Source organism: Peptoniphilus sp. HCN-40583 (assembly GCF_037892835.1).
GTDB classification, from domain to species: domain Bacteria; phylum Bacillota; class Clostridia; order Tissierellales; family Peptoniphilaceae; genus Aedoeadaptatus; species Aedoeadaptatus rachelemmaiella.
Map to the genome: position 1 here is coordinate 1 of NZ_JBBKBU010000008.1, position 56453 is coordinate 56453.

Genomic DNA, 56453 nt, shown 5'->3' on the forward strand with positions numbered 1-56453 from the left:
ACGCCAAAGTATTTTACGCAGCTACCACAGACGGGGATCAACCCCACGTTCGCCCTATTGGTTTCGTCATGGAATTTGAAGGCCAATTGGCTTTCTACACGGACAATCGTAAAAAAATGTGCAAACAATTGAAGGCCAATCCGAAAACGGAATTCTGCGCCCTGGACGGCAAGATGAATACCTTGCGCATCACCGGCGAAGCGAAATTCATCACCTCCCCGGAATCGAAAAAGGCTGCACTGGAAGCCATGCCCATGTTGGCAAAAGCCGGCTACAGCGTGGAAGACGACGTCTTCGAAATCTACACCTTGGAAAATGTCAGCCTGTCTTACGCAAATATGGCGGGCAAACAATTAGACGGCATCGAACTGTAAAAGCGCCGAACAAAAATCCCCTTTCCCGCGAGGAAAAGGGGATTTTTATATGGATGAAGCAAAAGCCATGGCTTCCGTTTAATTTAAGCTGTCGTCATAGGCCATCAGCTTGTCGGCAAATGCCTCGGCTCTTTTTTCGACCGCTTCATTCATAAAGGGCTCCCTGTAAGAGCGCTGGCGCTCGCCGTAGGCGCCGAGGAAATTTAATTTGTTGTGCTTTGCGTAGCGCACGAGCCCTTCCGTCAACAGATCCGAGGCCTTTTCCTCCGGATAGCCGAAGGTGGAGACGAGGGCGATGGTTTTGCCCGCCCAAAGCGAGGGCCCCATGGTTTCGCCGTAGTATTTGCACATGCCGTAGACCAAGCGATCCAGAACCATCTTCATCGGCGGCATACAATAGAAGGAATAAATCGGCGTGGCGAATAGAATCAGATCGCTTTGAAGGGCCGCGTCGAAAATTTTCTGCATATCGTCGTCGTGGACGCAATTAAAGCCGTCCGAGACCTTTTGGCAGCGCAGGCAGGCGATGCAACTTTTCAGATTCATTTTATAGAGATCGAAGCGGGTGACCTCCACGGAATCGTCGAAGCGTTTGGTGATTTTCTCCAAAAGCTGTGCCGTGTTTCCCTCGGGCCGAGGACTTGCAAATAAAATTAAGAGTTTCATAGACACCATCCTTTATCTTTCTATTTTATCATAGGGTTAAATCAAAACAGGCAGAATGGCTATTTTGTAAAGTTTCAGAAAAAGCCTTGCAATTGCCGATTGTTTCGGTTATTATAGCTAAGTTGCCAAAGTAAATACCCGCGGAGCGAGGCGCGAGCCCGAAAAATCCGCAGAAAATGCCTGAATCCCTTGATTTTAGGTTGTTTTTTATGTATAATACTAAGGTATGCGTGAGACATGCGTTGACACAATAGGTGGCTTTGAAACAGGCGCAAAGATGTGTTCGCATCGGAGGCTTGCGGAAAAGGGAATTATTGTCGAGAATGTCCAATCGTGAATTGGGCGACGGAGCGCCCGACTTTTTTTACGGGGCACAGAAAACACCCGGCTAGGTTGATCGGCGCTCTTCCCTTATCGTTGAGGAAAATGCACTAGGAGGGACTAAATGTCTGCAAATGTAAAACAAAAAATCAGAATTCGTTTGAAAGCTTATGACCACGAGTTATTAGACAGCTCCGCACAAAGAATTGTCGAAGCGACAAAAGCCAGCGGCGCCGACGTATCGGGTCCGGTACCCTTGCCCACGGAAAAAGAAATCATCACCATTCTTCGTTCCGTACACAAACACAAGGATTCCCGTGAACAATTCGAACAAAGAACGCACAAGCGTTTAATCGACATCATGAACCCGAATCAAAAAACCGTGGATTCTTTAATGAAACTCAATCTGCCCGCAGGTGTAGATATCGAGATAAAACTGTAAGCTGTCGGACTATATGATTGCCAGGCAATCCGCTGTAATGGAGGTATTTTATGAAATATGCATTGGGTAAAAAGATTGGCATGACCCAAATCTTTACCGAAGAAGGCGTACAAGTGCCCGTCACCGTCGTGGCGGTTGAACCCCAAGTGGTCGTTCAAAGAAAGACCATGGACATCGACGGTTACGAAGCGATTCAAGTCGCAACCGGCGCCGTAAAAGAAAAACGCGTCAACAAACCCTTAAAGGGCCACTTCGACAAAGCCGGCGTGGAATACAAACGGGTACTCCGCGAATTCCCCTTGGCTGAAGGCGAAGACTTCAACGTCGGCGACACCTTAGACGTAACCGTCTTTGAAGCAGGCGACAAGGTCGATGTGACCGGTACCAGCAAGGGTAAGGGAACCGCAGGTCTTATTAAGCGTCACAACTTCGGTCGTGGCCGCGAAACCCACGGCTCGAAATTCCACAGAATGCCCGGTGGTATGGGTGCTGCATCCTACCCGGGCCGCGTATGGAAGGGCCACCGCATGATGGGACGCATGGGGAATGAACGTGTTACCGTTCAAAACCTCGAAGTTGTACGCGTCGATGCCGACAACAACTTCCTTTTAATCAAAGGTGCCGTTCCCGGACCGAAAAACGGACTCGTTCGCGTTCGTGCCACGGTTAAAAGCGGTAAATAAGCGAGAGGAGGACACGAATAATGACTAAGTTCCAAATGATAGATATGGCCGGTAAGTCCTTAGAAGAAATCGAACTTTCCGACGATATCTTTAATGTAGAAATTAACGAACACGTCGTCTATTTGGTCGTAAAGAACATTCTGGCCAACAGACGTCAAGGTACACAGTCCGCCAAAACTCGCGCAGAGGTTCGCGGCGGCGGCAAGAAGCCCTGGAGACAAAAGGGCACGGGCCGTGCAAGACAAGGCTCCATCCGTTCGCCTCAATGGCGCGGCGGCGGCATCGTCTTTGCACCGAAGCCGAGAAGCTACCGCTACACGACGCCGAAAAAGGTTCGTCGTTTAGCCATGAAATCCGTTTTAACCTCGAAAGTTCAAGAAAAAGAACTCATCGTCGTCGATCAAATCACCTTCGATGCACCGAAGACCAAGGCTTTTAGCGAAGCATTGAAAAACATGGGCGCCGCTAAAAAGGCATTGATCGTTACGGCAGAAAACGACAAGAACGTCGTATTAAGCGCAAGAAACCTTCCCAATGCAGAAGTTTCTACGGTCGGCACCATGAATGTTTACGACATCTTAAAATACGACTCCCTGATCCTCACCAAGGATGCGCTGGACAAAATCGTGGAGGTGTATAACTAATGAAAAACTTTGATATCATCATTCGTCCTATCATTACTGAACAATCCATGTTAGAGATGGAAGAAAACAAGTACACCTTTGAAGTAGCGAAGACGAGCAACAAATCGGAAATCAAAAAAGCCATCGAAGCGATCTTCTCCGTTAAGGTAGCTAAGGTCAACACGATGAACATGAGAGGCAAAGTCAAACGTCAAGGCATGAATGTAGGCAAGCGTCCCAACTGGAAGAAAGCCATCGTCACCTTAACGGATGATTCCCAACCGATTGAATTCTTCGACAACATGCAATAAGCCTAAGGAGGGACATTCATGGAGATCAAAAGATATAAACCGACGACGAACGGCCGCAGAGGCATGACCGTCGCCAGTTTCGAAGAAATTACCAGAAGCAAACCTGAAAAAAGCTTGGTCGTCAGCCTCAACAAATCGGCCGGCCGTAACGCACACGGTCGCATCACCAGTCGTCACAGAGGCGGCGGCGCAGCGAAAAAATACAGAATCATCGACTTTAAGCGCGCCAAAGACGGCGTACCCGCAAAGGTCGCAGAAATCGAATACGATCCGAACCGTACGTCCTACATCGCCCTGTTAAACTACGCAGACGGCGAAAAGCGCTACATCTTAGCCCCCAAGGGCTTAAAGGTCGGCGACAAAGTGGAATCCGGCGAAGATGCCGATATTAAAGTCGGCAACGCCCTTCCCTTACACGCCATTCCCGTCGGTACCACGGTGCACAACATCGAAATGACCCCCGGCAAGGGCGGCCAAATCGCTCGTGCAGCCGGCACCTCGGCACAACTTTCCGCGAAAGAAGGCACGATGGCTCAACTCCGTCTGCCCTCTGGCGAATACCGCCGCGTCAGCGTCAACTGCCGCGCCACCGTCGGTACGGTCGGAAACATTGCCCACGAGTTGATTAACTTAGGTAAGGCCGGGAAGAAACGCCACTTAGGCATTCGTCCCCACGTTCGCGGTTCCGCAATGAACCCGGTGGATCACCCCCACGGCGGTGGTGAAGGTCGTTCGCCTATCGGACGTCCGTCCCCGATGACACCCTGGGGCAAGAAGGCACTGGGTCTTAAGACGCGTAAGAAGAACAAGAAGAGCGATCGTTACATCGTTCGTCGTAGAACGAAATAAGGGAGGAGGAAGCAATGTCCAGATCCATTAAAAAGGGCCCTTTCGCAGATGAACATCTGTTAAAGAAAATTGACGCCCTCAACGAAGCAAACAAAAAAGAAGTGGTAAAAACTTGGTCTCGTCGTTCGACGATCTTCCCGGAAATGGTGTCCCACACCATCGCCGTTCACGACGGTAGAAAACACGTACCGATCTACATCACCGAAGATATGGTCGGCCACAAGCTCGGCGAATTCGTCATGACTCGCACCTTCCGCGGTCACGGCGGCGGCGAAAAAACCACGAGAATGTAAGGAGGAGTAACGAATGGAAGCAAGAGCAATTGCAAAATACGTGCGCATTTCTCCTTTGAAGGTCAACTTCATTTGCGCGGAAATTCGCGGCAAACAAGTGGATGAAGCCCTGGCGCTTTTGAAATTTACACCGAAGCGCGGCGCCCGTGAACTTTATAAAGTTCTTCACTCCGCCGTCGCCAATGCGGAAAACAACTTGAACCTGGATCGCGAAGATCTCATTGTCAAGGAAGCTTACGCAAACGACGGTCCGACGATGAAACGTTATCGCCCCAAAGCAAAGGGCATGGCGTATCCGATTCTGAAGCGCTCCAGCCACATCGGCGTTGTCGTTTCCGAAAGAGAATAATAAGGGGGAGAAGAATGGGTCAAAAAGTAAATCCGCACGGTCTTCGTGTAGGGATCATTAAAGATTGGGATTCCAAATGGTATGCCGACAAAAAAGACTTTGGAGATCTCCTCGTCGAAGACAATCAAATTCGTAAATACATTAAGAAAAACTTATTCCAAGCCGGCGTTTCCCGCATCGAAATCGAACGGGCTGCCAACAAGGTTAAGATTTCCATCTCCACGGCAAAGCCGGGCATGGTTATCGGCCGCGGCGGTACCGGCGTAGAAGAGCTTCGCCAAGAACTTGAAAAATTAACCGGCAGAAGCGTCGTCATCAATGTCGATGAAATTAAAAATCCCGACTTGGATGCAACCTTAATCGCCGAAAACATCGCAGCACAATTGGAACGCCGTATCGCCTTCCGTCGTGCCATGAAACAAACCATCCAACGGGTTATGCGCTTAGGCGTCAAGGGAATCCGTACCCAATGCTCCGGCCGTTTAGGCGGCGCCGACATGGCCCGTCGCGAAGGCTACAGCGAAGGTACCATCCCCCTTCAAACCTTACGTGCAGACATCGATTACGGTTTTGCCGAAGCCGACACGACCTACGGCAAGATCGGCGTCAAAGTATGGCTCTATAAGGGAGAAGTTCTTCCCGAAGCGCCTCAAGGACGCAGAAATCGTCGAGACAACAGACGTCGCGGCAACAACGACAAACGCCGCGGAGGAAGCCGCAGAAATCAAGGCCAAGGCCAAGATAGACGGTAAGTGAGGAGGAAAGCACTATGTTAATGCCGAAAAGAGTAAAATATCGGAGACAACATCGCGGGAGAATGAAGGGTGTTGCACACAGAGGCAATACGCTCACCTACGGTGACTTTGGCATCCAAGCATTGGAACCGACCTGGATCACTTCCAATCAAATCGAGGCCGCACGTCGTGCCATGACCCGCTACATTCGTCGTGGCGGTAACATCTGGATCAAAGTATTCCCCGACAAACCGGTTACGGAAAAGCCGGCTGAAACCCGTATGGGTTCCGGTAAAGGGGCACCCGAGTACTGGGTTGCCGTTGTTAAACCGGGCCGCGTTCTGTTTGAACTGGGCGGCGTCGAAGAAGAAGTTGCCCGCGAAGCCATGCGTCTCGCGGCCATGAAGCTTCCCATCAAGACGCGTTTTATCGCCAAGAATAAGGAAGAAAGTGAGGGCGATAGCAATGAAAATTAAAGACATCCGCAATTTATCCGGTGACGAGCTGAATAAAAAGGTGTCCGAGTTGAAGAACGAGCTCTTTAACCTTCGCTTTCAACTTGCAACAGGCCAATTAGACAATCCGTCCACCATCAAAAGCGTGAAAAGAGACATCGCGCGGGTGAAGACCATCCAAAGAGAGCGTGAGCTCAACATGGAAAAGGAGGCGTAACTTATGGAAAGAAATCAACGAAAAGTGATCTCCGGTAAGGTCGTAAGCGATGCCATGGACAAGACGATTGTCGTAGCCGTCGAGACCTTCAAGAGTCACCCGATTTACAATAAACGATTCAAAAACACGAAGAAATACAAGGTGCACGACGAGAACAACGAAGCAAGTGTCGGCGATACCGTACGCGCAATGGAGACACGTCCCCTTTCGAAGGATAAGAGATTCCGCCTCGTCCAAATCGTAGAAAAAGCGAAATAAGGAGGTTCTCGGGATGATTCAACAAGAAACCAGATTAAGAGTTGCTGACAACTCCGGCGCAAGAGAACTGGGCGTCATCAAGGTATTAGGCGGCACGAACCGTCGCTATGCCAACATTGGCGACATCGTTGTTTGCTCCGTCAAACACGCAACACCCGGTGGCGTTGTTAAAAAAGGTGCCGTCGTCAAGGCGGTCATCGTTCGTTCGAAAAAAGGCATTCGTCGTCCCGACGGAACCTACATTAAGTTCGACGACAACGCAGCCGTCATCATTAAGGACGATAAAAATCCCCAAGGCACCCGTATTTTCGGGCCGGTAACCCGCGAGCTCAGAGGAGAAAGCTTTATGCGTATTATCTCCTTGGCTCCGGAAGTTCTTTAAGGAGGTGGCATAGAATGCGCATCAAAAAAGGAGATACCGTCGAAGTCATTTCCGGCAAGGACAAAGGCAAAAAAGGAAAGGTCGTTCGTACCATTCCGAAACTTGACCGCGTTGTCGTCGAAGGTGTCAACATCGTGACGAAACACGAAAAACCGAGAGGACCGCAAAACCCCGGCGGCATCAACAAAGTTGAAGCCCCGATCCACGTATCCAATGTCATGTATTACGATACAAAGACCAACACCAAAAGCCGCATCGGCTACGAGTTTAAAGACGGCAAAAAGGTACGTGTCCTGAAGTCCTCCGGCGCTACGATTTCTGATAAGTAAGGAGGCCTGTGATGACATCGAGATTAAAAGATAAAATCCAAAACGAAGTCGCACCTGCTTTAATGGACGAGTTTAAGTATGCCAACACCATGCAAATTCCTCGCCTTGAAAAGGTCGTGATTAATATTGGTCTGGGCGAAGCGAAGGACAATCCGAAAGCACTGGAAAGTGCTGTCAACGACTTGACCTTAATCGCAGGCCAAAAACCGATTATCACCAAAGCGCGCAAGTCCATCGCAAACTTCAAATTGCGTGAAGGCAGCGCCATCGGTTGCAAAGTTACCCTTCGCGGTGACAGAATGTATGATTTCCTCGACAAGCTCATGAACGTCGCCCTGCCGCGCGTTCGCGACTTCCGCGGCATTAAACCCACGGCATTCGACGGCAGAGGAAACTACGCTCTGGGACTCAAAGAACAATTGATTTTCCCGGAAATCGAATACGATAAAATCGACACGTTGCGCGGAATGGATATTACCATCGTGACAACCGCCGAAACAGACGAAGAGGCAAAGTCTTTCCTTGAAAAGATGGGCATGCCTTTTGCAAAGAAGGAGGGTTAAACTGTGGCAAAGAAATCCATGGTAGCGAAGCAAAAACGTAAAAGCAAGTACAGCGCCAGAAACTATACCCGATGCAAAATTTGCGGTCGCCCTCATGCAGTACTGAGAAAATACGGTATTTGCAGAATTTGTTTCCGTAAACTGGCTTACGCAGGGCAAATCCCCGGCGTAAGAAAGGCAAGCTGGTAAGGCTAACCGAAAGGAGGAATTGACTATGATGACAGACCCTATTGCAGATATGCTTACGAGAATCCGTAATGGCAACGATGCAAAACATAAATCTGTTGAGATTCCCGCTTCGAAAATAAAGGCGGAAATCGCCCGTATCCTTCTCGAGGAAGGCTATATTAAAGGCTACGACGTGCTTGAAGAAGGCCCGCAAGGCAAAATTAATGTAGAATTAAAATACGGAAGAAACGACGAAAAAGTAATCAGCGGCATTAAGCGCATTTCCAAACCCGGTCTTCGCGTTTACGCAAAGAACACGGAAATCCCCAAGGTATTAGGTGGCTTAGGCATTGCCGTCATCTCTACTTCCAAGGGCATTATGACGGACCGCGATGCACGCAAGGAACAAGTTGGCGGAGAAGTTCTCTGCTACGTTTGGTAAAGGAAGGAGAAAAAGATGTCCAGAATCGGAAAAAATCCTATCGATATCCCTTCCGGCGTAGAAGTGAAGATCAACGGCCACATCGTCGAAGTAAAAGGGCCCAAGGGCGTCCTTCAAACTGAAATCGATCCGGCCATTACCGTCGCCGTCGAAGACAACCAAGTCGTCGTTACGCGTCCCAATGACAATAAAGACATTCGCGCGCTCCACGGCCTTTATCGTACCCTCATCGCCAACAACATCGAAGGCGTCGTCAACGGTTACGAAAAGCAAATGGAAATCATCGGTACCGGTTACCGTGCGCAAAAGCAAGGCAAAAAGCTGAACTTAAACCTCGGTCACTCCCACCCGATCGAACTTGAAGATCCCGAAGGAATCGAAGTCGAAGTTCCGTCCAACACGCAAATCATCGTGCGCGGAATCGATAAGCAAAAAGTAGGCGCCTACGCTGCCTACATTCGCAGCTTCCGTTCGCCGGAACCCTACAAGGGCAAGGGCATTCGCTACGTTGGCGAATACGTACGCAGAAAAGTCGGTAAGACCGGTAAGTAAGAAAGGAGTGGAGTGTTTTGTTTAAAAAAGTTGATCGCCAAGGCAATCGAAAAGCGAGACATATTCGCGTCAGACAGAAAATTAACGGAACGGAATCCAAACCTCGTCTTGCCATTTACCGCAGTGCGCACCATCTGTACGCTCAACTGATTGACGATGTAAACGGAAAGACATTGGCCAGTGCTTCCACCTTGGACAAGTCCTTGAATCTGGAAAGCACGAAGAACGTAGAAGCGGCCAAAGCCGTCGGTGAAGCAATCGGAAAGAAAGCAAAAGAAAACGGCATTGAAGAAGCCGTCTTCGATCGCTCCGGTTACATTTATCACGGTCGCATCGCCGCTTTAGCCGAAGCTGCTCGCGAAGCAGGACTGAAGTTCTAAGGAGGGAAAGATTGAACCGTACGAAAAACAATACCAGAGATAGAGACACGGAACTCGACGAAAGAGTCGTTGCTATCAACCGTGTTGCAAAGACCGTTAAGGGTGGTCGTAATATGCGTTTTTCTGCCCTCGTCGTCGTCGGCGACAGAAACGGTCGCGTCGGTATCGGTACCGGCAAGGCCCTGGAAGTTCCCGAAGCGATTCGCAAGGGTAGCCAAGCGGCGAAGAAAAACATGGTGAAGATTAATTTGGTCGGAAACACCATCCCCCACAAAGTAACCGGCGTCTTCGGCGCAGGCCGCGTGTTCTTGAAACCGGCTCGTCCCGGTACCGGTGTTATCGCCGGCGGAAGCGTCCGTGCCGTATGCGAGCTTGCGGGGATTAAAGATATCTACACCCACAGCATCGGATCGTCCAATCCGAGAAACACCGTGAACGCCACGATGGAAGGGTTAACGTCTTTAAAGACCGTTGAAAATGTAGCTAAACTTCGCGGCAAAAGCGTCGACGAAATTTTAGGATAAGGGGGATGTGATGAGTACCATTAAAATTAAACTCAAAAGAAGCCCCATCGGAAGAATTGAAAAACACAAACGCACGATTAAAGCCTTAGGTCTCAGAAAAGTCGGTCAAGTCGTTGAAAAACAGGATACACCTCAAATCCGCGGCATGATCAACAAAGTAGACTTTATGGTTGAAATTGTCGACTAAGGAGGTGGACGTAATGAAATTGCATGATTTAAGACCTCAAGAAGGTGGAGGAGTCAAGGCAAAGAAACGTCTCGGCCGCGGTATCGGTTCCGGTACCGGTAAGACCGCCGGACGCGGCCACAAGGGTCAAAAGGCCCGCAGTGGCGGCGGCGTTCGCCCCGGCTTTGAAGGTGGCCAAATGCCCCTTTTCCGTCGTCTTCCGAAACGTGGCTTTACCAATATTTTCAAAAAACAATATGCCATTGTAAACGTAGACGCATTAAACCAATTTGAAAACGGATCGACTGTCACCTTGGATTCCTTGATTGAAAGCGGTATGGTTAAGCGTGCCGACGCCAAAAACGGCTTACGCATTTTAGGTAACGGCGACATTAACGTCTCTGTTAACGTCAAAGCCAACCACTTCTCCAAATCCGCAGCTGAAAAAATCGAAGCGGCAGGGGGAAAGGCTGAGGTGATCTAGATGATCCAAACCTTTAGAGATGCTTGGAAGATCCCGGAAATTCGAAAAAAGCTTCTCTTCACCGTGTTGATGCTCGTGGTCTTTCGCTTCGGCAGCCACATTCCCGTTCCCTTTATGGATCGGTCGGCGATAGCGAAGATTTTTAACCAACAACAAGGTGGTATACTCTCGTTCTTGGATTTAATGAGCGGCGGTAACTTCGGACATTTCTCCGTCTTTGCGACGAGCATTTATCCCTACATCACGGCTTCCATCGTGCTTCAATTGTTGACCATTGCGATTCCCAGTTTGGAAGCGCTCAGCAAAGAAGGCGAAACCGGACGGAAAAAGATCGCAAAGTATACAAGGTATTTAGCGGTTGCACTCGCTGCCGTACAAGCCATCGGTTATACCTACGGCTTCTACAGACAAGCAGTGAACACCGCCAACCCGTTCCAAGACGTAGTCATTATTCTCTCTGTTGTGGCTGGGAGTACCTTCCTGATTTGGATTGGTGAAATGATTACGGAAAAAGGGATCGGAAACGGGATCTCTCTACTCATCTTTGCAGGGATCGTAGCCAGATTCCCCGCTGATATATGGGCTTCCTTCCGCATGGCGGCAGCAGGCATGGTATCTTGGGCTTGGGTCGTTGTTTTCATCGCCCTGGCCATTGCCATCGTCTTCTTCGTCGTCCTGCTTAACGAAGGGCAACGCAAAGTACCCGTTCAATACGCCAAGCGCGTCGTGGGACGGAAAATGTACGGCGGTCAAAGCACCCATATTCCCATTAAAGTTCTCATGAGCGGCGTCATGCCGATCATTTTCGCTCAAACCATTATGAGCATTCCATCGATTATCGTCATGTTCCAAGGCCCGAATTCTCAAGCGGCCAAATTCATGACCAAATGGTTTACGCCAGCAGGTAATATTGGGATCTTTATTTACAGCATCTTCATGGTCCTGTTGATCGTCTTCTTTACCTTCTTCTATACGGCCATCCAATTTAACACGGTGGAATATTCCAAAAACTTACAACAAAACGGCGGCTTTATTCCCGGCATTCGCCCCGGCAAGAAAACATCGGAATACCTGCAACAAATGGTAAACCGTCTGGTTTTCCCCGGCGCATTGGCCCTGGCCCTGTTGTCTGTTTTGCCTACGATTTTAGAAAAAGTCACGGGCATGCACTTTAGCTTCGGCGGCACCAGTTTAATCATCGTCGTCGGCGTTATTATGGAAACGGCACGAATTTTGGAACAACAATTAATGATGCGACACTATAAGGGATTCCTAAAATAAGGAGGATCACATGAGACTAGTCATTTTAGGCCCGCCGGGCGCCGGCAAAGGCACCCAAGCGGCATCCATCGTCGAAACGTACAATGTGGTTCACATTTCCACAGGCGATATTTTCCGCGAAAACATTAAAAATGCCACGGAACTCGGCAAGAAAGCCAAAAGCTTCATGGATCGCGGCGAGTTGGTTCCCGACGAAGTTGTCAACGAGATTGTCGTGGACCGCTTGAAAAAACCCGATGTGGAAGCAGGCTTTTTATTAGACGGCTTCCCTCGCACGGTAAACCAAGCCGTCTCTTTAGACGCAGCGTTAGAAGCCATGGGCATCAAATTGGATTGTGTCGTTAATATCCATGTTCCCAGCGAACTGCTTATTGATCGCGCCGTCGGCAGACGGGTATGCCCCACCTGCGGCAGAACCTACCACGTGAAGAATCAACAACCGAAGGTGGAAGGCATCTGTGACGACGACAACACAAAGCTCATTCAACGTGATGACGATACGGAAGAAACGGTGAAGAAGCGCATCGACGTCTACGAAAGACAAACTTCCCCGTTAATCGACTATTATAAAGCGCAAGGACTGTTACTGGATATCGACGGTTCCAAAGCCATCGACGATGTATTTACGCAAATACGGCGTGGGCTCGACAACGAGGCCTAATCGTCGATGAACACCACCGCAGATATTAAGGTCGGTCAGGTAGTCATATCCAAGGCGGGCAGAGACAAAGAAGGTTTCTTTGTGGTCTTGGAAGTGATTGACGACAGATATCTTCTTCTGGCAGACGGCAAGAGAAGAACGTTGGATAATCCCAAGCGGAAAAAGGCCATGCATTTGCAAAAAACCCATTCTCTTGTGGATCTGAAACCTGAGGATAGACCGTTAAACGATAGCTATATTCGTAAACAACTGTCTCGCTTCCAAGAGGCATAAGGAGGATGCAACCATGGCAAAAGAAGATGTCATTGAAGTGGAAGGCGTCGTAACGGATGCCCTGCCCAATACAAACTTTAAGGTTAAGTTAGAAAACGGACACGAAATTCTAGCTCATATCTCCGGTAAATTGCGCATGCACTACATTCGTATATTGCCCGGCGATCGGGTGACCGTCGAGCTGAGTCCTTATGACTTAACCCGCGGACGTATTACCTGGAGAAAGAAATAGTTTAGGAGGGGACGAAATGAAAGTAAGACCTTCAGTTAAGAAGATGTGTGATAAATGCAAAGTCATCAAGCGCAAAGGACGCGTCATGGTGATTTGCGAAAACCCGAAGCATAAACAAAGACAAGGATAGGGGGTGTTGGCATGGCAAGAATTGCTGGTATTGACTTACCTAGAGAAAAACGAGCTGAAATCGGGCTCACCTATATTTACGGCATCGGACGTTCCCGCGCCCAAGAAATCCTGACGAAAGCCGGCGTCGACTTCAACACGTATATTAAAGACTTAACCGAAGCGGAAATCGCCTCGATTCGTAAAGTCATCGACGAGTACCATGTAGAAGGGGATTTACGACGCGAAATCGCAATGAACATTAAGCGTCTGCGCGAAATCAACTGCTACCGTGGCATTCGCCACAAGAGAGGCCTGCCCGTTCGCGGTCAAAAAACCAAGACCAATGCGAGAACGCGCAAAGGTCCGAAGATGATTGTATCGAAGAAGAAGTAGGAGGGCTAAATGGCTAAACAAGGTAGAGCTACGCGCTCCAAAAAGAGAGTGCGCAAGAATATTGAAAAGGGACAAGCGCATATTGCTTCTTCCTTTAACAACACCATGGTGACCTTGACCGACATGAGCGGCAATGTCATCTCCTGGTCCAGTGCCGGTCAACTCGGCTTCAAAGGTTCCAGAAAATCCACGCCCTTTGCTGCACAAGAAGCTGCTCAAGAAGCGGCCACCAAGGCAAAGGAACACGGCTTAAAGAGCGTTGAAGTCTTCGTCAAGGGACCCGGCAGCGGTCGTGAAGCGGCCATCCGTTCCTTACAAGCATCCGGTTTGGAAGTTACCATGATTAAAGACGTAACCCCCATTCCTCACAACGGTTGCCGTCCGCCGAAACGTCGTAGAGTCTGATAGTAAAACAGCATACCATCTCACGAGAAAGTCTCTACAGATCCATTCCCAGGAGGGCGAAAATATGATTGAAATTGAAAAGCCTAGTATTGTAGTTGAACAAGTATCAAGCGACGGCAATAAGGGAAGATTTATCGTCGAGCCGTTGGAAAACGGCTACGGCATCACATTAGGCAACTCCCTTCGCAGAGTGCTGTTCTCCTCGCTTCCGGGTTGTGCTGTTTCCTTCGTCAACATTCGCGGCGTCGAACACGAATTCAGCGTCATCGACGGCGTATTAGAAGACGTTCCGGAGATTATCCTGAACATTAAAGGCATCGTGTTTAAAAGCGATCAAGACGAACCTGTGCGCCTTTCCGTTGAGAAAGTGGGCGCCGGGGAACTGGTCGCCGGAGACATTACCTTGCCGGCCGGTGTGGAAATCGTCAATCCCGAACACCACATCGCCACTTTAAACGACGATGCGAACTTTTATATGGAACTCGTCATCGAACGAGGCCGGGGCTACGAGCCGAGCGAACTGAAAAAAGACGAAATCACCGAGATCGGCGTTATCGCCGTGGATTCCAACTACACGCCTATTCGCATGGTGAATTGGAATGTAGAAAACACCCGTGTCGGTTTGCGTACCGATTACGATCGTTTGATCTTGGATGTGGAAACCGACGGTTCCATGACCGCCGACGAAGCCACGTCTCTGGCAGCCAAGATTCTCATGGAACACTTGGATCTGTTCGTCTCCATGACAGAAGAAGTCAACGACATGGACATTATGGTTGAAAAACCGGAAGGGCAAAAGGAAAAAGTCCTTGAAATGACCGTGGAAGAGTTGGATCTGTCCGTTCGCAGCTTCAATTGTCTGAAACGCGCCGGCATCAACACCGTGAGCGAGCTCACGGACAAAACCGAAGACGAAATGATGAAAGTTAGAAATCTCGGAAAGAAGAGCCTGGAAGAAGTGCAAGAAAAACTGGACGAACTCGGACTCTCTCTCAGAGAAAACGAAGAATAAAGGAGGAACCATTGTGGCACAGCTCAGAAAATTAGGCCGCACGACGCCCCATAGACGGGCCATGTTAAGAAACTTAACAACCGATCTATTGCGCGAAGGCCGCATTGAAACCACAGTGACCCGTGCAAAAGAAACCAGACGCATGGCTGAAAAGATGATTACCCTCGGCAAACGAGGCGATCTTCACGCAAGACGTCAAGCACTGGCTTACATCTTCGACGAATCCGTTGTAACGAAAGTGTTCGAAGAAATTGCACCGGAATACGCCGACCGTCAAGGCGGTTATACGCGCATTCTGAAAAAAGGTCCCCGTCGTGGCGACGGCGCAGAAATGGCCATCATCGAATTAGTTTAATAGCCGGCACGTCCGGCTACATAGAGGCACTGCCCATGGGTGGTGTCTTTTTTTGTACCCTTTTTTCAAATGTCGTGGAAAATTTTTCGAAAAGCCCTTATCTCATACTTCCAGGTGATGGATGCTTTACAAATATCGACTAAACTAAAGCTATCAAGAGATTCAATTGATGAAGAAGAAAGGAGTCCTCTATGAAAAAGAGACGCATTGCCCTTCTCCTTGTGGCGGCCTTGATCTGTATGCCGTTCGTTTCAACGAATGTTTATGCCGGCCGGGGCAACATTATGCCCGATGGGGAAGAGTACCTGCCCTTTATTGACGTGGACAAGGACAGCTGGTACGGCTTCTACGTTCAATGCGCGTACAACGAGGGCATTATAAACGGACGCACCGAGACCACCTTCGACCCCGAGGGTTACGTAACCATGGGGGAAGTGGCTACCATGGCGGCGAAACTGAACGATCGATTAATGCAACGGTACACCGACTTTGAGGCTAATCGCACCTCGCCGTGGTACGGGCAATACCTGCGTTATTGTTACGACAACGGAATTTACAGAAATCCGAAAGTTGCGCAAGGCAAAGTCAAGCTCTATGCCTGCGAAAATTGGAACGCACCGGCGAAGCGAAGGGACGTGGCGGGCATGTTTGCCCACGTGGACCAGCGGCCGGGACGGGGGTTTTTAAATCCCGACGTGCCCTTAACGGACATTCCCGATGTGGACAGAAGCACGCCTCACCATCAAGAGATCCTGACCATGTACCGCATGGGGGTAGCCGTTGGCGACGAATGGATGCGCTTTAACCCCGACGGGAAGATCCGCCGCAACGAAGTGGTGGCATTGGCCGTACGCCTTTTGTATGACGACGCCAGAGTGGAACTTCCTAAAGGATAAGAAGAACAACTGAAAGTAAGAAAGACATGAGAGAAAAAGGAGGACATGATGGGATTTGTTAAAGCATTTACCGGCGCTTTAGGCGGAAGCTTCGCCGATCAGTGGAAAGATTTTTACATGGTGCCGGAAGGCATTTCCGCCACGGCAGCTATTTTTGCCGCCAAGCCCAAGGGCAGCAACAACGGCCGCGGCGAAAACACCAAGGGCAACGACAACATTATTACCTCGGGCAGCAAGATCATCGTGCCCGAGGGGACGGCCCTCATTACCATGGAAGACGGCGCCATCACCGGCATTGTGGCCGAGCCCGGCGGATTCATCTATCAAACCGACGACGCCAATGCCCAAAGCATCTTCACCACGGAAGATCCCGTGGGCAGCTTGATTCAGTCCACCTGGGAGAAGATTCAATTCGGCGGACAAGCCGGCGCCCAACAATTGGCCTTTTACGTCAATCTAAAGGAGATCCCCAACAATCGCTTCGGCACCCAAAGCGAAATTTACTGGGACGATGCCTTTTTCGGCACCCAAGTCGGCGCCGTGACCCGAGGCACCTACACCTTAAAGATCGTGGATCCCTTGCTCTTCGTCAAAAACTTCGTGCCGCAAAAATTCCTGATTCAAAACGCGCCGGTCTTCGACTTCGGCGATTTGGATAACGACGCGGCGGAACAGCTTTTCAACGAAGTGGTCGGTTCCCTTTCTGCCGCCTTCTCCAACTACACCAACGATCCCTCCAAGGGCAATCGCATGAGCCGCATTCAAGGCGACCAAATGGGCTTTGCCAAGAGCCTCACCGAGGCCGTGGAAGAAGGCTATCAGTGGAAGACGGAGCGAGGGCTTGCCATCGTGAAAACCGCCATTCTAGCCATGGAATACGACGAAGATACGAAGGAAATGATGAAAGATGTGAAGCGTGCCGATGCCCTTTCCGGTGCCCGAGGCAATTCCTTTATGCAACAATCCGTGGCCCGCGGCATGCAGGCGGCGGGAGAAAACGGCGGCGGCGCCAACATGGCCTTTATGGGCATGGGCATGGGCGCGGCAGGCAATGTCATGGGCGCGACGCAGCAGCCGGTGAATCAAGGGATGAACAATCAACAACAGGCTGCACCGCAGGAAGCGGACCCGACGGAAAAGCTCATTCAAATGAAAAAATTATTGGATGCCGGCGTCATCGATGCGGACGAATTTAATAAAATAAAATCTGAATTATTGGGACTGTAGAGGTGGATTATGGCTGATGACAAGATGAATAGTACCGTCGCGGAAGAAAACAAAGCCAACGGCCAAATTAAATGCCCCAAATGCGGCGCCACGGATATTCAGACCAACACGAAGTCCGGAAAGCTGCGTTGCAATTTCTGTCGCCACGAGTTTGAACTGATCCGCGCGGCAGACGATGCGGCCATCGAGACCTTAAAGGGAAGCACCGTTCAAAGCGGCGCCAAGGACATCGACGCCGATGCCGACGATGTCATCACCTTAAAGTGCGAGAGCTGCGGCGCGGAGGTCGTCGTCGATACGGCCTCCTCCACCCAAGCCCGCTGCCATTGGTGCCGCAACACCCTTTCCATTAACAGCGTCATTCCAAACGGCGCCGTGCCCGATGTTCTGTTGCCCTTCAGCATTTCCAAAGAAGAGGCCCAGAAAGAAATCGAAACCTTCGTCGGCGAGCGAAGAAAATTCGCCCATCCTACATTCGCGAAGGAATTTACCACGGAAAATATCTGCGGCGTCTACCTTCCCTACATGCTGGTGGATGTCAACGGCCACATGAAGCTGGCCGGCGAAGGGGAAATTGAAACCAACAGCTACATGGTAAAAGACGACGACGGGGAACACAGGGAATACGACGTGGACACCTACCATGTGGAACGGGACTTCGACATCGCCATCGACGACTTGGTTATCGAATCCAGCAGCGACAAATTGGATTACAAATCCAAGACCAAGACCACCAACATTATTAATTCCATTTTGCCCTTCGATACGGAAAATTGTGTGGCCTACAATGCCAATTACCTACGGGGCTACACCTCGGAAAAGCGGGACACCAATATGGGCGGGCTGAAAGAGGTCACTGACGTACAAAGCGCCGATGTGGCGCGGTTGGCGATTTTAGATACGCTCATGGATTACGACCGGGGCGTGCACTGGAAGCAGGAAGACTTTACCGTCATAGGCGACGCGTGGAAGTCCGCCTACTTGCCTGTGTGGCTCTACAGCTACATGCAGGTGAAGGGCAAAAAGCAGCTGCTCCACTACGTGGCGGTAAACGCCAGAACAAAGGAGACCATGGGAAGCGTCCCCATTAATTACGGCAAGCTCTTTCTCGTCTCCCTTCTCGTGGAAATCGCAAGCTTCTTTGCCGCCATCGTCCTGCGAATTATTTTGGCACTGGATTTGTTCGACGGCACGAAGATTCAAGAGGGCCGAGACATTGTCTGGTTCCTGCTCGTGGCCGGCTTTATCTACTTCTTCAGCATGGTGAAAAAATACAGAAATCAAGACGCCCGCCACACCTACGAATTCGAGACGAGGAGCGAAGTCTCCAATTTGGACTGCGTGGATGAGTACCTGCACTCGGAACACGGCGTGACCACGAGCCGCATTTCGAAGGAAAACTACATGGACTTAAAAGGCGACGACGTGAAAAAGATCATGAAAGGGGAGAAGAAAAAGAAGTAAATCCACCGGACGTTATGGAAAGAAAAACCGCCCAGGTCGAAAGGAGAAAATCATGAAAAAGACGGATCGCAGAAAATGGCTGTGGCTTTTGCCCTTGCTCCTCTTCAGCCTGGCCTTTAAGGCACCGAAGGATGTGACGATTTTAATTAACGGCGAAATCATCTCCACGGATCAGCCGCCGGTAATTAAAAATTCCAGAACCTTTGTGCCCGTGCGCGTCATCGCCGAAAATTTAGGGGCGCAGGTTTTTTATCTGAAAAATGAAAAAGCCGTCTCCATCGAAAAAGGCGACAAGCAGATCTATATTCCCATCGGAAAGAAAGAGATATGGATCAGTACGGCAGAGATGGCGGGGCCCGTGCCCTTAGATTCGGCGGCCTTTATAAAAAACAATCGCACCATGCTTCCCCTCAGAGCCATCGCCGAAATGTTCGATATGAACGTGGAATGGGACGGCGCGGCGCGGGCGGTGCGGATCACCGCCGCCGATCGGTATTTAAAAGCCTATGTCAACGCCGCCAATGCAGCGGATGAAGTAATCAGCCGACTGACAGCCACGGGACGCTTAGATAAAAGCTACTACGCCACGGACACCCGGCCGGAGCTTGCGGAATACAATCAACAGGAGATCGAGGGCTTTCTCGTCACCTTGCGCAAAGACAATCCCGTAGATCCCAACCTTACCGACCACGTCCGCCACATTTTTATTAACAAAACAGGCACCGCGATTTTAGAATACGATCCGCTGAGCAACGGATTTAAGCTCCTTCTCGGAGTGAATTGATCCTTGCGAAGAGTCCGCCGAGGCGGGCTCTTTTTTTGCTCAAATTCCGCCAATAAAAAACCGCGGAGGATTTCCGCGGCGTCATTGTTCACTTTCTTCGATGACAAAACCTGTGATTCGCGCCTGAATGGCCAGCTGGGTGCGGCTGTTAAAGCCGGTCTTGTCCATTAAATGCTGAACGTGGGTCTTCACCGTGTTCAGGGAGATTTCTAATTTCGTCGCGATCTCCTCGTTGCCGGCGCCGGTGGTCAAGAGACGTAGCACCTGAATTTCTCGAGGCGTAAATTCCGTGGATTGGGCGAGGCCCAGCTGAATCACCGGCGTGGCTTCGGGATAAATGGATTCCCCGGCCAAGGTGCGGTCGATGACCTCGAGAATACTTGCCTCCGATGCTTCTTTGTACCAAAAACTGTCGATGCCGATGGCCTTCGCCCGCTCCATCCAGGAGACTTCCGGCATACTGGTGACGGCGACGATTTTTATGTCCGGCCTCAACCTTTTTATCTTTTCCGCCGCATCCAATCCGTTGGAGCCGTCTTGCATGAGAATGTCCATAATCACCAAATCCAAATTCCGATTCAGGACATAGGTGTCGGCAAACATGGCCGTGTCTACGGAATAAACCACCTCGTAACCGGGATGGTTGTCCAGAATAAGGCGGAACAGTTCACGGGAGACAAATTGATCGTCGACGATCATAAATTTATAAGTCACGAAAACCTCCTTTGCTCCAGGATAAATCCAATTGGAAGAGCGACTCTCTGCGTACGGCCAGGGTGCCGTCGTAATAAGCCAAGCGTTGGCGCATATTTTTCAATCCGCCTTTTTCCTCCACCGGGCCCGTGGGCAAGTTGCCGTCGTTTTTAATGGTGCAGGAAAATGTGGCGCCGCGATCTTTTAAGGTGATCCAAATCTTTTTGGCGTGGCCGTGGCGAACGGCGTTGTTCAACGCCTCGTGGACCAAGTCCACCAAGAGGGCCTGATCTTCCTCCGACGCGAGCACGTCGCCTTCGACCATGACATCCACGCCGATGGCCTTCGCCGTCGAAATAAACTTGTCCCAAGCCGAGGTCGCTTTCGGCGCCTCATCTTCTTCGTCGAAAAGAATCAAACATTCCCGCCACAGGGTCTCCAGTCGGCGGCGATCCTCAGGCGTCTTCTCCGACTTTTCCAAATAGCGTCTGAAATAAATCAGGGCCTGACCTAAGCGGTCGTGGATTTTTATCTTGGCCTGTAAAATTTCCTTCTGCCGCGTGTATTCGCCGATTTTTTCTTGATACGCCTTTAATTCGGCATTCATCCGCTGATTGGCCCGGGTCATTTTCTCGATTTCCTCATAGAGCGCCCATTCCAGGGTCATGTCGTAGGCCAGGGTTTCCTTCACCAAGCCGTGGTGGATGATTTTAATCTGCCACACCTTGGAATTGCTTGCGATAATTAAAGGCTCCCGCTGCAAAATTTTTGTCCGCGGACGAATGCGATTGGCTTCGATGTCCCGCGCGCAGAGCAAGTCGTTGACGATCTTTTTGCCGAAGACTTGGTAGCTGATTTCCTGCATTTGGCGATTCACTAAAAGGGGCGTGCCGTCGAACTTTGAAAAACAAATGCCGTCGGGGAGATTGTCCACGCTTTCTTTCACGGAGTTTTCTCCCAGTTGAACCTTTTTCAGTTTGGAAAGCTTGCGGGCCAGGACGCCTTCTAAGAAGAGCAAAAGCAGGAGATAGGCGATGAAGGCGAGAAGGGGCGTGTGTAAAAAATAATCGGCTAAGTGGTAATGCCCGGTGCCCAGCTCCGCCACCACTTGGGCGGGAAGAAGTGCCGCCAAGACCAAGAGGGCGCTTGTGAAAAAGAGAGGCGATATTCGCAAGGCAAGGGCCGCGTCCACGGATAGATCCAGTGCCATGATAAGGATGGCGAGGCTCGCAATAAATAAAATAGCGAGCGCCGCTGTAGATAGATTCATCATCGTGGGTCACCGCCTTTTTTTACGGAAAAGCGCAGGAGAGAGAGCCCTTCCTTAAATTCCTCCGTAAAGGAGACGCCTTCGGAGGGGAGCACCGCTCGGATTTTTCTTTCCGGGGAGATTTGTTCTTCGCTTTCCACGTAGATCGAGAGCAAAAGCGATTCATCCTTTTCCTGAAAATGAATGAAAATCGCCTTAAGACAATGGAGATAAGCCTCTATGATCATTTGAAACGCGGCGTAAAGGCTCAGGCCTGCTGCGGCATCCACAGCGCCTGCCACGTCCCAGGTATTGGAGGTGACCACGCCTTTTAATCGCAGATAGTCTAAGGATTCGTCGAAGGCCAAACGCATTTCCGCCAGGGAAAGATCCGCTCTGTTTCTGGCAAGCAAAAAAAAATTGGAGAAGCGCTTAATATACACATTTAAGAGGCAGGCGTCCTTGAGGGCGTCTTCGTAAGCATCTTCCGCCTCGGGCAGGTGGGCCATAATGACTTTCAACTGAGCGAATTGGGGCTTGAGCTTTTCCTGAATGGCGTCGCGAATGTCTCGCTGCTCTTTAACCATGGCCATTTCTTCCTTCAGTTTATTGTTGGCCAGAAGCAATTCATTTTCGTTGAGCATTTCCTCGTTGACGGAGAGAAGTTGCGCTTTCAGGCGATTAAAATCCGTAAGGTCCACGAACCAAAAACAGCTGCCGCCGCCAATGGGCGAACTTTCGAGAAGGGTGTTTTCGTCCACGGCAATGGCGCGGTTTTCCGCTTCTCTTACTGCATCGGTGCTGACCTCCGGCCCCTTGTTGGGTTTCACGACGATTTGTCCCTTTAAATCCATCATGCCCATATTCAAGGAAGACAAGCTTAAAAAAGTGTCGTAGCCTCGATTGGAGGCGATGAGCCGCGTAAAAACCAAAGACTCGATAAAGAGAATGACCGTAAGGCTGTTAAACTCCGCGCTTTGAAAAGCGATTTTTACATAGTGAAAAGGCGGCCAGTCTACGATGTAGAGCACGGTGTAGACAAAGCACAGGGCCAAAACCCCTACCGGGGCGGCGATGGATTTCAGCCGCTTTTGTGCCAAGGACCGCTTCGATGTAATAATCAGGGTCAAGGCGGCGAGAAGAAGGATGTAGCCGTTGGTCATAAGGTAGACGGGGCCGTACTGCTTAAAGCCCGAGGCGTGGTCGTAGGACACGAAGACGAGGCCGTGGAAGTCGTTGGTTAAAATCAAGAGAATCAAGGTGGCAGTGGGAATCCAAAAAAGATTCCAACGCTTGTCGATGGGCTCGCGCTCCGATTTGCCTACGTAGAGGGACGTAAAAAAGACCAAGTGAACGGTGGTGAGAATGAAAAAATAATATATGTAGCGAATCCAACGAACGGCGGTGGCGGAAGTGATGAGGATTTCGTATTTTACCGTGCGGGTGGCCAAGTAGCCGACAAGCAAAAGGGCGATGAATTTAAATCGCCGGGCTACATCGGCGCGGAGCACGCGGTTTTCCATGTTTTTCGCCCAGAGAAGAAAGACCAGGGCGTAGAGAAAAAACACCAAAGTCTTTCCCGTAAAAGGCAAGGTGCCTCGGGCCTCCATGATCTGAATGGCGGCGGCCATGGCAATAAAAAGAATCGAGAAGATGTAGGTGGTGATCTCTTTTCGGTACATGGTGAACTCCTTCTGAGACGGCATGCAGGCCGCGCATCTTATAAAACACTTTGGTTCTTTATTATTATAGCAAGAAAAATTGCCCCATGGGCTTCATTTCCGCGGCAACCGGCCGGGTCGGCTTTCCATCGCCGGGCGTGCGTGGATTTCGTCAAACGAAATGAATAATTTCGTTTTTAGGAATAGACAGGGAGAGGGAAAATCGCTACACTGTGTTTAAAAGATAAAAGATAAGCACTATCATTAAAGAAAGGAGATCTATTTGAACACTTATCGCAAACTATTTGCTTACATACCGGAGAAGCGAAGCAACGGCTTTTTGTCGGCATTTTTTTCTATAGCCGCCGTTTGCTGTCATTTGTTCGGCTATTATTGTTTGTGGCTCGCCCTAAAGGCCATTTTTATTGAACAGGATTTTGGTGCGGGCAGCGACTATGCCCTCCGCGTGGTGGCGGCATTTATCGCCTACGGAATTCTTTATTTCCTCGGCACATGGATGAGCCACTTGGCGGCCTTTCGCTTGGAAACCCGCCTGAGGGAAAAGGGCATCGATCATCTCTTGACGGCGTCCAATACTTTTTACGACAAAAACCAATCGGGTCGCGTGCGCAAAATCATCGACGACAATGTGGAGCAGACCCACATGGCCGTGGCCCACTTGATTCCCGATCAAACCGTGGCCATTTTAACGCCGATCCTGATGTTTGTCGTCATCGGCCTGGTGGATTTGCGGCTGGCGGCCTTTTTCGGCGTCATCGTCCTCTTGTCGGGCTTCCTCTGCTTCAAAATGATGGGGGAAAAAGAATTTATGAGCGCCTACATGGAGCAGCTGGATCTGTTAAATGCCGAGGCCGTTGAATACGTGCGGGGCATGCAGGTGGTGAAGCTTTTTGCCGCACCCATCGTGAGCTTTAAGCGGCTATACAGCACCATCAACGATTACGCCGACATGGTTTACAACTACTCCATGTCCTGTCGCATTCCCTACGTCACCTTTCAGTGGCTGTTGAATTTATTTATCGTCGTGCCTGTTTTCTACGCCGTCTACCGCGTAGGCGCAGGGGATAACGGCGGCCTGTGGGCGGCAAAGGCCTTGTTCTTCGCGCTGTTTATGGGGATGTTTTTTGCCAACATTATGAAAATTATGTACGTGTCCATGTATCACGTGCAGGCCAATCGCGCCGTGGATACTCTGGAGGGCCTGTTTAAGGAGATGGAAGAAAAGAAAATGGTCTTCGGAAAAGAAAAAGACTTCGCAGACGGATCCATTACCTTTAGTCACGTAGACTTTTCTTACGAGGACGAAAAAATTCTCTCCGACTTCTCCCTCCGCTTAGATGCGGGAAAAATTTACGCCTTCGTCGGCCCCTCCGGCGGCGGCAAGTCCACCATCGCCAAGCTCGTCTCCGGGCTCTATCCGGTAAATAAAGGCGACGTGATGATCGGCGAGAAGCCCATGACCGCCTACGACAAAGAAGGGGTCATGGAAACGGTGGGCATGGTGTTTCAACAGGCGAAGCTTTTTGAAGGCCTCTCCATTTACGACAATGTCCGGCTGGCAGATCCCGAGGCAAGCCAAGAGGACGTGCATCGCGCCTTGGCCTTGGCCCGTTGTGAGGAATTCAAAGAGAAATTTTCAACAGGCTACGACACCGTCATTGGCGCCGAGGGTGTGAAGCTTTCCGGCGGCGAGTGCCAGCGGGTCGCCATTGCCCGGCTGTTTTTAAAAGATCCGAAAATCCTCATTCTGGATGAAGCTTCGGCGGCGGCGGATCCCGAAAATGAATACGAGATCCAAAAGGCCTTTTCCAATTTAATGAAGGGCCGCACCACCATCATGATCGCCCACCGCATGAGCAGCATTCGCGGCGTGGACGAGATTCTCTTTATCGAAGGGGGAAAGGTCATCGAACGGGGCAATCACGACGCCCTTATGAACGAGGACGGCCGCTACGCCCGCTTCGTCAACTTGTATCACGAGGCCAATGAATGGAGGATCGACGGATGAAAGAGTATTTACGCAAAACCTACGCCCTCACGGAACGGGGAGCCGACGGCCTGTGGCGGGCGACGGTTTACGGCTTTTTAAAAAACATTACCTACATGCTCCCTATGTTTCTCCTAATGTATGCCACCAACGGCCTCTTGGGCTTCGGCGGCTTCAACATGGCTTACGGCGCTCTCGGCTTTGTGCTTATCGGCGCAGTGATGTTTCTGGCCATTAACAAGGAGTACCACACCACTTTTAACGAAACCTATAAGGAATCGGCGAACTTGCGCATGGAGATCGCCGAGGGAATCCGGCAATTGCCCCTGTCGTCCTTTAACAAAAAGGACTTAACCGACGTGTCCCAAACCATGATGAAAGACGTGGAGACCATCGAGCACGCCCTGTCCCACTCCGTGCCCACCTACTACGCCTTTCTCGCCACGGTGATCGTCATCGGCATCATGCTTCTTATCGGCCAACCCCTTCTGGGGCTCGCCGTCTTGGTGCCCATTGTGCTCAGCATTTTTCTCGCCCAATTGTCCCGGCAAATGCAGGCAAAGGTCTCGAAGAAGTATTTTCTCAGGCAGCGGAAAATGGCGAAAGCCTTTCAAGAGCTCATCGATATGCACGAGGAAATTCAGTCCTACCATTTGAGCGAGACGAAAAAAAGCGAGGCGAAGCGACTGGCGCGGCGAAACGAAGCCGTGCACATTCGAACGGAACTGGGCCAGGCATTGCCCGTCACCTTTTCTGGTGCAGTCAGCTTCTTGTCTCTGGGCTTTGCCATGGTGGTGGGCACCCGCCTGCTGCAAAGCGGCACCATCAACGTGCTCTACTTTGCCGGCTATGTCTTTGCGGCGGCCCGCCTCATCGACGCCACCACCGCCTTCACGATGGCCCATGCGGAAATCGCCTACATTTCGAGCAGCGTCGATAAAATCAAAAGCTTGGTGGACGCACCGAAGCAAACCGGAAGCCCGACGGCCCTGGAGCATTTCGACATCGTCGGGGATCATGTGGACTTCTCCTACGACAAGAAAAAGAAAGTCATCGACGCCATCTCCTTTGAAGCGAAGCAAAATACGGTAACGGCATTGGTAGGTCCCTCGGGCTGCGGCAAATCCACCTTGCTGCGCTTGGTGAGCCGCCTCTACGATTACGACGCCGGCCATATGACCGTGGACGGCAAAGAGCTTTCCTCCATTCAAACGGAGGATCTGTTTAAGCACGTGTCCATGGTCTTTCAAGACGTGCTCCTCTTCAACGGCTCCGTCTTCGATAACATTCGCATCGGAAAATACGACGCCACGGAAGAAGAGGTCTACGAAGCGGCGAAGCAGGCGGGCTGCGACGATTTCGTGAAGCAATTGCCCCAAGGTTACGACACAATCATCGGCGAAAACGGCTCCCGCCTTTCCGGCGGCCAGCGGCAGCGGATTTCCATCGCCCGCGCCTTTTTGAAAGATGCACAGATCATTCTTTTAGATGAAATCGCCGCGTCCTTGGATGTGGAAAACGAAAAGTACATTCAGGAATCTTTGAATCGGCTCATAAAAAACAAAACGGTGATGATTATTTCCCACCGCATGAAATCCATCGAAGGGGTTGATCAGATCATCGTGATGAAAGAGGGAAAAATCGAAGCCTGCGGAGGCCACGAGGCCCTTTTGAAAGAAAGCCCCACCTACCGCACCATGATCGAAAGCTTCGAGCGCTCCGATGCCTATGTCTATTAGGAGAAAGCCATGACAAATTTAGAAGATTGGGTTGACGGCGTTGAGTCTTGGGGCTTTCGCGTCGTCGATTACGACGAGGACACCATGTATTTTGAAGGCATTGAAAGGGACGAGGACACCATGGTCACCTATCGCATCGCGCCGGGCGTCTTCGTCGCCTACATCAATATAAAAAGCCGCTATCACTCGGAAAATGCCGTCCACAGCGGCAGGCGGGGCTATCGAATCGCTTATTGCCTCAACGGCAATTACTACACCCACATTAACGACAGCAAGGTCTTAATCACATCGAGCGAAGTTTTTGTCGGCAGGGCCATTCCCGAATCCAAGGCCTCCTACGGCACTCAAGAAGGCATCGTCGCCTTTAACATGATGGTGGCTCCCGATGAAATCGAGGGACGCACGTTTTTGGCGGATCTGTCCCGAGAGTTTGTCGATGTGGTAAAAGAGATCAAAGACATAGGCTTTACGGTGAAGCGAAAAGATGCCCTGGACGAAGCCCGCGGCTTAATCGAAGCCTTGGCAAAAGCCGATCGCGCAGGCATCGGCCTGATGGCCTTCAGGCTGCTCGCCACCATTTCCAAGGAGCAGGTGAGCGCCAATCGCAAGCGCTATTTCCAAGAGACGGAAGATGAATTTGTGGCGGAAATGGAGCAGTATTTACGGGAAAATTTAAAGGAGCCCATAACTTTAGAACAGATGGAAGAAACCTTCGGTTGCTCCAAATCCACGATCATTAATAAATTCATCCACACCTGCCAATACACCCCCATGAAATACTTGGCCAATTTGCGCATGATGGAAGCGGAGCGGCAATTAATCGACACCAATGCTTCCATGACCTACATCGCCGAGTCCGTGGGCTACGACAACCCGTCGAATTTCTCTCGTGCCTTTAAGCAGTTTACGGGCTTGTCTCCGTCGGCCTACAGAAAATGCTTCGGCCAATCGAAAAATGACAAATAAAAAAGCAAAGCCAACGTATAGAATGATAGAGTGACCCCATAAAGTATTCCACATTCGAGTGCGAATTTCCCATTGACGAATCTGCAATAAATATATAAAATAAAAAACACAATTGTTTAATAAAGGAGGAATTATGAACCAGAGAAGTCGAATTTGTCTTTATACCATCGCCTTGTCCTACATTCTCTTGCAATTGGTAAGGCTATGGCTCGAGTATTTCAGTGCTTCAATGGGCGGCGTTCCTTCTTATTTTGCGTTGCCCCTTGTGCCCGTCGGATTGGGCTTAGTCTCATGCCTGTTGGGTGAGAAAAAAGAATAAGTTGTCTAAAGGCGTCATCAGCCTTGTGCGGAACATTGCTGCGGCGTCGCATTCCACGAAAGACTTTAAAGGATCCATTGATAGTCAATCCTCAATGGATCCTTTTTTATAATGAGAGAACACGATTCGACTGATGTTACAAAGGTTGATAGACAAATAAAAAAGGAAGACGGCTATCTTCCTTAATCCTCTTCGTGGACGCGTTCCCGAAGGGGTTTCTTTTTTTTCAGGCTTTTGTTTTTCCCCACAATGAAGCCAATAGGCTTAGAAAAGGCAGAAAATGGGGGTTTGTCAAAAGAAACTTACGAAACTTACGACAAACTTACGACAGAAGAAATTGACCTTTCAAAAGTGAAAGTTGAACCATTATTTGAAGATATGGTAGACTTTGAAACTTTCTCAAAATCTGATTTTAGAGTTGTAAAGGTTAAATACTGCGAAGAAGTTCCTAAGTCAAAAAAACTTTTGAAATTTACATTAGATGATGGTTCTGAAAAAGAAAGAGTTATTTTATCTGGTATTAAGGAATATTACAGCGCAGAGAGCTTAATTGGAAAGACACTACTTGCAATTTGTAATCTTCCTCCTCGTAAGATGATGGGAATCGACTCAGAAGGTATGATTATATCTGCAATTTGTGAGTATGACGGTGAAGAAAAACTTAACTTAATAATGCTGGATGATAATATTCCAGCAGGATCAAAATTATATTAAAGGACACGCTAATTATGAAACTGGGGTTTGTTATGAATCCCAGTTTAATTTTTAGGAGTATGTATGAGATGGATAATTAGAATAATTTTATTACCGATAAGATTAGTGTTTAGTTTGCTCATAGCTTTTTTAACCTTCATATTAAGTTTGAGTACTGCGTTGTTAAGCGTAGTTTCTACTTTGATTTTTATAATTGGAATAGCTAGCATTTTTCAAGGAGACAAGCAAATTGTAATTGAAGCACTAATATTAGCATTTTTATTTAGTCCATTTGGATTACCTAAATTAGGTATATATGTTATTGGATTATTAGAATTATTAAACTATACAATAAAATCAATTTGAAGAAAAATAAATATAAGACAACCGTAGACGATAGAAAGCAATAATTCTGTCGTCTTTTTTTATTTTAAAGAGAGGAGGTAGGAATGAATTTTGATTATTTTTATAATAGGCAATCTGAGATGTATAACTTCATTAGGTTACCTATGGTATTAATGGAAGATGAGATTTTTAAGAGCATTTCTATTAAATAAATTATTTTGAGAATAAGTTTTACTTATAAAATTACTAAAAATTACTATCTAACAAAAAATAAACGAGCTTTTTTATTAAAGTTCTTCTATTATATAGGTCAATAAAAAAGAAAATTATAATATACAAGGCAACATAAGAAAGATAAATTAAAAATATTCTCAATCTAAAAAATATGCCTTTTTTTTAAAAAAAACTGAAAAATTGATTTGAAATTTTCAATTTCCTATGTTACAATAGTTACGAAAATGATAATCAAATTCAAAGATTAGTTTATTTTAATAAAATTAAAACTAGAAACGAGTGGTTAGATGCTTAGCTTAGTAATGGCACCCTTAAATGTTAATTATAAGATTTTAAGGATTAAGTCTTTAGGAGATAGTAATGTAACTGAGTCCCACCTGGCGAATCTTGGTTTTGTCAAAGATGCAGTTGTAGGAAAATACTACATCGTTAAAAAAATCAATGGTTCTGGTCCTTTGAAAAGAAGGATAATGGACATGGGAATTACAAAAAATTCAGAAATTCACATAAGGAAGGTGGCGCCACTTGGAGACCCTGTGCAAATTAATATTAGACATTATGAACTTAGCATTAGAAAAGCAGATGCTTAATTAATTGCAATTGAAGAAATAGAAAAGAAGGAGGACTAAGATGGCTATTGCTATTGCACTTGCCGGCAACCCTAATAGTGGTAAGTCAACACTTTTTAACGGCCTCACTGGTTCCAACCAATATGTTGGTAACTGGCCAGGGGTAACTGTTGAAAAAAAGACTGGTAAGTATAAAAAATAACACGTTTTTATACTTACAATGTTATTGATAAAGATAAGTAGAAAGGATGATTAAAATGAGTAGAAAGAAGATTTTAGGATATATTTCAGCTATTATAGGTTTTTTGTTAGTGCTTGCACCAAAATTTATAACACCCGTTTGTCCTCCTATGGAAAATGGGATGTTCATGAAATGCCATTGGATGGGAAATATGACTATAGGTATTGGCGCAGTCATTTTAGTATTAGCAATTATTCTTATTGTAGTTAAAGATTCAAAAATATCTTTAGGATTATCTATTTCAAATATAGCAATTGGTATTTTAGAGATACTAAACGCTCATGTGCTTATTGGTGGATGCATGAAAGCCGATATGGCTTGCAGAGCAAAAACCATTCCGTTATGCACATTGTTGTCATGTATATTGGTTTTAGTTAATATTTATTATTGTATGAAAGAAAGACATTCATAATGGAATCAATAATTGAAACTGAAAATTTAAGCAAGAGTTTCAAAAGAGGTTCTAATACACTTTTTGCTGTTAAAAATGTAAACTTTACCTTGAAGGAGGGAGATTTTGTCAATATAATTGGCAGAAGTGGTTCCGGGAAGTCAACTTTTTTAAATCTTTTGTCTGGTTTATTAAAACCGACTGAAGGTAAAATTTTTGCTAAGGGCAAAAATATAAGTGATTTTTCTGATAGAGAAATTAGCAAATATAGGAATGAAATCATAGGTTTTGTGCCACAAAGTCTAGGAACACTTCCAAATTTAAATGTTTTAGAGAATGTGTCTCTTCCTTATTATCTATTTAAAAGAGATGAATCTGCATATGAAAAAGCAGCTATGCTCCTTGATTTGATGGGAATTTTGCATCTGAAGGATGATTTTGCTAAAAATTTATCTGGAGGAGAGCTAAAAAGAGTGCTGATAGCCAGATCTATGATTAATTCGCCGGAACTTTTGATTTTAGATGAGCCAACAAGTGATTTGGATAAAAATACTACTATGGAGATAATGGATTTATTAAAAAAAATAAATTCTAAAGGTACTGCACTTATTATAGTTACTCATGAGCTTGATATTTTAAAATATGGCAATACACTTTACCAAATGGAAGATGGAAGTTTAATAAAGAAGGAGGATAGAGATGAATTTATTAAAGAAAATGACTAGCATTTTTGCAATTATGGTAATCATGATTAGCCTCACTTCCATGTCTGCTTTTGCAGCAGAAACAAATTATGGTAACTGGGTTGAAGTCGCTGATGCTATGTCAGAACATTTAGAAAAAGCTGTGGAAGTTTACAAGCCTGGAGATAAGGATGCTAAAAAAGCAGCCACAGATGCAGTTAATGTAGCTTACTTTAAATTCTATGAAAAAATTGGATTTGAAAAAACAACTATGACTGCAATTTCAGGCCAAAGGGGTTCAATGGTTGAACATCAATTTTACAGAGCAAAAAATTCTATCAAAGCAGATGCAGACCCAAAAGAAGTTAAAGATGAAATTGATGCACTTATAACTTATCTTCATGAAGATGCCCATACTCTTGATGGAACCTCTGGAGATTCTAAGTCCAGTGGTCAAAGTCAAGAAGATGCAAATAGCCTTTCAACAGGTCAATTGTTTGGAGAGCTGCTAAAAAGATTTGGTACATTTTTTGCAGTTCTTGGACTTACACTTCGTGAAGGACTTGAAGCCATTTTAGTTGTAGCTGCCATTGCTGCATATTTATCAAAGACTAATAATAGAATTTATTTAAAAGGTGTATATATTGGAGCCTTGCTAGGCATTGTTTTTTCAGCAGTCCTAGCTGGAGGATTTAATATCATCGCCAATACAGTGGGAGAAGTTGAGTCTGGAATGGGACAAGAAATATTCGAAGGAATTGCGATGTTTCTTGCCGTTATCGTACTATTTTATGTATCCAATTGGATGCTTTCTAAATCTGAAGTTGAAGTTTGGAATAGATACATTAAAAACAAAGTTGAACAATCTGTTTCCAAGGGTAATTATTTTGCCTTATCTTTCACTGCATTCTTAGCAGTAGCAAGAGAGGGTGCAGAACTTATTTTGTTTTTCCAAGGTATGAGAACAGGCATTTCTGATAATCCAATGCATATGTGGATTGGACTTTTAGTTGCCGCCATAATACTTGCAATTGTATATTATTTAATTGCTAAAGTTTCTGTAAGGCTACCATTAAAACCATTCTTTACATTTACTTCTTGGCTAATGTTTATACTTTGCTTATCTTTCTTAGGAAAGGGCATAGGAGAATTACAAGAAGCAGATGTAATTGGCAGAACTATAGTTCCTTGGATGAATGGATGGTCTGCTGAAGTTATAGGTATATACGATAGGTATGAAAATCTCATCCCACAAATTATTCTATTGGTAGTAACCATTGCTTCTGTTATTTATCAAAATAATAGAAACAAAAAAATTAGAGCTGAGCTTGAAGCCAGCCAAGAAAAAGAATAGGAGGATATATAGGTATGAAAATCTCATTCCACAAATTATTCTATGAGTAGTAACCATTGCTTCTGTTATTTATCAAAATAATAGAAACAAAAAAATTAGAGCTGAGCTTGAAGCCAGCCAAGAAAAAGAATAGGAGGATATTATGTTAAAAAAGAAAAGTTTACTTCTTGTTGTTATGACGCTTGTGTGCGCATTAATGTTTACAGCTTGTGGTAAAAAAGAAGATACAAAAGCTAATAATACAGCTAAAACTTCTACAGAAGAAAAAACACCAGCTGAAGGAAACAAGAAAGAAGCAGGAGATGCAAAAGCTGCAGCTCCAGGAGAAGATGCAGGATTTGAAGAATTTCCAATTGGCGATGACCAAACTAAAGGACCTTTAGTAATCTCTGGTGTATATTTCCAACCAGTTGATATGGAACCAGCAGGAAACTCAATTCCTAAAGAAGAAGCTGACTGCCATATTGAAGCTGACATTACAGCGTCACAAGAAGGTTCAACATTAGGTTATGGCGTTGGTGATTTTGTTCCATGGTTAAAAGTAAAAGCTTATTTACAAAAGAAAGGTTCAGACCATGTTCAAGAAGTTTCTTTCATGCCAATGAACGCATCTGATGGTCCACACTATGGTGCAAATGTTAAATTTGACGAAGGTGTTGGCGTTTATAATGTAAAATTTGAAGTTTCTGCACCAGGCAATGACTACTTACTACACGTAGATAAAGAAACTGGTGTAACAGGTAGATTCTGGACAGAACCACTTGTTGCAGAATGGACTGACTTCGAATGGAACGGACCACAATGGTAAAGTTTAAAAATTCATAATATTTATAAGGGGAATTTATGTTCCCCTTATATACATATATGGGGGGTGAAATTATGTTAAAAATTTTTATTACAGTTATGGAGGCGGGAATAGCCTTTTCTCTAATGATTTCTTTAATACTTGCCTATTATACAACTAAAGAGAGCAAATATAAAAAGTATGTTATTATAATTTCTTTAGTTTTAGGGGTAATTGCAGCAATTGTTTCAATAATTATAAGAAATATACCTAATTTTATTAATAGAACAGAATTGAATTTCTGGTCTATGGTACCCATAGTTATCTCAGTATTTTTAATATTAATTTTTATGATATTTGAAGATAAGATAAATGCTAAAATTTATGATAATTTCATTTCATCATCGGTTGTTGTCTATCTTGTAGGAATTTGTTTTTATTATTTACCGTATGTATTTAACCAATCAAACAAATTTGTATATTATGGCGAAAGTGCTGTTTCAACTATTGTACTTTTTAGGATTTTAGGCTTTGTTTTTGGGATAATCATGATGATTTTATCAGGGCTTGCCATATACAAGTCCTCAGTTAAACTTGAAGGTAAAAACTTAAAGATTGTAGTTTTTTTTAGCTTGATATGCTCGGGTATCAGCCAATTTAATATCATAATTCAAAGGTTTTATTCTAAAGGGATTATTCCTAGAAATGTTAACTTTTTTAGAGTTATTGCATTTATAGCTAATCACGAAAATGTGTTTTTATATGCAACAATGTTAATTATGATAGCTATTCCAGTAATTTTATATAAGCAAAATATTAAAGTTAATGAAGATTATAGCAATAGGGCTCAGTTAAGAAAAATAAAGTATAGAATGAAGAATAAAAGACATTGGGCAATTTTTTTCCTTGTCGTTCTATTTATTAATACTTTTTCATTAACGTTTGGAAAGGCATATGCTAATAAGGAACAGGCCCTTTCACCACCTGAAGATTATCAAACTGAAAATGGAATGATTGTTATTCCTTTAAGTAGCTTAGAGGATATGCATTTGCACAGATATTTGTATAAGGCAGAAGATGGTGTACAAATGAGATTTTTCTGCATTAAAAAATCAGAAGGTTCCTATGGAGTTGTACTTGATGCCTGCGAGATATGTGGTCCATCTGGATATTTTGAAAGAGGCGATGATGTTATTTGTAAGTTGTGCGACGTTGTAATGAATAGGGGTACAATAGGTTTTAAGGGTGGATGTAACCCGATACCTTTCCCATACATTGTCCATGATAAAAAGATAAAGATTGCGCCAAAAGATCTTGACGCATTGTCTTATGTATTTAAGTAGGAGGGCTTATGTTTTGGAGAATAGTTAAAGGAGCGCTTTTTAGACAAAAGGGAAAGATGGCTCTTATTGCATTTACAGTTGCCCTCGGAGCTTCTCTTGCCACTTCAATGTTAAATACCATGCTCGGTGTTGGGGATAAAGTTAATCAAGAATTAAAGACCTATGGAGCAAATATTAATGTATTGCCTAAGGAAGCTTCCCTTCTTGATGATTTGTATGGCATGCAAGAAAAAGAGGGGCAGGTTCAAAAATATTTAAAGGAATCAGAACTTCCTAACATTAAAACTATTTTTTGGGCTTACAATATTGTAGACTATACGCCATATCTTAACACTTGGGTTTCTTGTAATAATGATTCTAAACATACTAAGATGGTAGGAACATGGTTTAATAATCATATGAATTTGCCTACTGGAGAATCAGTTGATACTGGTATGATTAGACTTAAAAACTGGTGGGAAGTTCAAGGCGAGTGGTTATCAGAAAATGATAGCGATTCAGTTATGCTTGGAAAGATTTTTGCAGACAGAAATGGATTTAAAGTTGGTGATGAAATCCAACTAAAAAGCAATAATTTAGACAAAAAATTTAAAGTTAAGGGTATTTTCTCATCAGGTTCTGATGAAGATGCATTTATATATTCTACTTTAAAAACAGCACAAGAATTTGCTGGAGTTACTGGAGTTGTAAATAAAGTTGAAGTATCAGCTCTTACTACACCAGACAATGACTTAGCAAGAAAGGCTGCCAAAAACCCACTATCTTTAACTATTAAGGAACGGGAAGTATGGTATTGTACAGCTTATGTTTCTGCTATTTGTTATCAAATAACAGAAGTAATGACTGATTCTGTAGCTAAGCCAATTCGCCAAGTTGCAGAAAGTGAAGGAGATATTTTAAATAAGACTACGCTTCTTATGGTTTTAATTACCGTATTAACTTTGATTGGTTCAGGCTTTGGTATTTCTAATCTTATTACAGCATCTGTAATGGAAAGATCTAATGAAATTGGACTTCAAAAAGCTATAGGGGCGTCAAATGGAAGGATAATTTGCATAATTCTTGTGGAAATAATTTTGACAGCGATATTTGGAACAGTTATAGGTTACGGTGTTGGTCTGCTACTTACTCAGATTATTGGTCTAACAGTTTTTGGCTCAGCAATAGCTCCAACAGCTATGGTAGTTCCCATTGTAGCAATACTTATTATTCTTGTTACAATATTGGGGTCAATACCAGCTATAAGATACCTTTTGAATTTAAATCCAACGGAGGTACTACATGGCAGATAAACAAAGTAAAAATAAATTTTACTTAAAAATGATAATGACTTCCTTGGCAAGGAGACGTGCAAGAATGTTAACAGCACTACTTGCTATAGCTATGGGAGCAACAATTATTTCAGGACTTGTTACTATTTACTATGATATTCCTAGACAAATGGGTAAGGAGTTTAGGTCTTATGGTGCAAATATGTTGGTAATTCCCACTAACCCTGATAAAAAAATCACCAATGAACAGTTAGATGAAGTTAAATCGTTAATTCCTTCAGGAAAGCTTGTCGGTCAGGCACCCTATATTTACACAAATGCAAAAATTAATGAACAACCTTATATGCTTGCAGGTACAGATTTAAAGGGAGCGAAAGAAAATTCTCCGTACTGGCTTATTGACGGTTCATGGCCTGAAAAATCGAGAGAAGTTTTAATAGGTAATGAAGTTTCAAAGGCTTTGGAATTAAAAGAGGGAGATAAAATTATTATAAATACTCCCAAAGTTAATGGAGAAGGTTCTATAGATACTAATTTTGTTGTTTCAGGAGTTGTAACAACAGGTGGTAAAGAAGAAGAACTTATTTTTATGAGTATTGATGATATTTCACAGCTTGTTAAAGACAAAGATTTTGATGTCGTAGAATATTCAATAGAAGCTGAACAAAATGAACTTTCAAAAATAGTATCAAATATTTCACAAAAGGATGGATCTCTAACTCCACAAATGGTAAAAAGAGTTACCGCCTCACAAGATATAGTTTTGAATAAATTACAAGCTCTTGTCTTCATTGTAACGATAATAGTATTATTCATAATGATGATATGTGTATCCACAACAATGATGGCAGTTGTAACTGAAAGGCGTAAAGAAATAGGTCTTAAGAAAGCTTTGGGCGCCACAAATTCGTCAGTAATCGTTGACTTTTTAGGTGAAGGAGCATTTTTGGGGGTTTTTGGTGGACTTTTAGGTGTTGCATTAGGATATATATTTGCCAATAGAGTAAGTATTTCGGTATTTGCTAGAAAGGTAAGTTTCTTGCCTCTTTTAGTACCTATGACAATTATTGTCTGTATAGTAATAACTATAGTTGCATCTTTAATACCAGTATCTAAAACTGTTGATATTGATCCAGCTTTAGTGCTTCGTGGAGAATAGAAAGGAATTTTATGGATATATTAAAACTCGTAGATGTTTCAAAAATTTATGGTGAACTTAAAGCCCTTGACAAAATCAATTTAAGTGTAGAAAAGGGCGAATGGATTTCTATAATGGGTCCATCAGGTTCTGGTAAAACAACAATGATGAATATTATTGGTGCCATGGATAAACCTTCACTTGGCGAAGTCATTTTGGATGGTGAAGATATAGCAAAAAAATCACCTAAGGAACTAACAGTTATTAGAAGGGATAAGATAGGACTTATTTTCCAACAATTTCATTTAGTTAACTATTTAAGTGCTTTGGAAAATGTAATGATGTCACAATATTATCATTCTATGCCAGATGCACAAGAAGCAATGGAAGCTTTGGCTGCAGTAGGTCTTGCTGATAGAGCCAACCACTTACCCAACCAATTATCAGGTGGGGAACAACAAAGAGTATGCATTGCTAGAGCTCTTATTAATCATCCTTCAATACTTTTAGCCGATGAACCCACAGGAAATTTGGATGAAAAGAATGAATATATAGTTCTTGACATATTTGAAAAACTTCACAATGCAGGATCAACAATTATTGTTGTAACTCACGACCCTGAAGTCGGTGAAGAATCTGAAAGAATGATAACTCTTGAACATGGTAAAATTTCAAAAGAAGAAAAAATGAAAAGAAAAAGACCAGTTCTTGATTCTGTAAAAAAAGATGAAAAACTTAAGGAGTTTATATGAGAAAATTTTTAAATGTATTAACAATTTTTTCTTTGGGGCTTGTCCTAGTTGCTTGTGGAGGAGATAAAAAAGAAGAAGCTCCAAGCGTAAGCTATAAAGACGGCACATATCATGGAGAATCTGCCAAAGATGAAAGAGGCGGACTTGTAAAGGTGGATATAACCGTTAAAGACAATAAGATTGAATCTTGCACAATGCAAAACATTGATGGAGATGGAAAAGAAAAGGATGAATCTTATGGTCAAAGCCAAAATGAAGGACTATATAAGATAGCCCAACAAGCTATAAATCTTGCAAAGTCATACCCAGATAGATTAGTGGAAAAAGGAAATCCTGAAGGAGTGGACGTTATTTCGGGGGCAACACAAACTTACAAGCAATTTATAGAAGCTTGCAATAATGCTCTTGATGGTGCAAAATAATGAAAGATTTATACACAATTAATTTAGCAAAAAAGAATATAGAAAATAAAAAGGCAAGGTCAATTACCTTGATTTTACTTGTAGGAATTTTAACTTTTATTTTATTCATGTCATCTTTTACAATTTTTTCTCTTAAAAATGGCATGAAATCTTTATCAGATAGGATGGGAGCAGACATTATAGTAGTCCCAGAAGGTTATGATTCCAAAATTACAGGTGCAATATTAAGGGGAGAACCTAATACATTCTTTTTTGACAAGGATATATTAAATAGAGTAAAAAAAATACCAGGAGTTGAAAAAGCCTGTGGTCAAGTTTATCTAGCTACACTTTCTGCTGGATGCTGTTCTTTTCCCATTCAAGTTATAGGAATTGACTTTTCTGATGACTTTAGCGTTAAACCTTGGCTTGAAAAACAGATTAAAACTCCAATTAAAGCTGGGCAAGTTGTTGTAGGTGCTAACATTGTGGGGACTATTAATCATAAGGTTAAATTTTTTAATCAAGAATTTGAGATAAGAGGTAGGCTTGCAAAAACTGGCATGGGTTTTGATAATTCAGTTTTTATGACAATAGAAGAAACTCATAGATTAGCCAAGGAATATGAAAAGATAATTAATCATCCGGTGGCAAAAAAAGATGATATATCTTCTATTTTAGTAAAAGTTGAAAAAAACAAAGATCCAAAAACAATTCAAAAACTTATTAAAGAAGAATTCAAAAAAGAAAAAGTGTATCCTTTATTGCCAAGAAAAATAATGACAGAAGTTTCAGATTCAGCAAAAAACATGCTTGTATATGTGTATATATTGATAGCTTTGATTTGGATACTAGCTTTCTTTATTTTAAGTCTTGTAAATACCTTATCAGTTAAGGAAAGGAAAAGAGAATTTGCAACTATAAGGATATTAGGAGCAACAAAGAAAAAACTCAGTGAAGTAGTTCTTATTGAATCTATGCTAATTAATGGAACAGGTGCAGTCATAGGTTCTGTGCTTTCCTTTGTTTTAAGTATAACTTTCAATAATATATTTTCATCACTTTTGAATATGCCTTTTTTAAGACCGAATATATTCCTTATGATTTTAATGTTAATAATAGTAATAATTTTGGGAACCTTGTTAGGTCCAATATCTTCAATTATTGCTATTAATAAAATAAATAAAGTAGAATTATTATTGATGCAAAGAGATAATGATTAAAATAGGCTATTTGTCAAATTTTGGGGAGACTTGTTAACTCGAGTCTCTCTTTTCATTTAAAAATCAATACTTAAACGCTAGATCGTGTCCATACTGTGTTACATCAGGTGTTAGAATTAGCAGTGGATGACGAATATATAAGGTTTAATCCGTCTGATAATGCTATGAAGGAATTGAAAGTAGCTTATCGAAATGAATCTCCGAAGTAAAAAGCCATGACAATAGAAGAACAGGTACTATTTGAAGAATATTTATCCAATAGTGATAAATATAAAAAATGGTATCTAATATTCATTGTTATGCTTTGGACAGGTATGAGAGTTGGAGAAGTTACAGGATTGCAATGGGACGATCTAGATTTTGATAATGGTCTTATAAGTGTAAATAGGACTTTGGTATATTATAGTAAAGGTAAAGGATTAAACAATAGATATGCTATTAATACACCGAAGACAGCATCAGGTAAGCGAAGTATTCCTATGGTTCAAAAAGTAAAAGATGCTTTTCTTATGGAAAGAGTGTTACAAAAGACTTTTGGAATCGAATGTTGTGATTCAATCGATGGATTTAAAGACTTTGTATTTTTAAATAGATTCGGAAAGGTTCACACTAATGGAACACATAATAAAGCTTTAAGAAGAATTGTTAGAGATTGCAATTTAAGTATAATGGATAAAAATAAATCGAACTCTAATGATATTCTATTAGTTCCACATTTAAGCAATCACATTTTCAGACACACCTTTACTACAAGGCTTAATGAACAAAATATAAATACAAAAGCAATGCAGTCTATTCTAGGTCATTCTGATATTAGTACAACAATGGATATATATGTAGATGCAACAGAAGATTTTAAGATAGAACAGATGGGGGAATTTGAAAAAGCGATGAAATTTATATTTTAGAATTTACGACAGCTTACGACAAATTTACGACAATTTGCTAGAAATCTATGGGCACTTATAGAGGGTTAGCAAATTGTCGTAAATGGAGTAGTACCAAAAAATAGACTTTTATAGAGATTTAGACAATTATCTAAGGTAGAGGGGATTTTCCGACAGAGAGCAGAAGCACGGAGCCGAAAATCATGAGCATACCGACGAGGTCGGTGGCTTGAAATTTCAAATGATAGAGCACCATGGCCACGATGGCGGAAAAGACCGCTTCGGATAGGGCGAAGATGCTGGATTTCTGCGCGCCGGTGTGGCGAGCCCCTTCCAAAAAGGCCCAGAAGGGAATTAGGGTGCCGCCGATAATCGTAAAAAGAACGCAGAGAGTGGAGGTCATATCCCAGGTGGGGGCGGTGAAATCGGGCCGGGTCAGGAGAATGAGCAGCACGCCGCCTAAGAGCATGGAGGGCCCCATGATTTCCATGGAGCGATAGGTTTTGGACAGGCCGACGGGGGCCAGATTAAAATTCATAAAGCCCACGGCGGAGACCAGTCCCCAAAAAAGCGCCTTGCTGCTCACCTTGAGATTCGAGGGATCGCCGCCGGTAACCATGAGAAAGAGCCCGAGGCTGCACAGAGCCAGGGTGGGGTAGACGATGGGCTTGGGCCAGGTGCGATTCATAATGGAAGAGACGAAGATGACGAAAAACATCCCCGTGTACTGAATCAGCGTCGTCGTCGGCGCATTGGAATGAGCAATGGCGGTGAAATAGCCGTATTGCATACATAAAATCCCGCCGAGGGAGTAGAGGAGAAAGGCGGGGATATTTTCCCGCTTCCGCACCACGCGAAAAGCGTAGCGACCGCTGCGGCGCAAGTCGTGGACGAGGAGGATGAGCCCCACCGCCGTCAGCCGAATGGCCACGAGAACATCGGGGGTGAAGGCTTTGTTTTGGAAAATGTATGCGCCCACATTGCCGTTAAGTGCCCACATCATGGTGCATAAAAAGATTAAAAGAATACCCTTGAGCATGACGACCCCTTTCTCCCTGCGCCGGTTCAAAATCCAATGGGCAAAGCCCGCCGAAAACACTTGTATACTATGTCTATTATGGGGGCCGCCTTTGTGCAAAGTCAAGGCGAAGGGAAGAGAGAATTTTACGGGGACGAAAAGGAAGAGGAAACTTTACAAGAACTAACGGGGATTTAATAAAGATTTGCATTTCCTCTAATTTACATAGTTTATGCTGTGAGGGATGAAAAATTTATAAAAACACAAGGAGGATGCAATGATTCGACGAATGAAATGGTTGGTTGTGGCTTTGGGCATGATGCTGCTCGTGGCCTGCACAAAGGAATCCACGGCCACAGACACTTTAGATTTAAGCAAGATTACAGTGGAAGAGTTGGAAAAGAAGGCGAAGGAAGAAGGGAACGTCCACTCTGTAGGCATGCCCGATGCCTGGGCCAACTGGAAGGAAACCTGGGCAGACATTGAAAAGAAATACGGCATCAGTCACACGGACACGGACATGTCTTCGGCGGAAGAGCTGGCGAAATTTGCCGCGGAAAAGACCAATGCTTCGGCAGATATCGGGGATGTGGGAATCGCCTTTGGTCCCGTAGCCGAGGAACAGGGCTTGTCCTTAAAGTACAAGACCTCTTACTGGGACGATATTCCCGACTGGGCAAAAGACGACGACGGCGACTGGCTCTTGGCCTACACGGGACAAATGTGTTTTATTACGGACAAACAAAATCTGCCGGAAGGGGTCGAGCCGCCGAAAACTTTCGACGATATTTTAAACGGTAACTATGTGTTGACCATTGGCGACATGGAAACGGCCAATCAAAGTCAATTCGCCCTCTTAAATGCCGCCGTCACCTATGGCGGGGATGAAAAGAATCTCAAGCCCGGACTGGACTTTTTCAAAAAGCTCGCCGAACAAGGCCGCCTGAAGACCACCGACGCCTCTCTCGCCAATTTGGAAACCGGGGAAGTGCAAGTGGGCATGTTGTGGGACTTTAACGCCCTGAACTACGCCGATGCCGTGGATCGGGATCGCTTCGTGATTACCGTACCGCCGATGACGGTTATGACCGGCTACACCACCATCATCAATCGCTACGCCGCCAATCCCTACGCCGCCGCTTTGGCTCGGGAATTTATTCTTTCCGACGAAGGTCAGGACAATCTGGCTAAGGGCTACGCGCGGCCCATTCGCGAAAATGCCAAGATTTCCGACGAAGCCAAGAAAAAACTCCTGCCCCCTTCGGCCTACAAGGACATTTACAAGGTCAAAGACAGCAAGGCATGGGAAGACAGCACCAAGCAACTGGCTCAGCTGTGGCAAGAAAACGTCATGGCTTATATGAAGTAAGAGACGTCACAACTTCGGGCCTTCGGGCCCCTTTTTATTTCGAAAGGAGACTTGCATGAAACGACGGTTGCCCTTTCATTTGGCCATGATTCTCTTCGCCTTTATCGCCGTAGCCGTATTGATCTATCCGTCGGCGAACATGGTCCTTATGAGCTTCAAGCCCACGGGAGGCGGGGGATGGACTCTGTCCAATTACCGGGAGATACTCACCGGGTCAATGTACACCGCGGCCATAAAAAATTCCGTGGGAATTTCCCTTTTTTCAAGCGTCGTGGCCATTGTCTTTACCACAGTGACCACCTACGCCATCGTGAGTCATTCGAAACGGCTTAGAGAGATCTTTGTGGTCATCGCGAATATGACCTCGAACTTCGCCGGCATTCCCCTGGCCTTCGCCTACATTATTCTCTTAGGCTCCTCCGGCGTGCTCCTTATCTTCGGCCGGCGTGTCGGCATCCATTGGCTGGCGAATTACAATCTCTATTCTTCCTTGGGCCTGTGCATCGTGTACCTTTATTTTCAACTGCCCATGGGCATTATTCTTCTTTTGCCTATTTACGACGCCCTGGAAAAAGGGTGGCGGGAATCGGCGGAGCTTTTAGGGGCGAGCAGCTTTCAATACTGGCGGCGCATCGGCCTGCCCGTGCTTATGCCCTCCATCGTCGGCGTTTTCGCCATGATGTTTGCCAACGCCATGGGCGCCTACGCTTCCGCCGAGGCCTTGACGGGCACCGGGGTAAACCTCCTCTCCATACGCATCGCCAACACGGTGACCGGGGATATTTTTGCCCGGCCGGAAATCGGCGCGGCCCTCTCCGTATTGCTGGCGATGATTCTTCTCGTCAATATGATTCTGGGCGACAAACTGGCCAAGCGGGCCGAGAAAGTGAGTAAAGGATGAAAAAATTTGCAAAAAACGCCGCCATCGTCCTCATGCTTCTGTACCTCTTCGCGCCCCTGCTGGCGACATTGCTCTATGCCACATCCATGGACTGGTCTTCCACCATGCTCCCCAGAGGCGCCACCCTCGCCTGGTTCGGGAAGCTCCTTATGAATAAAACCTTCCTCCATGCCTTGGTGCGTACCTGCGTTCTGTCTCTTATCGCCGTCAGCTTGGGCGCCGCGATCATCGTGCCGAGCATCTTCGCCATTTACGTCTACTACCCGCGCCTCGAGAAGGTGGCAGAGGGCATGGTCATCGCATGCTACGCCTTTCCCGGCGTCATCCTGGCATTCGCTTTGATGAACACCTACGCCGCGTTGGGCATCCCCATGATCACCGTGGTGGTGGGATCCTACGTTCTTTTCATCTATCCCATGATTCGCCAGGGCACCCTAAACAACCTCCGGGCCATCGGCGCACAGACCCTGATGGAGTCGGCGGAAATCCTCGGGGCGAGCCCCTGGACAACGTTCAGAAAAGTTATCCTGCCGACGATTATGCCCGGCGTGTTTTCCGCCTGCCTCTTCAGTTTTTCCACCCTCTTCGGCGAATTCGTCATCATTAATTTGGTGGTGGGATCGAAATATGAAACGGTGCAAATCTTTTTGAGAAAATCCCTCTCCGTCAACGGACACATGGCCTCGGCCATTGTCATACTCTACTTTATCGTCATCAGCGTCATTACCTTCGGCGCCATAGGCCTTACGAGAAAACAGAAAGGATACGAGGCGTAATATGAGCTTTATCGAAATCAACAATTTAAGAAAATCCTTCGGCGAAACGGAAGTGCTTCACGGATTGAATTTAAAAATTGCCCGCGGCCAAATGGCCGCCCTCCTGGGCCCATCCGGCTGCGGTAAATCCACATTGCTTAGGGCCATTGCCGGCTTAAATTCCATCGACGAAGGCGAAATCATCATCGACGGCAGACGCGTCGACGGCCTCGCCCCGAACGATCGCGGCCTGGGCATGGTTTTTCAGAACTACGCCCTCTTTCCCAATATGAACGTGCTGGACAATGTAAAATTCGGCCTGGAAATGAAAGGCGTAGACAAAAAGACCCGGGACACGGAAGCGAAAGAGATGATCGACCTGGTGGGCCTCATGGGAAAAGAAGAAGCCTACCCGGCGAATCTTTCCGGCGGGCAACAACAGCGGGTGGCCTTGGCGCGGAGCTTGGTCACCAAGCCTGACGTTCTTCTCTTGGACGAGCCCTTAAGCGCATTGGACGCACAGATTCGCGTGCAGCTACGGGGGCTCATTAAATCCCTTCAGGCGGAACTGGGCATTACGGTGATCCTCGTCACCCACGATCAGGAAGAGGCCATGAGCATGAGCGATTACATATTCGTCATGAATCAGGGTCACATCGTGCAGGAAGGCTCGCCTACCTACATCTACCGCCATCCCCAATCGGAATTCGCCACCCGCTTTATCGGCGACTATAATCTCTTTACGAGAGAAGAAGCGGCCTCCATGGGCGCCGTCGATCATGCGGATTACAGCTACGTGGCCATTCGCCCGGAAGTGCTTTCCTTAGAAGCCATAAACGACGCCTACGCTTACCAAGGCAAAGTCATTCGCACCTCCATGCGTGGCTCCATCTATCGCCTGTACATCGAAGTGAACGGGAAAAAGATGCTGAAGATGGATCAACTGAACCGAAGCGCCAATATGCGGCGCGTCGGCGACAAGGTGACGGTGTATATGCCGAAATCGGAAATTATCGGAATGGAGTAGGCTCATGAAACTACTTCAACTCACCGATCTTCACTTCGGCTCCTTTCCATTTAAGGGTGACGACAAGCGCACGGAGGATTTGGTGCGGAACATGGTTTCGGCCCTGGCGCCGGATCTCATCGTCCTCACCGGCGACATTCACTGGTCTTTGGAATCGGGAAGCCTCACGATTTTATCCGGCGTTCTGGATTTTTTCGACAGCCTGCGCGTCCCTGTAGCTATTACCTGGGGCAATCACGACAGCGAAAGCGCCTACGATCGCCGGGTGCTGAAGGAGCTGGTGTATCATATGAAACACCATGTGGAAAAACGGGGCCTCGCCTCCGTGGAGGGGCGGGAGCTCTATTATTTCGACGCAGGGAACTATCGCCTGTACTTTTTAGACAGCGGTGACTACGACGAGGACAACAACTACGCCTACGTCTATGAAGAGCAGATTCGAGACCTCATCGCCCTGGACGGCGGGGAAGGAAAAGAAGGCCTTTTATTTATGCACATTCCCGTGGTGGAATTCGACGACGCGAAAAAGGCGGGCTTGGCCGTGGGCCACAAAGACGAAACTGTCTGCGCTCCGGTGAAAAACACGGGGCTGGTGGATACTTTGTTAAACGAAAGCACCGTCCGCCATATTTTTGTGGGCCACGATCACGACAACGACTTCACCGCCAATTGGCGGGGGATGCACCTTTACTACGGCCGCATCACCGGCTACAACGCCTATGGCAGCTTGCCCCGGGGCGCGCGACTCATCGAACTTACGGATGCAGGCGTTGAAAGTCGAATTGTGGAAGAAGGCCTTGACACTTAGCCTCTTTCTCACTTATAATGGGTCAGATAGTTATCCTTGCTCGATCATTCGAGCCGTCAGTCCACAAGGAGGTGACAGACATGAACAATTATGAAGTAATCCTTATGTTCTATCCCGACGCCGAATCTGAAAGACGTGTAAAACAATACGAACGTTTAAAAGGCATCATTGCCGATGGTGGCGTCATTAAATCGGAAGACGAATGGGGCACGCGCAAGCTCGCCTATGAAATCGAAGATTACAAAGAAGCATTCTATGTGCTCGTCGAATTCGATGCAGAACCCGGCGTAATCAAAGAATTCAGCCGTATTGCAAGTATTTCCGATACGGTCATGCGTCATATGGTCGTCCGCGTAGATGAATAAGAAACGGGATTGGTGATATCGTGAATTTAGTTGTACTTTACGGGAGACTGACGAGAGATCCGGAGCTTCGCTACAGCCAAAACGGCATGGCAAATACCTTTGCCACCATCGCCGTGGATCGCGGCATGAGTCGCGAAAAGCGTCAGGAAGCGGAAGCAGCCGGCCGGCCCACAGCCGATTTTATCGGCATTAAAGCCTTTGGAAACACGGCCGAACTTTTAGGCAATTATTTCCACAAGGGCAATCGCATCGCCGTGGAAGGTCGAATTTCCACGGGCAGCTACGAAAAAAACGGCGAACGCGTCTACACGACCGATGTCGTCGTAAACCGCGTCCACTTTATTGAAAGTGCGAAAGAAGCGGGCAACACGGTAGGTGGCCAAAACATGGCACCGCCGACGAACATGGCTTATCAATCGAACAATCAAGCTCAACCGAGCAATCCCTCCGGTTTCGGCCCCAAATCCGACGACGAAGGGTATTACCCGATCGACAACAATGATATCCCATTTTAACCAAGGTTAAGGGGTGAGAACATGCAAAGAAGATATCGTTCCAGAAAAAAAGTTTGCATTTACTGTGCAGACAAGGAAAAACAAATCGATTATAAAGATACGCAAACATTAAAGCGCTTTATTTCCGACCGCGGGAAGATCCTTCCCCGTCGCGTTACCGGCGCTTGCGCAAAGCACCAACGGAAGATTACCACGGCAATTAAGCGCGCAAGACAAGTGGCACTTTTGCCCTACAGCGCCGACTAATGATTTCTTAAATACACACAGCTCCCGCTTCGGCGGGAGTTTTTTATTGAAAAAAATTCAGTCGTCAAGGCATCTTCATTTGATTAAAAGAAAATAACCTCCAATTGTTAACCGGAGTTATTTCAGGATTAAAAGTTGAAAATCAGCTGTTTTTACGGAAAGCATGGATTTAAAAAGAACCCCGGGTTACGGAATTTTTTTTTAAAAAAGCTTGACCGAGAAAAAGCCATCGAATATCCTATAAATGATAAACGATATCATGTAAAAATCTAAGCTTGTTTGATGCCGAACGCATCGTTACAAGCAGTAGGAGGATAAAATGAAAGGAAGACAAAAAATAAGCTTAGCCATGGCTTTGTTAACGGTCATGGGTTCAGCTCAACCGATTTTCGCTTTTACGCCGGCGAAAGAAGAAACAAAGAAGGCGATTGTATCAAAGGCGGATGCCATACTAACCAACCCCGCCATTCAAAGACATTTGTTGGGCACCGATTACTTGGCGCCGAAACATAACTCTACTTATACGCCGGGCATCGACCTTGGCGACTACGAAGATGTGGAAGGCAAGGGAAAGCTTTACGGCAAGGATTCCTATATTTTAACGCCGGATCAAATCATCGAAACACCTTGGTACGAAATATATAATTTAGTGGCTCGCGCGAAAAAAAGCGTGAATAGCTTAGATGAAGCGAAAGCACAACGTTTACTGGGCGAATTGGACACGATTTTACAAATCTATGCCTTAAACAGTGATACGAAGCTAAAAGAAGACGGCGACTATAAAGGCAAATACAAGCTTGTCGACGTTCAATTAGTGGACGGCGACGGCCAAACGAATATCTACAAGGATTTAGGTACGGAAAAAGCGGATGTAAAGGGCCTCTTCCAGGAAATGGAAGTGACCAAATGGGGCAATGAGTTGGAAGTGCTTTTTGTTGCCAATAAAAACAAAGTATCGAAAATCAACAGTATGGTAATGAAGAGCGTCGCGGGAAAAGAAATTCGCGTTTCCCTCGGCTCCAGCGACCCGCAAGATCCGACGAAGACAAACTTAGTCGCCATTCCCATTCCTGCTGAATTAGACGGCTCGCAACTCGTCGTCGAAAGCATGAGTTATGTAGATAATCAAGGTGCTACAAAGCGGATGGGACCTTTCGGTATTAAAATTGACTACAATACCATGAATAAATCGGCGGATAATTACAGCCGTTACGAAAAAAAGACCAAGGCGAGAATAAAATATTGGATTAAACGGGGCGAAATTTTAATCGGTAAATACTTAGATGCCGATGTGCCGAAGGATCAGGCACGAATCAAAACGGTAAAAGAAAGCATTGAAAAACTTAACCAATTGCGCAATTCTAAGGCGCCGTCCATGACGGAAGCTTTAAACATCGCTCAGCCGATTTACGAAATCGAAAACACCTTTACTTTGCTTGAAATTTTAAATGAGCGTATTCATGAAGCCATGGATGATTTAGATTCCGGTACGATCTACAATGACAAAAAGTATACCAAGGAAAGTTTGGAAGCTTTTAGAAAATACCTTGAACAAACGGAACAAAAGGCAGGCGACATGGATGTGCCGGAATTGGTGTCCAAGATCAGTGAGGTACAAACTGCAAGTCAAAATAATATCCTAAAATACAATACGGAAGCCTTGCAAAAGCTTGTAAACAAGGCAGACAAGTATGAAGAAAAATACTATGAAGCAGAATCCTTTGCCAACTTTAACTTAGTAAAGATTCAGGCGAAAAAGTGGATTGAAGATAATTCGACCTATTCGCCGAGCTTAGATGAAACATCGGATCATGTAAGGGCATTGGAGCAGGCGATCAACGCGCTGAAAGCGAAACCCGGTGTGCAACCGCCTGAAATTAAAGAGGATGAGCCGAACAATCAAGGGAAAGAGATCTACTCCATCCCCGTCACTTGTGAAAATGATGCAGCAATCCAAAAGTGTTTGGCAGGTCCAGTTAAGTATATTCCCTCGGAAAAGAAATACATTTTCTCCTTTAAGAAAGATGGGGATAATTTTGTAGCAGGTGTCGATTACTATGCTAGCGATTTTTCCGTGAAACCGGGGAACGTGCTTAAAACATCGGAAACAATTGATGGCCAAGCGGTCGTGGAAGAAGTTGAGCTTGTTGATCCGGGTGCCGACCTTGGCGTATATACGAATATTAAATACTATGATGGAAGTTCGATGCGCGTACAAAACAAAACTTACATCAAATTCAACTTAGATACGACCAAGCAACAGTTAATCGGCGGCGAGGAAGACAAGCCGTCCACGGAGCCCTATGATGTTACCATTGAGTATCAAAACCAAAATGGCGCCGGCAAGACTCATATGGAAAGCTTGGTATCGGAAAAAGCCAAGTATGATCCGGTGAAAAAGACACTTACCTTCTTCGCGAAGCCTGAAATGGAAGGGAAAAAAGTAAAATCCTATCTTGAAAATATTAATTACGCTCCGAAGGGAACGTATATACCGGCGGATATTACGAAGAAAGTAGAGTATGGTTTAGTATCCGAAAAACCGGATGTGGCTGGAGTAGCTGCAGAAAAAGCGGATGTTCCCATGGCATTTGTCCTAAAATATGACATCGATTCTAAAGAAAAAATTGTCGTCAATACGGATGTGGTCATTGGTCATAGCGACAAGCAAACGCAAAAAACAGGCGACACCATTTACCTTCACGTAAAAGGCGGAAAAGTAAAGACGACGAAAGAAGAATTGAAAGAATGGCAACTGGCGTTGCAGAACCGCATCAGTGATTTAAAAACAAATCACGCCATGGTTTCTAAAATTCTTCCCGAAGAAATCGACGTCTTCGACCACGTAGATCACAGTGGAAGCGAAGAAAAAGTCATTACGAAGAAAGTAAAAATTAACGACGCCATAAAAGAGGCACTCGGCCGCGCCGAAGTAGTGGATACAAAAGATCCCGAAAAGATCAAAGCGTGCATAAAGGAATTAGATGATCTCTCCCTTTCGATTTTACCGTGGGTCAGCTTTATCAATGCAGTGGACGGCGAATCGCAAAACCTTGCGAAGTATAAGGCGGACACCCATTTCATCCAATCGACAGTGACTGAAGCGGAAAACAAATGGAAAGAGATTAAAGAAAAAACCACGGCGGCCGTTACCCGCGAGGATATTCGCACGTATTCCCAAACCCTTACTTCTCTCTATGACGGCTTGCGCTTAGATCCGGAACCGTTGGAAAAGCTGGTAAAAGATGGAGAAGAAAAGATTCAATCGGGCAAATATCAAGATGCCGGCGTCAAAGCGCTTAAAGAAACAATCGACGGCTACAAAGAATCGGACATCGGCTACCAACCTTACCCTGGCGGTCCGAAAATCGACTATAAGGGCAACTCCAACTCCAAAGGAGCGAAAGCGTACCTTGCCGATATTAAGGCGCCGAAATCTACCTATAAAAAAGATCCGAGTGACACGACGCAAAACGGCACCAATTTGGATACATCGGTTTACGACAGCTGGGTCTACCGTGTGGACGCCGGAATCAAGGCACTAAAACTGAAAGAAGCCGGCGATGTGACCAAGACCGCCCTGGAAGATGCCATTCAAAAGGCTGAAAAGGCGCTGAAAAAGAATAAGTCGAAAGAGGCAAAGGATACGCTGCGTGCCGCCATCGCCGTTGCCAAAAAGGCAATGGACTTTACAGAACAAGACAAAATCGATGAAGCGGTTGAAAAACTAAATGCTGCCATAAAAACTTACGAAGAATCGAAAGATGTCTTCAAAACCGAAGCCTTACAAGCTGAAATCGACAAGGCGAAAAAGCTTTTAAATGCAACGAAGAAAGAAGAAGAAGTTAATGAAAAGCTTGCCATTGCTATTCAAGCGGCGGAAAAAGGCCTGAAGGCGGACAGTCAAGAAAAAGTCGATGCTGCTTTAAAGGCCTTACAAGCTGCCGTGGGAGAGTTCCAAGCATCCCCCGACAAAGTGGATCCGAATGCGCAGATTGAAGCGACGAAGACGGTCAACATTCAGCTTTACCATGGAACGAAGAATGAGATTTCCATGGCCAATAGTGCCCTTTGGAATCAAGGAAAGCTCACCAAAGAAAACGGCAAGTGGTATTTGGAAATGCAGTGGGTTCCCATGACTGCCGGAGAAGGCACAAAGGCGACCGGTGCCATTACAGGCCTGAAGTATAAACTAGCAGGAGACTATATCAATGCACAGGTGCTATCCAGTCAAGATATTCTCGTTGGTGAAAATCAATTTAACTCGCCTAAACGTGTCAAAATTGAAGTGAAGGAAAATGAACAGTTTGTTCCCGTCAAGGTATCTTATAAGACATCTCTCGGACCTCAAGAACACTCTCCGGAAGCGCGCATCGCCATCGACTGGCAATCGGCGACGGACGGCTTTAACGAAAACACGTACAAGGTAGACAAAGGGCAATTAATCGATGCCGTCAAAGTTTATGAGATGTTGGCAAAGGCCGCACAAGGCGTCAATCAAGACTTAATTAACGGCCTAAAGACGAATCTTGAAAAGGCAAAAGCAGTGATCAAAAATGGCGACGCTACCATTCAAGAGGTCAAAGACGTTTACAGCGACTTGGATAAAGCGGGCAGCGCCGTCAAATTTGCCGATGAAATTTACCGCGTGCACTTAACACAATTAAAGGCCAACCTCAAGGAATTTAAGGGCACAGCAGGCAAGTATACGGCAGAGTCCTTGAAAAAATACGAAGAGGTCATCACCCAAGGGGAGAAGGCATTACAAGGTGCAAAAACCTACGATGAAATTAAAGCGGCTTACGACGCCATTAAATCCATCGACGATAATCTACGTTACGATACGTCGGCGTTAGAGGCAAAAGTCGAAAAAGCTTCCGCCATGATGAGCGGCAAATTCACTCAAGAGAGCAAAGATAATTTAGACGTCAAAATTAAAGATGCAAACAAGTGGATTAAGGAAGCAAAAGAAAAAGGTATTAAAGCCGGCTATAAGGCGCCTGATCTGACCAAGGCTTTAGATGCCGCCATGAAGGGCATGGTAGCGGAAGGCGAAGCACCGGCAAAAGTGGATAAGACGAAGCTTCTTGCGCTTATTCGCGAATGTGACGCGATGGATCTCAGCAAGTACACCGATGACAGTAAGACGGAATTTGAGAAGAAATTAAACGAAGCGAAAACCGTAGCGAACGACGGTGAGGCAACGAAGGAAAATGTAGCCGATGCCTTAAAGGATTTAAAGGCGGCAAAAGAGGGCCTTGTGGTTAAACAAGCACCTAAGGAAAAAGTAACCGTCACCTTTGTGAGCGACAAGGGAACGACGCCAGCTGCCGTTACCGTCGATAAAGGCATGGTGATTTCCGCCCCCGCAGGCTTTGAAGAAAATGCTTCAAAAGTTAAGGTAGACGATGTGACCTATGTTTTCAAGGGCTGGTACGATGGCAATGAAAAATTTGATTTCACAAAACCTGTTAACGGCAACAAAACGTTAACCGCTCGTTGGGAAAAAATGGAAGTGCCTGCCGATCAAGAGGCTATTTACAATGTAGAATTTTCTTGGAAGAAGATGAATAGCGATGACGACGCGATGATGGGCAAGGTCTTTAAACATCCCGCTCAATTGATCGTCAAAGGCGACAAGGCCTTCTTTAGAGTGGAACTACAAGATGTGCAAGATGTGAGTGATAAAATTTATGTGACCGACATGGCCTATAAAGGTGAAACCCTCGTGCCGTCGAAGACGACAGAGGTGACCGTCGACGGTGTGACCCAAACGAAGCCTGCGGCATATGATATTCCCGTCGCCATGGATGAACTGAATAAGACCTTCAGGTTAACGGTGACCGTTGGCGCAAAAGGAATGCCGGCAAAGGCATCGGCAGACTTTGTCGTCGATGGCGGCGGAAAAACGCCGGCACAACCTGCGCCCAAAGTGGACAAGAAGGCGCTGAATCAATTAATCGCCGAATGCGATGCTTTGGATTTAAGTCGTTACGAAGAAAAAGGTAAGAGCGATTTTATTGCGGCACTAAAAGATGCGAAGGCGATTTCGCAAAAGAGTGCTGCAACTAAAGAGGATGTGGAATTGGCCCTCACGAAGTTACAACAGGCAAAAGGGGCTTTAGTACTGAAGAAAGCGCCGAAACCCGATGTAACACCGGATACGCCGAAGCCTGATGTCAAGCCGAATCCTAAAAAGCCGGAAGTAAAGCCGGGCAACTCCGGAGGCACTCGGACCTTCCCTCGGGTCCCCTCGAAACCTGAAGGAAAACAAACAGAACCCGAGAAAAACAAAAAACATGTGGAATCACCGAAAGCCCCCGAAGCAAAATTCAGCGATACTGTAAACCACTGGGCAAAAGAGTCGATTAATTATGTCGTCAGCAAGGGATACTTTAAAGGTGTAGGCGACAATCGCTTTGCTCCCGAGAGGTCCATTACCCGTGCAGATTTCGTCACCGTTTTGGGACGCATGGCGGGCATCGACCAAAGCAAGTTTACGAAGAATGTATTTAAAGACGTTAACGGAGGCTACTACGCCGCTTACGTCAACTGGGCAAGTGAAAATGGCATTGTGCAAGGAATCGGCCATGGAAAATTTGATCCTAAGCGTCCCATCACCCGTGAGGAAATGGCCGTCATGATGAATAAGTTCTTACAAGTAACAGACAAAAAGCTTTCTGAAAAAGAAAGCAAGGACTTCACTGATGACGGAACCATTGCTCCTTGGGCTAAGGAAGCTGTTCGTGCCATGGAGAAAAAGGGCATTGTTAAAGGGATGGAAGACGGTTCGTTTAGACCGAAATCCGGCTTTACTCGTGCGCAGGTAGCACAAGTTCTCTACAATCTGGATCACAATAAATAAACTCGAAGACCTCCGATCGAAAAAATAGGTTTCAAGTGCTCGAGCGCCTTGAGGCCTATTTTTGTGTCCGAAAGAGCAGAATGGCCCCGAATGGCGCAATAGGGGAATATATGGTAAAATAGCCTGATATGAGGTGATAGATTGTATCGAAAAATTCAGGGCTTGCGCGTGCTCAAGCTTCTTTTATATTCTGTTTTGCTGGTCATGGGCGGGCTGTTTGTGCCCATTCTATTTGCCTTTATACCGGCCATGTTTTTATCGGAGATGCGCTTTCAAGGCGTGCTTCCTATTTCCGGGGTCTTCGTCGGCGCCTGCGTTTTAATCGGGCTGTTGACGGATCCTTTAATGGGTCTTACGATTCTCACGGTCATGGGGCCGTTGATTTTGATTTTAGATTACTGTATGCGCACGGATCGTTCCGTGGATACGACCATGGCGCTGGGGACCATGCTTTTTCTCCTGAGCCTCGGCTTTATCCTCTACCGCACGGGAACGATTCAGGCCATCGAATCCGGCGAGCTTATGAAAAGTTTCAACGTCGTGCAGGGAGAATTAATGCAAAAGGCTTCCCTGACGGATGTGGAACAGGCGCGCCTCGCCATGACCTTCAAAACCACCATGAACCGCGCCATCGCCCTTTTTCCCGCGTTCTTTCTTCTGTCGGGTTTGGCTGTGGTGTATTTATCTTATCGCATTAGCGGGCGCAACATGCGCATCGGCGGCGAAAAGGTGATTTGCCCGGGCCCCTTCTTTCTCATGCACCTGCCTCGCAAGGCGGTCTTGATTTCTTTGGGTCTTTTAGGGGCGGCCCTTGCCATGAATTACTTCATGACCTTGGGCATCGAGCCTTATGTTTTAAACGGCTTGGTGGTGGCGGTCAGTCTCTTGGCCTTTCAGGGCATGAGCATTGTCAATTTTTACCTGCTCCGCTTCGTGCCTTCGCCCTTTTTGCGAGGGATGATTATGCTCTTTATTTTGGTGGTGCCTGTGGGACAAATGGGCCTGGCGGCACTGGGGCTAATCGATCAATTTATCGACGTGCGGAGTTTAGAGGGAGCGTAGCTCATGAACCAATCATTTTCATTGAAAAACTTCTATTTCTATTTAATTGTCATCGCCTTTCTCACGGTGGCGGTCTTTTCCTATAATCCGGTTTTAGGGACAATCGGGGTCATCGCCTGGGTGCTGACGGCATCTTATGCCTATCGCAGCGTAAAAAAATACAACAGCGCCTTTAATGACTACTTCACCGGCCTCCACGAGGATTTTGAAAAGATCACGGAGCGCAGCATATTCTCCATGCCTTTTCCTCTGGTGGTCACCGACCGGGAGGGAACCATTGTCTGGCACAACAGCCTTTTCGGCGAGCTCTTCGGCGAGGGAATATTAAAGGACAAATCCCTGCCCGCTTACATCGAGGATTTGGCCGATGAAAACAAGGGTTTAAAGGCCGTTGAAAACGGCGCCGAAGTGGAAATCAAAGAGGCGCCCTACAAGGTTTACAACTCGGTGGTGAATTTCCAGATAAACGGCAAGGAAGATGTGCTTTGCCTCTACTATTTCGTGGATCACAGTCAGTACCAACACATGGAAACCCTTTATGAAGACGAGGGCGGCGTGGTACTGGTCGTGGAAGTGGACAACTTCGACGAAGTGGTGGACGCGGCGCCTACGTCGAAAAAGCCGCTTTTAATCGCAGAAATCGATCATCGGATCAACGAATACTTCCGTTCGCAACATGCCTTGGTGCGCAAGTATCAAGAGGACATGTATCTGGTGGTCATGCGAAAAATGGACATTCTGCCGATTTTGGAGCAGAAATTCGACATTTTAGACAGGATCCGCGAAATCGACGCGGGCAATACAGTAAGCGTCACCATTTCCGCCGGCGTCAGTCGCCCGGGCCTGTCCTTTATCGAGGCCTACAGAGAGGCGGATACTTGCCTGGACGTGGCCTTGGGCCGCGGCGGGGACCAAGTGG

Annotated in this window: 67 protein-coding genes and 4 pseudogenes (1 of these 71 running past the window's edge); 66 read left to right on the forward strand and 5 right to left on the reverse strand. The window is 46.0% G+C overall.

Features of this window, described 5'->3' with window-relative positions; translation table 11 throughout:
* A partial coding sequence (locus tag WKT05_RS03615) for a pyridoxamine 5'-phosphate oxidase family protein (protein WP_340412948.1) occupies positions 1-374 on the forward strand: 374 nt, incomplete at its 5' end.
* 78 nt (positions 375-452) lie between these two features.
* Here WKT05_RS03615 and WKT05_RS03620 read toward each other — a convergent pair.
* On the reverse strand, positions 453-1040 hold the full coding sequence (locus WKT05_RS03620; protein WP_340412949.1) for a flavodoxin family protein: 588 nt from the start codon (positions 1038-1040) through the stop codon (positions 453-455).
* Between the two features lie 445 nt (positions 1041-1485).
* Between WKT05_RS03620 and rpsJ the strand changes: the two genes are divergently transcribed.
* The 34 genes from rpsJ (at position 1486) to WKT05_RS03790 (ending at position 19659) form a co-directional block, all read left to right on the forward strand.
* Positions 1486-1803, forward strand: coding sequence for a 30S ribosomal protein S10 (gene rpsJ / locus WKT05_RS03625; protein WP_068368942.1), 318 nt, complete (start codon positions 1486-1488; stop codon positions 1801-1803).
* Positions 1804-1853: 50 nt separating this feature from the next.
* Positions 1854-2486, forward strand: coding sequence for a 50S ribosomal protein L3 (gene rplC / locus WKT05_RS03630; protein ID WP_340412950.1), 633 nt, complete (start codon positions 1854-1856; stop codon positions 2484-2486).
* Between the two features lie 20 nt (positions 2487-2506).
* Positions 2507-3130, forward strand: coding sequence for a 50S ribosomal protein L4 (rplD, locus tag WKT05_RS03635; RefSeq protein ID WP_340412951.1), 624 nt, complete (start codon positions 2507-2509; stop codon positions 3128-3130).
* Entirely contained in the window at positions 3130-3420 is a 291-nt protein-coding gene (gene rplW / locus WKT05_RS03640) for a 50S ribosomal protein L23 (RefSeq protein ID WP_215506976.1), read from the forward strand. Before rplD ends, rplW begins: the two co-directional genes overlap by 1 nt.
* A gap of 18 nt (positions 3421-3438) precedes the next feature.
* Positions 3439-4269 (forward strand): 50S ribosomal protein L2, encoded by an 831-nt coding sequence (gene rplB, locus WKT05_RS03645; protein ID WP_340412952.1) that lies wholly within the window; start codon positions 3439-3441, stop codon positions 4267-4269.
* A gap of 14 nt (positions 4270-4283) precedes the next feature.
* The gene (rpsS, locus tag WKT05_RS03650; protein WP_108832099.1) at positions 4284-4562 is read left to right on the forward strand and encodes a 30S ribosomal protein S19; all 279 of its coding nucleotides are present in this window, start codon (positions 4284-4286) and stop codon (positions 4560-4562) included.
* A gap of 13 nt (positions 4563-4575) precedes the next feature.
* Entirely contained in the window at positions 4576-4911 is a 336-nt protein-coding gene (gene rplV, locus WKT05_RS03655) for a 50S ribosomal protein L22 (protein ID WP_108832100.1), read from the forward strand.
* Positions 4912-4925: 14 nt separating this feature from the next.
* Positions 4926-5663, forward strand: coding sequence for a 30S ribosomal protein S3 (gene rpsC, locus WKT05_RS03660; RefSeq protein WP_215506972.1), 738 nt, complete (start codon positions 4926-4928; stop codon positions 5661-5663).
* A 17-nt stretch (positions 5664-5680) separates the two neighbouring features.
* A complete protein-coding gene (gene rplP / locus WKT05_RS03665; RefSeq protein ID WP_215506970.1) occupies positions 5681-6121 on the forward strand; it encodes a 50S ribosomal protein L16 in 441 nt (146 codons plus the stop codon).
* A complete protein-coding gene (rpmC, locus tag WKT05_RS03670; RefSeq protein WP_215506968.1) occupies positions 6111-6317 on the forward strand; it encodes a 50S ribosomal protein L29 in 207 nt (68 codons plus the stop codon). The genes rplP and rpmC overlap by 11 nt, the downstream gene beginning before the upstream one ends.
* Before the next feature lie 3 nt (positions 6318-6320).
* On the forward strand, positions 6321-6575 hold the full coding sequence (gene rpsQ / locus WKT05_RS03675) for a 30S ribosomal protein S17 (protein WP_148472399.1): 255 nt from the start codon (positions 6321-6323) through the stop codon (positions 6573-6575).
* Between the two features lie 13 nt (positions 6576-6588).
* The gene (gene rplN / locus WKT05_RS03680; RefSeq protein ID WP_215506966.1) at positions 6589-6957 is read left to right on the forward strand and encodes a 50S ribosomal protein L14; all 369 of its coding nucleotides are present in this window, start codon (positions 6589-6591) and stop codon (positions 6955-6957) included.
* Between the two features lie 14 nt (positions 6958-6971).
* Positions 6972-7286, forward strand: coding sequence for a 50S ribosomal protein L24 (gene rplX / locus WKT05_RS03685; RefSeq protein WP_215506964.1), 315 nt, complete (start codon positions 6972-6974; stop codon positions 7284-7286).
* A gap of 11 nt (positions 7287-7297) precedes the next feature.
* On the forward strand, positions 7298-7849 hold the full coding sequence (gene rplE / locus WKT05_RS03690) for a 50S ribosomal protein L5 (RefSeq protein ID WP_340412953.1): 552 nt from the start codon (positions 7298-7300) through the stop codon (positions 7847-7849).
* A gap of 3 nt (positions 7850-7852) precedes the next feature.
* Positions 7853-8038 (forward strand): type Z 30S ribosomal protein S14, encoded by a 186-nt coding sequence (locus WKT05_RS03695; protein ID WP_215506960.1) that lies wholly within the window; start codon positions 7853-7855, stop codon positions 8036-8038.
* Between the two features lie 25 nt (positions 8039-8063).
* Complete coding sequence (gene rpsH, locus WKT05_RS03700; protein ID WP_215506958.1) at positions 8064-8459, forward strand: 30S ribosomal protein S8; 396 nt, start codon at positions 8064-8066, stop codon at positions 8457-8459.
* 15 nt (positions 8460-8474) lie between these two features.
* Entirely contained in the window at positions 8475-9011 is a 537-nt protein-coding gene (gene rplF, locus WKT05_RS03705) for a 50S ribosomal protein L6 (RefSeq protein WP_215506956.1), read from the forward strand.
* Between the two features lie 17 nt (positions 9012-9028).
* On the forward strand, positions 9029-9391 hold the full coding sequence (rplR, locus tag WKT05_RS03710; protein WP_215506954.1) for a 50S ribosomal protein L18: 363 nt from the start codon (positions 9029-9031) through the stop codon (positions 9389-9391).
* Positions 9392-9402: 11 nt separating this feature from the next.
* Positions 9403-9915, forward strand: a complete 513-nt coding sequence (gene rpsE / locus WKT05_RS03715; protein WP_215506952.1) for a 30S ribosomal protein S5 — start codon at positions 9403-9405, stop codon at positions 9913-9915.
* Between the two features lie 10 nt (positions 9916-9925).
* Positions 9926-10102: a 50S ribosomal protein L30 gene (rpmD, locus tag WKT05_RS03720; protein WP_215506950.1), complete on the forward strand. Its 177-nt coding sequence runs from the start codon at positions 9926-9928 to the stop codon at positions 10100-10102.
* A 13-nt stretch (positions 10103-10115) separates the two neighbouring features.
* Positions 10116-10565: a 50S ribosomal protein L15 gene (gene rplO, locus WKT05_RS03725; RefSeq protein WP_215506948.1), complete on the forward strand. Its 450-nt coding sequence runs from the start codon at positions 10116-10118 to the stop codon at positions 10563-10565.
* A complete protein-coding gene (gene secY / locus WKT05_RS03730; protein ID WP_340412954.1) occupies positions 10566-11846 on the forward strand; it encodes a preprotein translocase subunit SecY in 1281 nt (426 codons plus the stop codon).
* A gap of 10 nt (positions 11847-11856) precedes the next feature.
* Positions 11857-12507, forward strand: coding sequence for an adenylate kinase (locus WKT05_RS03735; RefSeq protein WP_215506944.1), 651 nt, complete (start codon positions 11857-11859; stop codon positions 12505-12507).
* A gap of 6 nt (positions 12508-12513) precedes the next feature.
* Complete coding sequence (locus tag WKT05_RS03740; protein ID WP_215506942.1) at positions 12514-12780, forward strand: KOW domain-containing RNA-binding protein; 267 nt, start codon at positions 12514-12516, stop codon at positions 12778-12780.
* 13 nt (positions 12781-12793) lie between these two features.
* Complete coding sequence (infA, locus tag WKT05_RS03745) at positions 12794-13012, forward strand: translation initiation factor IF-1 (RefSeq protein ID WP_068368873.1); 219 nt, start codon at positions 12794-12796, stop codon at positions 13010-13012.
* Between the two features lie 16 nt (positions 13013-13028).
* A complete protein-coding gene (rpmJ, locus tag WKT05_RS03750; protein WP_007556223.1) occupies positions 13029-13142 on the forward strand; it encodes a 50S ribosomal protein L36 in 114 nt (37 codons plus the stop codon).
* An 11-nt stretch (positions 13143-13153) separates the two neighbouring features.
* Positions 13154-13516, forward strand: a complete 363-nt coding sequence (gene rpsM, locus WKT05_RS03755; RefSeq protein ID WP_340412955.1) for a 30S ribosomal protein S13 — start codon at positions 13154-13156, stop codon at positions 13514-13516.
* A 9-nt stretch (positions 13517-13525) separates the two neighbouring features.
* A complete protein-coding gene (gene rpsK / locus WKT05_RS03760) occupies positions 13526-13921 on the forward strand; it encodes a 30S ribosomal protein S11 (protein ID WP_108832118.1) in 396 nt (131 codons plus the stop codon).
* Between the two features lie 64 nt (positions 13922-13985).
* The gene (locus WKT05_RS03765; protein WP_108832119.1) at positions 13986-14933 is read left to right on the forward strand and encodes a DNA-directed RNA polymerase subunit alpha; all 948 of its coding nucleotides are present in this window, start codon (positions 13986-13988) and stop codon (positions 14931-14933) included.
* Between the two features lie 13 nt (positions 14934-14946).
* Entirely contained in the window at positions 14947-15288 is a 342-nt protein-coding gene (gene rplQ, locus WKT05_RS03770; protein WP_215506939.1) for a 50S ribosomal protein L17, read from the forward strand.
* A 191-nt stretch (positions 15289-15479) separates the two neighbouring features.
* Complete coding sequence (locus WKT05_RS03775; protein ID WP_340412957.1) at positions 15480-16184, forward strand: S-layer homology domain-containing protein; 705 nt, start codon at positions 15480-15482, stop codon at positions 16182-16184.
* Between the two features lie 48 nt (positions 16185-16232).
* Complete coding sequence (locus tag WKT05_RS03780; protein ID WP_340412995.1) at positions 16233-17411, forward strand: SPFH domain-containing protein; 1179 nt, start codon at positions 16233-16235, stop codon at positions 17409-17411.
* Positions 17412-17420: 9 nt separating this feature from the next.
* Positions 17421-18875, forward strand: coding sequence for a TFIIB-type zinc ribbon-containing protein (locus WKT05_RS03785; protein WP_340412958.1), 1455 nt, complete (start codon positions 17421-17423; stop codon positions 18873-18875).
* 52 nt (positions 18876-18927) lie between these two features.
* Positions 18928-19659 carry a copper amine oxidase N-terminal domain-containing protein gene (locus WKT05_RS03790; RefSeq protein WP_340412959.1) on the forward strand — a complete coding sequence of 244 codons (732 nt, stop codon included), beginning with the start codon at positions 18928-18930 and terminating at the stop codon, positions 19657-19659.
* Between the two features lie 81 nt (positions 19660-19740).
* On the opposite strand, the gene WKT05_RS03795 is transcribed toward WKT05_RS03790, so the two are convergent.
* The 3 genes from WKT05_RS03795 to WKT05_RS03805 are packed head-to-tail and all read right to left on the reverse strand — an operon-like array spanning position 19741 to position 23283.
* Positions 19741-20373 (reverse strand): response regulator transcription factor, encoded by a 633-nt coding sequence (locus WKT05_RS03795; RefSeq protein WP_340412960.1) that lies wholly within the window; start codon positions 20371-20373, stop codon positions 19741-19743.
* Positions 20363-21625: a sensor histidine kinase gene (locus WKT05_RS03800; protein ID WP_340412961.1), complete on the reverse strand. Its 1263-nt coding sequence runs from the start codon at positions 21623-21625 to the stop codon at positions 20363-20365. Before WKT05_RS03800 ends, WKT05_RS03795 begins: the two co-directional genes overlap by 11 nt.
* Positions 21622-23283, reverse strand: a complete 1662-nt coding sequence (locus tag WKT05_RS03805; protein WP_340412962.1) for a histidine kinase N-terminal 7TM domain-containing protein — start codon at positions 23281-23283, stop codon at positions 21622-21624. The genes WKT05_RS03800 and WKT05_RS03805 overlap by 4 nt, the downstream gene beginning before the upstream one ends.
* A 262-nt stretch (positions 23284-23545) precedes the next feature.
* Here WKT05_RS03805 and WKT05_RS03810 point away from each other — a divergent pair, with 262 nt between their 5' ends.
* The 20 genes and pseudogenes from WKT05_RS03810 to WKT05_RS03905 form a co-directional block, all read left to right on the forward strand.
* On the forward strand, positions 23546-25291 hold the full coding sequence (locus WKT05_RS03810) for an ABC transporter ATP-binding protein (protein ID WP_340412963.1): 1746 nt from the start codon (positions 23546-23548) through the stop codon (positions 25289-25291).
* Positions 25288-27009: an ABC transporter ATP-binding protein gene (locus WKT05_RS03815; RefSeq protein WP_340412965.1), complete on the forward strand. Its 1722-nt coding sequence runs from the start codon at positions 25288-25290 to the stop codon at positions 27007-27009. The genes WKT05_RS03810 and WKT05_RS03815 overlap by 4 nt, the downstream gene beginning before the upstream one ends.
* Positions 27010-27018: 9 nt before the next feature.
* On the forward strand, positions 27019-27975 hold the full coding sequence (locus WKT05_RS03820; RefSeq protein WP_340412966.1) for an AraC family transcriptional regulator: 957 nt from the start codon (positions 27019-27021) through the stop codon (positions 27973-27975).
* 133 nt (positions 27976-28108) lie between these two features.
* Positions 28109-28294: a hypothetical protein gene (locus WKT05_RS03825; RefSeq protein WP_340412967.1), complete on the forward strand. Its 186-nt coding sequence runs from the start codon at positions 28109-28111 to the stop codon at positions 28292-28294.
* A 231-nt stretch (positions 28295-28525) separates the two neighbouring features.
* Positions 28526-29008 (forward strand): annotated as a pseudogene (metG, locus tag WKT05_RS03830) (methionine--tRNA ligase subunit beta); the annotation flags it as partial.
* A 63-nt stretch (positions 29009-29071) separates the two neighbouring features.
* On the forward strand, positions 29072-29353 hold the full coding sequence (locus tag WKT05_RS03835) for a CD1845 family protein (protein ID WP_019124101.1): 282 nt from the start codon (positions 29072-29074) through the stop codon (positions 29351-29353).
* Between the two features lie 83 nt (positions 29354-29436).
* Positions 29437-29541: pseudogene (locus tag WKT05_RS03840) on the forward strand (replication initiator protein A); the annotation flags it as partial.
* 402 nt (positions 29542-29943) lie between these two features.
* Positions 29944-30156, forward strand: a complete 213-nt coding sequence (locus tag WKT05_RS03845; protein ID WP_340412996.1) for a FeoA family protein — start codon at positions 29944-29946, stop codon at positions 30154-30156.
* A 40-nt stretch (positions 30157-30196) separates the two neighbouring features.
* Positions 30197-30334 (forward strand): annotated as a pseudogene (locus WKT05_RS03850) (FeoB small GTPase domain-containing protein); the annotation flags it as partial.
* Positions 30335-30392: 58 nt separating this feature from the next.
* The gene (locus WKT05_RS03855) at positions 30393-30788 is read left to right on the forward strand and encodes a DUF4418 family protein (protein WP_340412969.1); all 396 of its coding nucleotides are present in this window, start codon (positions 30393-30395) and stop codon (positions 30786-30788) included.
* A complete protein-coding gene (locus WKT05_RS03860) occupies positions 30788-31492 on the forward strand; it encodes an ABC transporter ATP-binding protein (RefSeq protein WP_340412970.1) in 705 nt (234 codons plus the stop codon). Before WKT05_RS03855 ends, WKT05_RS03860 begins: the two co-directional genes overlap by 1 nt.
* Complete coding sequence (locus WKT05_RS03865; RefSeq protein WP_215506911.1) at positions 31467-32804, forward strand: FTR1 family iron permease; 1338 nt, start codon at positions 31467-31469, stop codon at positions 32802-32804. The genes WKT05_RS03860 and WKT05_RS03865 overlap by 26 nt, the downstream gene beginning before the upstream one ends.
* A 142-nt stretch (positions 32805-32946) precedes the next feature.
* On the forward strand, positions 32947-33612 hold the full coding sequence (locus tag WKT05_RS03870) for an iron transporter (protein WP_340412971.1): 666 nt from the start codon (positions 32947-32949) through the stop codon (positions 33610-33612).
* 56 nt (positions 33613-33668) lie between these two features.
* On the forward strand, positions 33669-34931 hold the full coding sequence (locus WKT05_RS03875) for a Fe-S-containing protein (RefSeq protein ID WP_215506907.1): 1263 nt from the start codon (positions 33669-33671) through the stop codon (positions 34929-34931).
* A gap of 8 nt (positions 34932-34939) precedes the next feature.
* Positions 34940-36223 (forward strand): ABC transporter permease, encoded by a 1284-nt coding sequence (locus WKT05_RS03880; RefSeq protein ID WP_215506905.1) that lies wholly within the window; start codon positions 34940-34942, stop codon positions 36221-36223.
* Positions 36213-37361: an ABC transporter permease gene (locus WKT05_RS03885; protein WP_215506903.1), complete on the forward strand. Its 1149-nt coding sequence runs from the start codon at positions 36213-36215 to the stop codon at positions 37359-37361. Before WKT05_RS03880 ends, WKT05_RS03885 begins: the two co-directional genes overlap by 11 nt.
* Before the next feature lie 11 nt (positions 37362-37372).
* Positions 37373-38092, forward strand: coding sequence for an ABC transporter ATP-binding protein (locus tag WKT05_RS03890; protein ID WP_215506901.1), 720 nt, complete (start codon positions 37373-37375; stop codon positions 38090-38092).
* A complete protein-coding gene (locus WKT05_RS03895) occupies positions 38089-38514 on the forward strand; it encodes an FMN-binding protein (protein WP_340412972.1) in 426 nt (141 codons plus the stop codon). The genes WKT05_RS03890 and WKT05_RS03895 overlap by 4 nt, the downstream gene beginning before the upstream one ends.
* A complete protein-coding gene (locus WKT05_RS03900; protein WP_340412973.1) occupies positions 38514-39716 on the forward strand; it encodes an ABC transporter permease in 1203 nt (400 codons plus the stop codon). The genes WKT05_RS03895 and WKT05_RS03900 overlap by 1 nt, the downstream gene beginning before the upstream one ends.
* Positions 39717-39790: 74 nt before the next feature.
* Positions 39791-40624: pseudogene (locus WKT05_RS03905) on the forward strand (tyrosine-type recombinase/integrase); the annotation flags it as partial.
* A 130-nt stretch (positions 40625-40754) separates the two neighbouring features.
* Here the strand turns inward: WKT05_RS03905 and WKT05_RS03910 are convergent.
* Positions 40755-41642, reverse strand: coding sequence for a DMT family transporter (locus tag WKT05_RS03910; protein ID WP_340412974.1), 888 nt, complete (start codon positions 41640-41642; stop codon positions 40755-40757).
* Between the two features lie 256 nt (positions 41643-41898).
* On the opposite strand from WKT05_RS03910, the gene WKT05_RS03915 reads away from it, so the two are divergent.
* From WKT05_RS03915 to WKT05_RS03965, 11 genes are all read left to right on the forward strand, one after another.
* On the forward strand, positions 41899-42990 hold the full coding sequence (locus tag WKT05_RS03915) for an ABC transporter substrate-binding protein (RefSeq protein WP_340412975.1): 1092 nt from the start codon (positions 41899-41901) through the stop codon (positions 42988-42990).
* A gap of 55 nt (positions 42991-43045) precedes the next feature.
* Positions 43046-43891, forward strand: a complete 846-nt coding sequence (locus WKT05_RS03920) for an ABC transporter permease (protein WP_340412976.1) — start codon at positions 43046-43048, stop codon at positions 43889-43891.
* Entirely contained in the window at positions 43888-44667 is a 780-nt protein-coding gene (locus WKT05_RS03925; protein ID WP_340412977.1) for an ABC transporter permease, read from the forward strand. The genes WKT05_RS03920 and WKT05_RS03925 overlap by 4 nt, the downstream gene beginning before the upstream one ends.
* Before the next feature lies 1 nt (position 44668).
* The gene (locus WKT05_RS03930) at positions 44669-45673 is read left to right on the forward strand and encodes an ABC transporter ATP-binding protein (RefSeq protein ID WP_340412978.1); all 1005 of its coding nucleotides are present in this window, start codon (positions 44669-44671) and stop codon (positions 45671-45673) included.
* 4 nt (positions 45674-45677) lie between these two features.
* Entirely contained in the window at positions 45678-46481 is an 804-nt protein-coding gene (locus tag WKT05_RS03935) for a metallophosphoesterase (protein ID WP_215506884.1), read from the forward strand.
* An 80-nt stretch (positions 46482-46561) separates the two neighbouring features.
* Complete coding sequence (gene rpsF, locus WKT05_RS03940; protein ID WP_340412979.1) at positions 46562-46846, forward strand: 30S ribosomal protein S6; 285 nt, start codon at positions 46562-46564, stop codon at positions 46844-46846.
* Between the two features lie 20 nt (positions 46847-46866).
* The gene (locus WKT05_RS03945; protein ID WP_340412981.1) at positions 46867-47361 is read left to right on the forward strand and encodes a single-stranded DNA-binding protein; all 495 of its coding nucleotides are present in this window, start codon (positions 46867-46869) and stop codon (positions 47359-47361) included.
* A 21-nt stretch (positions 47362-47382) separates the two neighbouring features.
* Positions 47383-47607 (forward strand): 30S ribosomal protein S18, encoded by a 225-nt coding sequence (gene rpsR, locus WKT05_RS03950; RefSeq protein WP_108831068.1) that lies wholly within the window; start codon positions 47383-47385, stop codon positions 47605-47607.
* Positions 47608-47926: 319 nt separating this feature from the next.
* The gene (locus tag WKT05_RS03955) at positions 47927-54472 is read left to right on the forward strand and encodes an S-layer homology domain-containing protein (RefSeq protein ID WP_340412982.1); all 6546 of its coding nucleotides are present in this window, start codon (positions 47927-47929) and stop codon (positions 54470-54472) included.
* A 141-nt stretch (positions 54473-54613) separates the two neighbouring features.
* A complete protein-coding gene (locus WKT05_RS03960) occupies positions 54614-55534 on the forward strand; it encodes a DUF2232 domain-containing protein (RefSeq protein ID WP_340412983.1) in 921 nt (306 codons plus the stop codon).
* A 3-nt stretch (positions 55535-55537) separates the two neighbouring features.
* A protein-coding gene (locus tag WKT05_RS03965; protein ID WP_340412984.1) for a DHH family phosphoesterase crosses the window boundary here: on the forward strand, positions 55538-56453 show its start. Its footprint extends 1085 nt past the window's final position; only the first 916 of its 2001 coding nucleotides appear in the window; it begins with the start codon at positions 55538-55540; the stop codon falls past the right edge of the window.

Coding starts and splice junctions, on each gene's coding strand:
- WKT05_RS03855 (WP_340412969.1), top strand. CDS start 30,393: ATGAGTAGAAAGAAGATTTTAGGATATATTTCAGCTATTATAGGTTTT.
- WKT05_RS03900 (WP_340412973.1), top strand. CDS start 38,514: ATGAAAGATTTATACACAATTAATTTAGCAAAAAAGAATATAGAAAAT.
- rpsS (WP_108832099.1), top strand. CDS start 4,284: ATGTCCAGATCCATTAAAAAGGGCCCTTTCGCAGATGAACATCTGTTA.
- rpsR (WP_108831068.1), top strand. CDS start 47,383: ATGCAAAGAAGATATCGTTCCAGAAAAAAAGTTTGCATTTACTGTGCA.
- WKT05_RS03865 (WP_215506911.1), top strand. CDS start 31,467: ATGAATTTATTAAAGAAAATGACTAGCATTTTTGCAATTATGGTAATC.
- WKT05_RS03835 (WP_019124101.1), top strand. CDS start 29,072: ATGAGATGGATAATTAGAATAATTTTATTACCGATAAGATTAGTGTTT.
- rpmD (WP_215506950.1), top strand. CDS start 9,926: ATGAGTACCATTAAAATTAAACTCAAAAGAAGCCCCATCGGAAGAATT.
- WKT05_RS03910 (WP_340412974.1), bottom strand. CDS start 41,642: ATGCTCAAGGGTATTCTTTTAATCTTTTTATGCACCATGATGTGGGCA.
- rpmJ (WP_007556223.1), top strand. CDS start 13,029: ATGAAAGTAAGACCTTCAGTTAAGAAGATGTGTGATAAATGCAAAGTC.
- rplX (WP_215506964.1), top strand. CDS start 6,972: ATGCGCATCAAAAAAGGAGATACCGTCGAAGTCATTTCCGGCAAGGAC.
- WKT05_RS03870 (WP_340412971.1), top strand. CDS start 32,947: ATGTTAAAAAAGAAAAGTTTACTTCTTGTTGTTATGACGCTTGTGTGC.
- WKT05_RS03735 (WP_215506944.1), top strand. CDS start 11,857: ATGAGACTAGTCATTTTAGGCCCGCCGGGCGCCGGCAAAGGCACCCAA.
- WKT05_RS03805 (WP_340412962.1), bottom strand. CDS start 23,283: ATGTACCGAAAAGAGATCACCACCTACATCTTCTCGATTCTTTTTATT.
- WKT05_RS03895 (WP_340412972.1), top strand. CDS start 38,089: ATGAGAAAATTTTTAAATGTATTAACAATTTTTTCTTTGGGGCTTGTC.
- WKT05_RS03890 (WP_215506901.1), top strand. CDS start 37,373: ATGGATATATTAAAACTCGTAGATGTTTCAAAAATTTATGGTGAACTT.
- rplV (WP_108832100.1), top strand. CDS start 4,576: ATGGAAGCAAGAGCAATTGCAAAATACGTGCGCATTTCTCCTTTGAAG.
- WKT05_RS03885 (WP_215506903.1), top strand. CDS start 36,213: ATGGCAGATAAACAAAGTAAAAATAAATTTTACTTAAAAATGATAATG.
- WKT05_RS03955 (WP_340412982.1), top strand. CDS start 47,927: ATGAAAGGAAGACAAAAAATAAGCTTAGCCATGGCTTTGTTAACGGTC.
- rplE (WP_340412953.1), top strand. CDS start 7,298: ATGACATCGAGATTAAAAGATAAAATCCAAAACGAAGTCGCACCTGCT.
- rplD (WP_340412951.1), top strand. CDS start 2,507: ATGACTAAGTTCCAAATGATAGATATGGCCGGTAAGTCCTTAGAAGAA.
- rplN (WP_215506966.1), top strand. CDS start 6,589: ATGATTCAACAAGAAACCAGATTAAGAGTTGCTGACAACTCCGGCGCA.
- rpsC (WP_215506972.1), top strand. CDS start 4,926: ATGGGTCAAAAAGTAAATCCGCACGGTCTTCGTGTAGGGATCATTAAA.
- rpsM (WP_340412955.1), top strand. CDS start 13,154: ATGGCAAGAATTGCTGGTATTGACTTACCTAGAGAAAAACGAGCTGAA.
- WKT05_RS03875 (WP_215506907.1), top strand. CDS start 33,669: ATGGGGGGTGAAATTATGTTAAAAATTTTTATTACAGTTATGGAGGCG.
- WKT05_RS03775 (WP_340412957.1), top strand. CDS start 15,480: ATGAAAAAGAGACGCATTGCCCTTCTCCTTGTGGCGGCCTTGATCTGT.
- rplC (WP_340412950.1), top strand. CDS start 1,854: ATGAAATATGCATTGGGTAAAAAGATTGGCATGACCCAAATCTTTACC.
- rplP (WP_215506970.1), top strand. CDS start 5,681: ATGTTAATGCCGAAAAGAGTAAAATATCGGAGACAACATCGCGGGAGA.
- WKT05_RS03820 (WP_340412966.1), top strand. CDS start 27,019: ATGACAAATTTAGAAGATTGGGTTGACGGCGTTGAGTCTTGGGGCTTT.
- WKT05_RS03860 (WP_340412970.1), top strand. CDS start 30,788: ATGGAATCAATAATTGAAACTGAAAATTTAAGCAAGAGTTTCAAAAGA.
- WKT05_RS03785 (WP_340412958.1), top strand. CDS start 17,421: ATGGCTGATGACAAGATGAATAGTACCGTCGCGGAAGAAAACAAAGCC.
- WKT05_RS03935 (WP_215506884.1), top strand. CDS start 45,678: ATGAAACTACTTCAACTCACCGATCTTCACTTCGGCTCCTTTCCATTT.
- infA (WP_068368873.1), top strand. CDS start 12,794: ATGGCAAAAGAAGATGTCATTGAAGTGGAAGGCGTCGTAACGGATGCC.
- rpsQ (WP_148472399.1), top strand. CDS start 6,321: ATGGAAAGAAATCAACGAAAAGTGATCTCCGGTAAGGTCGTAAGCGAT.
- WKT05_RS03765 (WP_108832119.1), top strand. CDS start 13,986: ATGATTGAAATTGAAAAGCCTAGTATTGTAGTTGAACAAGTATCAAGC.
- rplW (WP_215506976.1), top strand. CDS start 3,130: ATGAAAAACTTTGATATCATCATTCGTCCTATCATTACTGAACAATCC.
- WKT05_RS03620 (WP_340412949.1), bottom strand. CDS start 1,040: ATGAAACTCTTAATTTTATTTGCAAGTCCTCGGCCCGAGGGAAACACG.
- rpsH (WP_215506958.1), top strand. CDS start 8,064: ATGATGACAGACCCTATTGCAGATATGCTTACGAGAATCCGTAATGGC.
- rplO (WP_215506948.1), top strand. CDS start 10,116: ATGAAATTGCATGATTTAAGACCTCAAGAAGGTGGAGGAGTCAAGGCA.
- secY (WP_340412954.1), top strand. CDS start 10,566: ATGATCCAAACCTTTAGAGATGCTTGGAAGATCCCGGAAATTCGAAAA.
- rpsK (WP_108832118.1), top strand. CDS start 13,526: ATGGCTAAACAAGGTAGAGCTACGCGCTCCAAAAAGAGAGTGCGCAAG.
- WKT05_RS03915 (WP_340412975.1), top strand. CDS start 41,899: ATGATTCGACGAATGAAATGGTTGGTTGTGGCTTTGGGCATGATGCTG.
- WKT05_RS03740 (WP_215506942.1), top strand. CDS start 12,514: ATGAACACCACCGCAGATATTAAGGTCGGTCAGGTAGTCATATCCAAG.
- rpsF (WP_340412979.1), top strand. CDS start 46,562: ATGAACAATTATGAAGTAATCCTTATGTTCTATCCCGACGCCGAATCT.
- WKT05_RS03925 (WP_340412977.1), top strand. CDS start 43,888: ATGAAAAAATTTGCAAAAAACGCCGCCATCGTCCTCATGCTTCTGTAC.
- rplF (WP_215506956.1), top strand. CDS start 8,475: ATGTCCAGAATCGGAAAAAATCCTATCGATATCCCTTCCGGCGTAGAA.
- rpsJ (WP_068368942.1), top strand. CDS start 1,486: ATGTCTGCAAATGTAAAACAAAAAATCAGAATTCGTTTGAAAGCTTAT.
- WKT05_RS03930 (WP_340412978.1), top strand. CDS start 44,669: ATGAGCTTTATCGAAATCAACAATTTAAGAAAATCCTTCGGCGAAACG.
- WKT05_RS03825 (WP_340412967.1), top strand. CDS start 28,109: ATGAACCAGAGAAGTCGAATTTGTCTTTATACCATCGCCTTGTCCTAC.
- WKT05_RS03815 (WP_340412965.1), top strand. CDS start 25,288: ATGAAAGAGTATTTACGCAAAACCTACGCCCTCACGGAACGGGGAGCC.
- rpmC (WP_215506968.1), top strand. CDS start 6,111: ATGAAAATTAAAGACATCCGCAATTTATCCGGTGACGAGCTGAATAAA.
- WKT05_RS03780 (WP_340412995.1), top strand. CDS start 16,233: ATGGGATTTGTTAAAGCATTTACCGGCGCTTTAGGCGGAAGCTTCGCC.
- WKT05_RS03790 (WP_340412959.1), top strand. CDS start 18,928: ATGAAAAAGACGGATCGCAGAAAATGGCTGTGGCTTTTGCCCTTGCTC.
- WKT05_RS03920 (WP_340412976.1), top strand. CDS start 43,046: ATGAAACGACGGTTGCCCTTTCATTTGGCCATGATTCTCTTCGCCTTT.
- rplB (WP_340412952.1), top strand. CDS start 3,439: ATGGAGATCAAAAGATATAAACCGACGACGAACGGCCGCAGAGGCATG.
- WKT05_RS03880 (WP_215506905.1), top strand. CDS start 34,940: ATGTTTTGGAGAATAGTTAAAGGAGCGCTTTTTAGACAAAAGGGAAAG.
- WKT05_RS03800 (WP_340412961.1), bottom strand. CDS start 21,625: ATGATGAATCTATCTACAGCGGCGCTCGCTATTTTATTTATTGCGAGC.